The sequence below is a fragment of the Paenibacillus sp. PAMC 26794 genome (genome assembly GCF_000316035.1).
In the GTDB taxonomy this organism is placed as follows: domain Bacteria; phylum Bacillota; class Bacilli; order Paenibacillales; family Paenibacillaceae; genus Paenibacillus.
On record NZ_ANHX01000025.1, the window covers coordinates 115343 to 173013 of the forward strand.

Annotated in this window: 53 protein-coding genes, 1 tRNA gene and 1 riboswitch (2 of these 55 running past the window's edge); of the genes, 13 read left to right on the forward strand and 41 right to left on the reverse strand. The window is 46.0% G+C overall.

Annotated elements, in window-relative coordinates; genetic code table 11:
- Positions 1 to 297, reverse strand: the 5' portion of a protein-coding gene (locus tag D829_RS0112945; protein WP_017689324.1) for a flavin reductase family protein. 264 nt of this gene lie to the left of the window's left edge; 297 of the gene's 561 nt are visible here — the first part of the coding sequence; the start codon lies at positions 295 to 297; the stop codon falls past the left edge of the window.
- A gap of 232 nt (positions 298 to 529) precedes the next feature.
- Between D829_RS0112945 and catA the strand changes: the two genes are divergently transcribed.
- A complete protein-coding gene (catA, locus tag D829_RS0112955; protein WP_017689326.1) occupies positions 530 to 1177 on the forward strand; it encodes a type A chloramphenicol O-acetyltransferase in 648 nt (215 codons plus the stop codon).
- Positions 1178 to 1262: 85 nt separating this feature from the next.
- Here the strand turns inward: catA and D829_RS0112960 are convergent, their stop codons facing one another.
- The gene (locus D829_RS0112960; RefSeq protein ID WP_017689327.1) at positions 1263 to 3812 is read right to left on the reverse strand and encodes an adenosylcobalamin-dependent ribonucleoside-diphosphate reductase; all 2550 of its coding nucleotides are present in this window, start codon (positions 3810 to 3812) and stop codon (positions 1263 to 1265) included.
- Positions 3813 to 4275: 463 nt separating this feature from the next.
- Between D829_RS0112960 and D829_RS30975 the strand changes: the two genes are divergently transcribed.
- From D829_RS30975 to D829_RS0112975, 3 genes are all read left to right on the forward strand, one after another.
- A complete protein-coding gene (locus D829_RS30975; protein WP_017689328.1) occupies positions 4276 to 6039 on the forward strand; it encodes an SNF2-related protein in 1764 nt (587 codons plus the stop codon).
- 3 nt (positions 6040 to 6042) lie between these two features.
- Positions 6043 to 7242 (forward strand): YqhG family protein, encoded by a 1200-nt coding sequence (locus D829_RS30980; protein WP_017689329.1) that lies wholly within the window; start codon positions 6043 to 6045, stop codon positions 7240 to 7242.
- Positions 7243 to 7446: 204 nt separating this feature from the next.
- Positions 7447 to 8403: a hypothetical protein gene (locus D829_RS0112975; RefSeq protein WP_017689330.1), complete on the forward strand. Its 957-nt coding sequence runs from the start codon at positions 7447 to 7449 to the stop codon at positions 8401 to 8403.
- Positions 8404 to 8540: 137 nt separating this feature from the next.
- Here D829_RS0112975 and D829_RS0112980 read toward each other — a convergent pair whose 3' ends face one another.
- Positions 8541 to 8759 (reverse strand): YqzE family protein, encoded by a 219-nt coding sequence (locus D829_RS0112980; RefSeq protein ID WP_017689331.1) that lies wholly within the window; start codon positions 8757 to 8759, stop codon positions 8541 to 8543.
- Between the two features lie 194 nt (positions 8760 to 8953).
- Here D829_RS0112980 and D829_RS0112985 point away from each other — a divergent pair, with 194 nt between their 5' ends.
- On the forward strand, positions 8954 to 9697 hold the full coding sequence (locus D829_RS0112985; protein WP_017689332.1) for an N-acetylmuramoyl-L-alanine amidase: 744 nt from the start codon (positions 8954 to 8956) through the stop codon (positions 9695 to 9697).
- Here the strand turns inward: D829_RS0112985 and D829_RS0112990 are convergent.
- From D829_RS0112990 to D829_RS0113065, 16 genes are all read right to left on the reverse strand, one after another.
- On the reverse strand, positions 9672 to 10535 hold the full coding sequence (locus D829_RS0112990; protein ID WP_017689333.1) for a divergent polysaccharide deacetylase family protein: 864 nt from the start codon (positions 10533 to 10535) through the stop codon (positions 9672 to 9674). The genes D829_RS0112985 and D829_RS0112990 overlap by 26 nt on opposite strands.
- Positions 10536 to 10692: 157 nt before the next feature.
- The gene (locus D829_RS0112995; RefSeq protein WP_017689334.1) at positions 10693 to 11499 is read right to left on the reverse strand and encodes a Nif3-like dinuclear metal center hexameric protein; all 807 of its coding nucleotides are present in this window, start codon (positions 11497 to 11499) and stop codon (positions 10693 to 10695) included.
- 38 nt (positions 11500 to 11537) lie between these two features.
- Positions 11538 to 12431 carry a carbohydrate ABC transporter permease gene (locus tag D829_RS0113000; protein WP_017689335.1) on the reverse strand — a complete coding sequence of 298 codons (894 nt, stop codon included), beginning with the start codon at positions 12429 to 12431 and terminating at the stop codon, positions 11538 to 11540.
- Positions 12432 to 12442: 11 nt separating this feature from the next.
- The gene (locus D829_RS0113005) at positions 12443 to 13366 is read right to left on the reverse strand and encodes an ABC transporter permease subunit (protein ID WP_017689336.1); all 924 of its coding nucleotides are present in this window, start codon (positions 13364 to 13366) and stop codon (positions 12443 to 12445) included.
- An 80-nt stretch (positions 13367 to 13446) separates the two neighbouring features.
- Positions 13447 to 14982 carry an ABC transporter substrate-binding protein gene (locus tag D829_RS0113010; RefSeq protein WP_017689337.1) on the reverse strand — a complete coding sequence of 512 codons (1536 nt, stop codon included), beginning with the start codon at positions 14980 to 14982 and terminating at the stop codon, positions 13447 to 13449.
- 191 nt (positions 14983 to 15173) lie between these two features.
- The gene (locus tag D829_RS0113015) at positions 15174 to 16781 is read right to left on the reverse strand and encodes a helix-turn-helix domain-containing protein (protein ID WP_017689338.1); all 1608 of its coding nucleotides are present in this window, start codon (positions 16779 to 16781) and stop codon (positions 15174 to 15176) included.
- Positions 16781 to 18538 carry a histidine kinase gene (locus D829_RS0113020; protein ID WP_036660897.1) on the reverse strand — a complete coding sequence of 586 codons (1758 nt, stop codon included), beginning with the start codon at positions 18536 to 18538 and terminating at the stop codon, positions 16781 to 16783. Before D829_RS0113020 ends, D829_RS0113015 begins: the two co-directional genes overlap by 1 nt.
- Before the next feature lie 116 nt (positions 18539 to 18654).
- Positions 18655 to 19461, reverse strand: a complete 807-nt coding sequence (locus D829_RS0113025) for an alpha/beta hydrolase-fold protein (protein WP_017689340.1) — start codon at positions 19459 to 19461, stop codon at positions 18655 to 18657.
- A gap of 22 nt (positions 19462 to 19483) precedes the next feature.
- Positions 19484 to 20950, reverse strand: coding sequence for a sucrose phosphorylase (gene gtfA / locus D829_RS0113030; RefSeq protein WP_017689341.1), 1467 nt, complete (start codon positions 20948 to 20950; stop codon positions 19484 to 19486).
- Positions 20943 to 21920, reverse strand: a complete 978-nt coding sequence (locus tag D829_RS0113035) for a carbohydrate kinase (protein ID WP_017689342.1) — start codon at positions 21918 to 21920, stop codon at positions 20943 to 20945. Before D829_RS0113035 ends, gtfA begins: the two co-directional genes overlap by 8 nt.
- Before the next feature lie 114 nt (positions 21921 to 22034).
- Complete coding sequence (locus tag D829_RS0113040; protein WP_017689343.1) at positions 22035 to 22976, reverse strand: alpha/beta hydrolase; 942 nt, start codon at positions 22974 to 22976, stop codon at positions 22035 to 22037.
- Positions 22977 to 23054: 78 nt separating this feature from the next.
- On the reverse strand, positions 23055 to 24527 hold the full coding sequence (locus tag D829_RS0113045) for a serine hydrolase (protein ID WP_017689344.1): 1473 nt from the start codon (positions 24525 to 24527) through the stop codon (positions 23055 to 23057).
- 93 nt (positions 24528 to 24620) lie between these two features.
- Positions 24621 to 25610, reverse strand: coding sequence for a LacI family DNA-binding transcriptional regulator (locus tag D829_RS0113050; protein WP_017689345.1), 990 nt, complete (start codon positions 25608 to 25610; stop codon positions 24621 to 24623).
- A gap of 75 nt (positions 25611 to 25685) precedes the next feature.
- Positions 25686 to 26510 carry a carbohydrate ABC transporter permease gene (locus tag D829_RS0113055; RefSeq protein ID WP_017689346.1) on the reverse strand — a complete coding sequence of 275 codons (825 nt, stop codon included), beginning with the start codon at positions 26508 to 26510 and terminating at the stop codon, positions 25686 to 25688.
- Positions 26510 to 27391 carry a sugar ABC transporter permease gene (locus D829_RS0113060; RefSeq protein WP_017689347.1) on the reverse strand — a complete coding sequence of 294 codons (882 nt, stop codon included), beginning with the start codon at positions 27389 to 27391 and terminating at the stop codon, positions 26510 to 26512. Before D829_RS0113060 ends, D829_RS0113055 begins: the two co-directional genes overlap by 1 nt.
- 95 nt (positions 27392 to 27486) lie before the next feature.
- On the reverse strand, positions 27487 to 28833 hold the full coding sequence (locus tag D829_RS0113065; protein WP_017689348.1) for an ABC transporter substrate-binding protein: 1347 nt from the start codon (positions 28831 to 28833) through the stop codon (positions 27487 to 27489).
- 417 nt (positions 28834 to 29250) lie between these two features.
- Here D829_RS0113065 and D829_RS0113070 point away from each other — a divergent pair, with 417 nt between their 5' ends.
- Positions 29251 to 30936: a carbohydrate-binding protein gene (locus D829_RS0113070; protein ID WP_036660960.1), complete on the forward strand. Its 1686-nt coding sequence runs from the start codon at positions 29251 to 29253 to the stop codon at positions 30934 to 30936.
- A 148-nt stretch (positions 30937 to 31084) separates the two neighbouring features.
- On the opposite strand, the gene D829_RS0113075 is transcribed toward D829_RS0113070, so the two are convergent.
- Both D829_RS0113075 and pelA read right to left on the reverse strand, forming a co-directional pair.
- Positions 31085 to 31168, reverse strand: a tRNA-Leu gene (locus D829_RS0113075).
- 174 nt (positions 31169 to 31342) lie between these two features.
- Positions 31343 to 32305, reverse strand: coding sequence for a pectate lyase (gene pelA, locus D829_RS0113080; protein WP_026081157.1), 963 nt, complete (start codon positions 32303 to 32305; stop codon positions 31343 to 31345).
- Positions 32306 to 32724: 419 nt separating this feature from the next.
- Positions 32725 to 32856: riboswitch (cyclic di-AMP (ydaO/yuaA leader) on the forward strand.
- 5 nt (positions 32857 to 32861) lie between these two features.
- On the opposite strand from pelA, the gene D829_RS0113085 reads away from it, so the two are divergent.
- On the forward strand, positions 32862 to 33326 hold the full coding sequence (locus D829_RS0113085) for a C40 family peptidase (RefSeq protein WP_017689351.1): 465 nt from the start codon (positions 32862 to 32864) through the stop codon (positions 33324 to 33326).
- Positions 33327 to 33399: 73 nt separating this feature from the next.
- On the opposite strand, the gene D829_RS0113090 is transcribed toward D829_RS0113085, so the two are convergent.
- The 4 genes from D829_RS0113090 to D829_RS0113105 all read right to left on the reverse strand — a co-directional run bounded on the left by D829_RS0113090 (position 33400) and on the right by D829_RS0113105 (position 35217).
- Positions 33400 to 33729, reverse strand: coding sequence for a carboxymuconolactone decarboxylase family protein (locus D829_RS0113090; RefSeq protein WP_017689352.1), 330 nt, complete (start codon positions 33727 to 33729; stop codon positions 33400 to 33402).
- A gap of 141 nt (positions 33730 to 33870) precedes the next feature.
- The gene (locus tag D829_RS0113095) at positions 33871 to 34089 is read right to left on the reverse strand and encodes a hypothetical protein (protein ID WP_017689353.1); all 219 of its coding nucleotides are present in this window, start codon (positions 34087 to 34089) and stop codon (positions 33871 to 33873) included.
- Between the two features lie 119 nt (positions 34090 to 34208).
- The gene (locus D829_RS0113100) at positions 34209 to 34538 is read right to left on the reverse strand and encodes a hypothetical protein (protein ID WP_017689354.1); all 330 of its coding nucleotides are present in this window, start codon (positions 34536 to 34538) and stop codon (positions 34209 to 34211) included.
- Positions 34539 to 34635: 97 nt separating this feature from the next.
- Positions 34636 to 35217 (reverse strand): xanthine phosphoribosyltransferase, encoded by a 582-nt coding sequence (locus tag D829_RS0113105; RefSeq protein WP_017689355.1) that lies wholly within the window; start codon positions 35215 to 35217, stop codon positions 34636 to 34638.
- A gap of 204 nt (positions 35218 to 35421) precedes the next feature.
- On the opposite strand from D829_RS0113105, the gene D829_RS0113110 reads away from it, so the two are divergent.
- Positions 35422 to 36477, forward strand: a complete 1056-nt coding sequence (locus D829_RS0113110; protein ID WP_017689356.1) for a hypothetical protein — start codon at positions 35422 to 35424, stop codon at positions 36475 to 36477.
- Positions 36478 to 36611: 134 nt separating this feature from the next.
- On the opposite strand, the gene D829_RS0113115 is transcribed toward D829_RS0113110, so the two are convergent.
- The 6 genes from D829_RS0113115 to D829_RS0113140 all read right to left on the reverse strand — a co-directional run bounded on the left by D829_RS0113115 (position 36612) and on the right by D829_RS0113140 (position 43021).
- Positions 36612 to 37742 carry a glycosyltransferase family 4 protein gene (locus D829_RS0113115; protein WP_017689357.1) on the reverse strand — a complete coding sequence of 377 codons (1131 nt, stop codon included), beginning with the start codon at positions 37740 to 37742 and terminating at the stop codon, positions 36612 to 36614.
- 193 nt (positions 37743 to 37935) lie between these two features.
- Positions 37936 to 38484 (reverse strand): GNAT family N-acetyltransferase, encoded by a 549-nt coding sequence (locus D829_RS0113120; RefSeq protein ID WP_017689358.1) that lies wholly within the window; start codon positions 38482 to 38484, stop codon positions 37936 to 37938.
- A 107-nt stretch (positions 38485 to 38591) separates the two neighbouring features.
- On the reverse strand, positions 38592 to 39632 hold the full coding sequence (locus D829_RS0113125) for a hypothetical protein (protein WP_017689359.1): 1041 nt from the start codon (positions 39630 to 39632) through the stop codon (positions 38592 to 38594).
- A 98-nt stretch (positions 39633 to 39730) separates the two neighbouring features.
- On the reverse strand, positions 39731 to 40534 hold the full coding sequence (locus tag D829_RS0113130) for a Cof-type HAD-IIB family hydrolase (RefSeq protein ID WP_017689360.1): 804 nt from the start codon (positions 40532 to 40534) through the stop codon (positions 39731 to 39733).
- A 46-nt stretch (positions 40535 to 40580) separates the two neighbouring features.
- Complete coding sequence (locus D829_RS0113135) at positions 40581 to 41327, reverse strand: pseudouridine synthase (protein WP_017689361.1); 747 nt, start codon at positions 41325 to 41327, stop codon at positions 40581 to 40583.
- Entirely contained in the window at positions 41324 to 43021 is a 1698-nt protein-coding gene (locus tag D829_RS0113140) for an RsmB/NOP family class I SAM-dependent RNA methyltransferase (protein ID WP_017689362.1), read from the reverse strand. Before D829_RS0113140 ends, D829_RS0113135 begins: the two co-directional genes overlap by 4 nt.
- A 220-nt stretch (positions 43022 to 43241) precedes the next feature.
- Between D829_RS0113140 and D829_RS0113145 the strand changes: the two genes are divergently transcribed.
- Positions 43242 to 43790: a thioredoxin family protein gene (locus tag D829_RS0113145; RefSeq protein ID WP_017689363.1), complete on the forward strand. Its 549-nt coding sequence runs from the start codon at positions 43242 to 43244 to the stop codon at positions 43788 to 43790.
- Between the two features lie 130 nt (positions 43791 to 43920).
- Here the strand turns inward: D829_RS0113145 and D829_RS0113150 are convergent, their stop codons facing one another.
- The 3 genes from D829_RS0113150 to D829_RS0113160 form a co-directional block, all read right to left on the reverse strand.
- Positions 43921 to 44403, reverse strand: a complete 483-nt coding sequence (locus D829_RS0113150) for a DUF309 domain-containing protein (RefSeq protein ID WP_017689364.1) — start codon at positions 44401 to 44403, stop codon at positions 43921 to 43923.
- Positions 44390 to 45205 carry a GTP pyrophosphokinase family protein gene (locus D829_RS0113155; protein ID WP_017689365.1) on the reverse strand — a complete coding sequence of 272 codons (816 nt, stop codon included), beginning with the start codon at positions 45203 to 45205 and terminating at the stop codon, positions 44390 to 44392. The genes D829_RS0113150 and D829_RS0113155 overlap by 14 nt, the downstream gene beginning before the upstream one ends.
- A 134-nt stretch (positions 45206 to 45339) precedes the next feature.
- Positions 45340 to 46437 carry a quinone-dependent dihydroorotate dehydrogenase gene (locus tag D829_RS0113160; RefSeq protein WP_017689366.1) on the reverse strand — a complete coding sequence of 366 codons (1098 nt, stop codon included), beginning with the start codon at positions 46435 to 46437 and terminating at the stop codon, positions 45340 to 45342.
- Between the two features lie 255 nt (positions 46438 to 46692).
- Here D829_RS0113160 and D829_RS33705 point away from each other — a divergent pair, with 255 nt between their 5' ends.
- The gene (locus D829_RS33705; RefSeq protein WP_017689367.1) at positions 46693 to 46830 is read left to right on the forward strand and encodes a hypothetical protein; all 138 of its coding nucleotides are present in this window, start codon (positions 46693 to 46695) and stop codon (positions 46828 to 46830) included.
- Positions 46831 to 46872: 42 nt separating this feature from the next.
- Here D829_RS33705 and D829_RS0113170 read toward each other — a convergent pair whose 3' ends face one another.
- The 3 genes from D829_RS0113170 to D829_RS0113180 form a co-directional block, all read right to left on the reverse strand.
- Entirely contained in the window at positions 46873 to 48315 is a 1443-nt protein-coding gene (locus D829_RS0113170; RefSeq protein WP_017689368.1) for a L,D-transpeptidase, read from the reverse strand.
- Positions 48316 to 48533: 218 nt separating this feature from the next.
- Positions 48534 to 48776 carry a ferredoxin gene (locus D829_RS0113175; protein ID WP_017689369.1) on the reverse strand — a complete coding sequence of 81 codons (243 nt, stop codon included), beginning with the start codon at positions 48774 to 48776 and terminating at the stop codon, positions 48534 to 48536.
- Positions 48777 to 48893: 117 nt separating this feature from the next.
- Positions 48894 to 50198 (reverse strand): DNA polymerase IV, encoded by a 1305-nt coding sequence (locus D829_RS0113180; RefSeq protein ID WP_241230773.1) that lies wholly within the window; start codon positions 50196 to 50198, stop codon positions 48894 to 48896.
- A gap of 529 nt (positions 50199 to 50727) precedes the next feature.
- On the opposite strand from D829_RS0113180, the gene cimA reads away from it, so the two are divergent.
- Positions 50728 to 52347, forward strand: a complete 1620-nt coding sequence (gene cimA, locus D829_RS0113185; protein WP_017689371.1) for a citramalate synthase — start codon at positions 50728 to 50730, stop codon at positions 52345 to 52347.
- 82 nt (positions 52348 to 52429) lie between these two features.
- On the opposite strand, the gene D829_RS0113190 is transcribed toward cimA, so the two are convergent.
- Complete coding sequence (locus D829_RS0113190; protein ID WP_017689372.1) at positions 52430 to 52981, reverse strand: TlpA disulfide reductase family protein; 552 nt, start codon at positions 52979 to 52981, stop codon at positions 52430 to 52432.
- 226 nt (positions 52982 to 53207) lie between these two features.
- Here D829_RS0113190 and D829_RS32430 point away from each other — a divergent pair, with 226 nt between their 5' ends.
- A complete protein-coding gene (locus tag D829_RS32430; RefSeq protein ID WP_017689373.1) occupies positions 53208 to 53699 on the forward strand; it encodes a Mov34/MPN/PAD-1 family protein in 492 nt (163 codons plus the stop codon).
- Here D829_RS32430 and D829_RS0113200 read toward each other — a convergent pair.
- Genes D829_RS0113200 through D829_RS0113210 form a run of 3 tightly spaced genes read right to left on the reverse strand, consistent with a single transcriptional unit; the run spans position 53685 to position 56946 of the window.
- Complete coding sequence (locus tag D829_RS0113200) at positions 53685 to 54422, reverse strand: exonuclease domain-containing protein (protein WP_017689374.1); 738 nt, start codon at positions 54420 to 54422, stop codon at positions 53685 to 53687. The genes D829_RS32430 and D829_RS0113200 overlap by 15 nt on opposite strands.
- Positions 54419 to 55504 carry a DUF294 nucleotidyltransferase-like domain-containing protein gene (locus tag D829_RS0113205; RefSeq protein ID WP_026081158.1) on the reverse strand — a complete coding sequence of 362 codons (1086 nt, stop codon included), beginning with the start codon at positions 55502 to 55504 and terminating at the stop codon, positions 54419 to 54421. The genes D829_RS0113200 and D829_RS0113205 overlap by 4 nt, the downstream gene beginning before the upstream one ends.
- Before the next feature lie 41 nt (positions 55505 to 55545).
- Complete coding sequence (locus D829_RS0113210; protein ID WP_017689376.1) at positions 55546 to 56946, reverse strand: ammonium transporter; 1401 nt, start codon at positions 56944 to 56946, stop codon at positions 55546 to 55548.
- A gap of 351 nt (positions 56947 to 57297) precedes the next feature.
- Here D829_RS0113210 and D829_RS0113215 point away from each other — a divergent pair, with 351 nt between their 5' ends.
- Positions 57298 to 57671, forward strand: the 5' portion of a protein-coding gene (locus D829_RS0113215) for a MerR family transcriptional regulator (protein ID WP_017689377.1). 55 nt of this gene lie beyond the right edge of the window; the window shows 374 of its 429 coding nt (coding positions 1-374); the start codon lies at positions 57298 to 57300; its stop codon lies beyond the right edge, outside the window.

Here is a 57671-nt window from a genome sequence, read left to right on the forward strand (position 1 = left end):
TGGAATGCCGAATCTTGTGAATTTATCCGTATTTCTTCCACTGAACGTTCCTGCAGCTTGAATCCACTCCGATCGATGACCTGGCAGGAAATGAACACCGAATACGCCACTCTTCTCAATGAGTTCATAGGAGTATGTTTCCTTACGAAGGGAGATGCCATATACGCCTGGTGATGATCCGATGTATGTATGCCATCCGGACGCCATCACATTCTGAACTCCCTCATGACGTGAAGTCACCACCGCTACCATTCCAGGATAAGAATAAAATATGGGTTCTTCTATCGGCTGACGCATCTAATCCCCTCTCTTCTTCGTTATAAAGACAACTTTAATTATAAAGGAAAGAAACAGGTTGAAAAAGCATTTTGCAGAGGATTTCGCTATAAGCGACACATTCAGTATCATGTTATAATGAGATGGATCAATTTCTAAAAATACGATACTGGGAATGTGATAGGATATGGTCAAATCAGTCAAATATACCTCCTAAGTGAAGGCATTATTCAAATTTAGGAGGTTATAACTTATGTTTAATCCAATCGTGTTAGATCAGTGGGATCGAAAGCCATACTTTGACCACTACTTGAATCAGGTCAGATGTACCTACAGCATAACTGCTAATCTGGATATCACTCTATTGATCAACGAACTGAAGCTTAAAGGATTGAAGTTCTATCCGGCTCTTATTCATATGATCTCTACGGTCGTCAATGCACACAGGGAATTTCGAACTTGTTTTGACGCCGAGGGGAGATTGGGCTACTGGCACGAAATGTCTCCGAGTTATACGATTTTTCATGAGGACAACAAAAGTTTCTCAACCATCTGGACAGCATTCCATGAAGATTTCGTGACGTTCCACAATCGTTATCTGAAAGATATGAAGAATTACAAGGATCTCAAACAATTTGTTGTCAAACCCAATGAACCACCAAATACATTTCCCGTTTCCAGTATTCCCTGGGTGAACTTTACGGGATTTAATCTGAATATCTACAATGAGGGAACCTACTTGTTGCCTATTTTCACGATGGGAAAATATCTTCAACAAAACGATAAAGTATATCTTCCCTTATCCGTTCAGTTACACCACGCCGTGTGCGACGGCTACCATGCTGGCGTTTTATTTAATGAATTGCAATCACTTGCAGATCGATGCCATGATTGGTGTTAATCAGCTAAATGACGAAAAAGGCATTTCCTGACTTCATGATGGAGTCAGGAGTGCCTTTTCTTTTTCTCTTTTTTTCAAATGCTTTTTAATTGCACTTACTGTACCCACAGTTGCTGCATGTTTTGCATCCTTCCACATTCATCAGGGATGCCGAGCCGCATGAAGGACATAAATCTCTCGATTCGATAAAGGTTTTCTGTTCCTCCACTTTTGGATATGGGCTCTGTACATGACTTTCCAATGCTTTGGCGACTGCATCAGCAATCGATTCCACCCTGTTAGCTCCGAAACCAATCGCTCCTGAACCGCCGATTCCCTTGAGATGTTTGATCAACAATTCAACCTTGTGCCCGTGATCTCCGTATCGAAGAAACAGAGAACATACTCGACCGAGTGCCTCAGCCATCGCGAACACGTCCGATCCCGCTTTGCCCACGTTCAGGAAGATTTCTCCCGGCGTTCCCTCCAGATCATTGATCGTAATGTAAGCCATCCCGAATGGCGTATTGATTTTGTATGTTGCACCACGCAGTACCTGAGGGCGGCTTCTATATTGTTTATCCAGCACTGTAGTAGAGGAAGAGACTTCAAAAGAAGTATGGGTTTCAACATCAACCTCGCTACTTAAAGCTTCAACACCTGCCTGCCCTTGCTTCTCTTCAGCTTCCGCCGTGTTCTCATTTTCGGCCTTGTTCTCTTCCTTCTTCGACGTGGACAACACCTGCACATCCCTGCTGCCATCGCGGTATATCGTCACTCCCTTGCAGCCAAGGTCGAAGGCCAGTTCGTACAGCTCAGCCGTATCCTCCACTGTAAAATCAGCCGGACAGTTGGCCGTCTTCGAGATTGAGCTATCCACCCATTGCTGAATCGCAGCCTGCACCCGGATGTGATTCTCAGCCGACAGATCCATCGCTGTCACATAATAGTCTGGTAAAGCTTCACCCGGATGTTCATCCAGCCAATCTTGTGCAATCGGTACGAACTGTTCATCATAACCCAGACGGCTTTGACGGAAATACTTGAAGGCGAAATACGGCTCAATACCTGTTGATGTGCCCACCATCGTACCTGTACTTCCCGTTGGCGCTTGTGTGATCAGTGTGACATTTCGAATGCCCTGTTTACGAATGGCCTCTCCCACTTCAGGGTACGTCGCAACCATGTTTTTCATGAATCCACTCTGTAAATACGGTTCAGCTTCAAAAGCTGGGAAAGCTCCCTTCTCTGCTGCAATCTCTGCCGATGCCAGATAGGCCTCCTTCGCCATGAATCCATACAGTTTATCCAGAAAAACAAGAGATTCAGGACTGCCGTATCGAATACGCAGCTTAATCATCAGCTCTGCCAGTCCCATCGTGCCAAGCCCAACCCGGCGTTCACGCTGCTGATTCAGTCTATTTTCCTCAAAATGATATGGTGTTGCATCGATGACATTGTCCAAAAATCTAGCCGAGATGCGGGTGGTTTCCGCCAACTCATCCCATGCCACATCATGATTTGTTTCATCATAGAATTTGGACAGATTGATCGCTGACAGATTACATACACCCCAGCCAGGTAGGCCTTGTTCCCCGCACGGATTAGTACAGATGATCGGATTAAAGTACCAGCTGTTGGACATCTGGTTATAATACTCCATGAATACCACACCAGGCTCTGCCGATTTCCAGGCTGATTCAATAATGGTATGCCAGATTTCGCGAGCCTTCAGCGTACGATAGTGCACCACCGAATGACCTGCGGCTTTCCATTGCTGCATATCCCCGTTCCACTCGGTATCATAGTCTGGATCGTTCGTATCGGGGAAAACCAAATCCCAATCTCCGTCCTGCTTGACAGCCTCCATAAATGCGTTGCTCACACATACAGACAGATTGGCATTGGTCACCTGCCCCATCGTTTGTTTCACGGTAATAAAATCAAGCACATCCGGATGCCAGTCATTCATCATGAGCATGAGCGCACCCCGGCGGCTTCCGCCCTGTTCAATCAGTCCAGTCGTATAACTGAACAATCCGCCCCACGATACGGAACCGCTGGATGATCCGTTGACACCTTTCACCACCGCTCGGCGAGGACGCAAAGAGGACAAATTAATGCCAACGCCTCCCCCACGTGCCATAATCTCCGTCATCTCGGTCAAGGTTCTCATGATGCCACCCCGACTGTCTTGCGGAGACGGAATGACATAACAATTGAAGAGTGTCAACTCATCGCTTGCCCCCGCACCCGCAGCAATGCGGCCTCCGGGTACTAACTTCCAATCTTCCAACACGGAGCGGAACTTGGACTCCCACGTTGCCCGCTGATCGGCTGTGGATTCGACAGAAGCCATCGCTTTGGCAAGACGGTCCCACATCTCTTCCGGTGTTTTTTCTATGTTGAGTGTCAGTTTCTCCACATTTGTCTCAATCATCTCTCCGCTTCGAGTCCTTACCTGTACAAGCTGCCCCTGACGTTCTATGATTTCGCCCACTTCCTTAGTTGGGAACTTGGGATCATCCTTCGTTAATATCAATACAACATCTCCGACCTTGGCATGATTCGAATCAGCGTCCTTCCAGGCGTATCGGTCCAGAAATATTTTTTCGCTGAGTCCTTCTAATTGGTACGATCGTTGGTTTGATTTCATCGCTACGTTCAACCTCCCCGGAATAAAGGTACATTTTCACTATACGAATAAAATATGATGAAACACCACATATAGTGATATGAATTCAGTATAATACACCATATATTGATTATCCATATGACTTTTATCACAGACCTTATTTTTATAGACTCCCCTGCTCGAACAAACTTCTTGCAAATAAACTGTAGTTCACATTGGTTCAACTAAACTTTTTACACAAGAACGGAGAGGACAGAAATAACCTGAAGAAGCGAAGCGTTCGCCTTTATCCCCGGATTTCCCCCTCCAGAAAAGGGAATCAAAGAAATCTGGGGATAACAGCGATCGGAAGGTTATTCTGTCATCGGAGTGACAAGTGTAAATATTCCTTATTTGAACCCACATAGTTATGAACTGACTCTCATTCGTCCATACTATTACCTACGAATAAAACGTCATCACGTATGGCAGGGGAGGAAGCACCATGAACCGGAAAAACCCGCACCACACGAATCAACCTGTAGCCGAACTGCCCGTTCCGTTGGAATTTGATCGGGACTGGATCAATCAGTTGGAATCACGACTGGATAAAGGAGGCCCTTGGGGGGATTACCGACTCTTTCAACTCGGCATTCAAGCGGAAGAAACAAATCTGATTCCCAATTTTGACGAAATCCAGTGTTTGAAGCATCTACAGGGCCTTACTCCGCTCCCTCACCAGATGGACACTGCACGCAGAGTATTATTTGAAATGTCAGGCCGGGCCATTCTCGCCGATGAGGTGGGTCTTGGCAAAACCATTGAAGCCGGTCTCATTCTGAAAGAATATATGGTTCGGGGTCTCGTATCCAAAGTACTCATCCTCGTGCCGGCCTCTCTTGTACTGCAATGGGTACGGGAGTTGAATTCGAAATTCGGCATCCCTGCCATTGCCCAGAAAAAGGCCTATTCCTGGCAGAATGAAGTGGTTGTTGCTTCCATGGATACAGCCAAACGTGACCCGCATAAAGATATGCTGCTGAATACTGATTACGACATGATCATTATTGACGAGGCCCATAAGCTGAAAAACAAGAAAACAACCAACTATCAATTCATGCTGAAATTGCGCAAAAAATACTGCCTGCTGCTTACAGCTACACCTGTGCAGAACGATATGAGCGAGTTGTTCAATCTGATCAACCTGCTGAAGCCGGGTCAGTTGGGTCGTCAGGGTGACTTTGCGGCCAACTTTGTCGTAGACAAGCGGGTTCCGAAAAATCAGGAGCAGCTCAAGAACGAGTTGTCCAAAGTCATGATTCGTAACCGCCGCGGCGAAGGCCCCGTTCAATTTACCAAACGGAACGTATCCAATGTGAATCTGCAACTGTCGCCCGAAGAACAGGCGCTATACGATGGCGTGACTTCCTTTGTTAAAGACCAGTACCAGGAAGCTGGCGGCAACCTCAGTAGTATGCTCTCCCTTGTCACATTGCAACGGGAAGTGTGCAGCAGTCGGGATGCTGTATTCGTGACACTGGTTAATCTGTCGAAAAAACTTCCGCTGGACTCTCCTCTTCGGGACAAGATTTGGGAACTCGTTGCTCATATCAAAGCGATCAAGGAGAATACCAAAGCAGAGAAAACGATGGAACTGGTTAAGAACATGAATGAAAAAGTGATCATCTTCACTGAATACCGGGCCACGCAGGAGTATCTGCTGAACTATTTCCGCAACAACGGACTTACGGCGGTACCCTATCGGGGTGGTATGAATCGAGGCAAAAAAGACTGGATGATGGATCTCTTCCGCGGGCGTGTACAGGCCATGATTGCAACCGAAGCGGGTGGTGAGGGCATTAATCTGCAATTTTGTCACCATATGATCAACTTTGATCTGCCTTGGAACCCTATGCGGGTAGAGCAGCGGATCGGTCGGGTACACCGGCTGGGACAGCAAAATGACGTGAACATCTTCAATTTATCTACGACGGGAACCATTGAGGAACATATTCTGAGTCTGCTGCATGAGAAGATCAATATGTTCGAGATGGTGATCGGCGGGCTGGATGTCATTCTGGAACGGCTGGAGAAAAAGGAGTCTATTGAGAAAAGTTTGTACAAAATCATATTGGAATCACAAACTGATGAAGATATTCGCCGCAAAATGGATTCACTTGGACAATCGCTGAACTCTATTCAACGTGAGGTTTCAGATGAAGGGCCTGCCGTATCCGGGTTGTTAGATCTTCGCAAAGGAGGTAGCTAACTCATGACCATGTCTCCCCATGAAGTGCAGGCTTATGTTCTCACCTATCTGGAAACACTTGATTGTCAGATTATGGAGCGTTCCCCTGCCCATGTTACAGTCAAACTCTCGCCTGAGGCGGACAAAGCGTTGACCAATCGCCCCTATTATTGGGGGTTCGTGGAACGAACCGGAGCACCCGCTGAGACGATGTCCTTTACATTTATATTTGATCCTGACAGTTATCAGCAGGCCATTGAAGCAGCAGAAGCCAAAGCTGCGCAAGCATCACCTCCTGTTGTACCTAACCCTGATGGAACGAATGGCGTAACCAACGGCAGTCCTCAAGGCGATCCACCAAAAGAAACTATTCTAGGCCGTTACTTCGGAATTACGCCATCGTTGCCACAGCTGGGGCCAGGACGAATATTGCGTGAAGAAGTGGTGTACGGCAGTCGCAGACTCCAGCAGATTTTCGGCGCTGCCTGTGAAGGCGGTGCCTTCGTGAACCTGTTCGAACAGGCTGCCAAACGGCAATTGCGGGCTACAGCGCCAGCCGTATATGAGCCTTGGCTTGGTGTCTGTTTCAAGGTGGAATTCGCCTGTGATTTGAAACGGGAGGAATTGCATTTTCTCGGCATCTCCCTTCGCTCGGGTGAAATTATAGAAAAATTCGGCACTAAGCTGAACCGACGTGATCTTAGTCCGAGACTTGCGGAGAACATGCATGTACAGACAGCTAAAGTTTCGTTATTTGATGCCGGAGCTGCTTTGGAATCTCATTTGACGAACCGCTTGCTGGAACTCGATTATAGCTGGGCAGAGAAAGCCCAAGAGCGGCTTGATCTGGAGCTGGATGTGTTGGATACCTACTATGAAGCGGTACTCCGAGAAGATACGCCTGAGGTAGAATCAACCGGCAACTTAGCTGCAGACACAGAGATGGTTCATTCTAATCGCACGTCATCGCCATCGGCACCACTGAAACCCGTTCTGGATATAACTAACGCTAAACCCATTGGCGCAGATGTAGAACTGGCGGCAGAGGCCGCAGTACCGATCGACTCCGAGACAGATGCCGAAGAAGAGAAAGCAAAACAGGCGGTAATCGATCGTGAAGCTATGAAACTGCAGTATGAGACACGCCGGACCGAGATGATCTGGCAATATGAACCCAAAGTGAAAGTGACTGCCATTAGCAGCGGCATGTTTCACTTAAGATAGACGAAGACACTACTTTTCCTGCAAATGCTGGCAAAAGTAGTGTTTATTCATGATTAGCCGCCCGACAGGTTGCAGCAACCTTCGCATAGCCTGTCCCCTAGAATGAAATTAGGACGCTCTCAGGTAACGGATAAATGAAAAGTAGGTGTAAATTTGAAACGATTCTTTCATATGTGTTGGAACAACGCTCGGAAAACAACCTGTATGACCTTGGGCTTGCTCAGTTGTCTTGCCCTGTTCTCTTTTTGGTCAATAGCCAATGCTGAAGAACAAACAAAATCTTCACTATCTCTCGCATCTTCCACAGAATATAGTCCCGAACATCGTACATTTCAGAATGACAAGTTAGCTCCCGCTGCTGTGCAACGGTTTGCAGAACTACAAGCTGTTGCACTTGGCACGGCTAACACCGAAGCACATTGGAACAATGCCGACCTGAACTTCTACCCTCTGGGGCCGGGTACACATAGCTGGCTGGTGCAAGCTGCATTTGATGGTAAACCAATTGGATATATGATTATTACGGCCACAGAGCAGGGTCAGCTGCTACTTAGTGAATATGGTCAAGGAGAACAGTCACCATACAACAATGAACTTCTTGGACAAGCGCTGGATCGACAACATGTGAACCTTGAGGCGTTACTTGCTGGCGGAGGAGAGCTGCATCTTGGTTATGCTCTTCCCCTGCTGGCTTATTGGAAAGTGGAACAACCTAACCATCCTGCACTTTATATGGATGCTACGAACGGAGATGTACTACCGTCAGAGTTCCTGAACCTGCTGGAGGCTGATTCCAAACAGTTCTCTGCCATCATAACTGATTTATCCACAACGCCATCTTTATCAGTCGATCCACTTCATCTGCGACCCGTCTTCAATCCGGCTGACAATCTGTTGTGGATTACCTCCAAGCCTGTTGCTGCCGACCAGGCACAAGATGTGATACAACACGGGGAAAATCAAGAGATTGTTTTCTCAGCGGATGATCGTAACGTCGTATACGGTGGACCTCTACCCGTTAGCGGTTATCAGCTATGGCATGCAGATCAGGAAGCAGAGTCCATTCTATATGTAGCGCTAGGTGGAAAATCATCCATTCAACGCTTTGTTCCTTTGAGCACATTACAACAAGACGGTCAGTTTTACATCTTGAAGCCTTGACCATCAGCTAACTCTACAGATCATTCAGATTCAGATAACGTTAAAACAATAAACATCCACAACAAATAAGACGCCTTCCCATGTATTAAAGGGATTGCGTCTTTTGGTTTTACATTAGTGAAATAGGTAAGCGATCGTTACCCTTTGCCCGATGAACTTCGTTTATGAGACTGTGTATCGAATTCTTTTTCCTTTTTCCCCACCCACAGGGATACAGCGAAAGGGATCATACCAAACCACTTCATCGCCCACGGCTCTTTCCTTTTGGTGCGATCTTTCCGCTCATCCTTCGGCGTATCGATATAATGAACAACACGCTGCGTAATGTATTTTACCAATTCATCACTTTTGGCCATAACAACTGCCTCCTTCGCTCCTGCACATTCGCGGAGCTTACGATAGTACTATTGTGTGCAAGATGTGTAATGGTTAAACATTTTTTTATTGAAAGGGGTATGAAAAAACTCAGAATGCACAGTCTAATGCCAAAGGTATCCAAACAGTCATTAATCTGCATTCGATACCTATTTCATGAAGGAGTGTGTATCCCATGTATAAGCTGCTGACCGCTTCGGTAGCCTTGCTAATCAGCTTCAATTGCCTTCCCATGCTGCCCCATGTCCCTTATGGAAAAGCAGCCCCGTCCCAGAACAGTCCATCCATGCTGCCGGTGACCGATGGAGATGCTTATCGCTCAAGTCATCATGCATTTGCAGCACCGGTTATCCTGCTCGATGTAGGTCATGGCGGTATTGACGGTGGTACGTCAGCCCAAGGTGTTCTGGAAAAAGATATCAACCTCGCCATTAGCCAAAAGGTTTATCTCCTGCTTCGCAGCAAAGGTTATGCCGTTATCATCAATCGACTTGGCGATTATGCACTTAGTGATGATAACCGCTGGCTGAACAGCCGCTCCCGACATACGAGGGATCTTGCCCAACGTAAGAGCCTTAGCGAAGAAGTAAGTACAGATATCGTGGTCAGCATCCATGCGAACTGGAGTCCCCGATCAGGTGCACATGGCCCGGTGGTACTACACCAGAAGGAAGGCAGGAGTTATTTGCTGGCCCAATCCATTCAAGACGCCATGAACAAGTTGTTCGGAACGGAGCACGGCGTCGTATGGGGCAAGCCCTTTTATTTATTAAATTACGTGAAGCAACCTGCCGTCATCGTCGAAACCGGATTTTTGAGCAATGCCGAAGATCGAGCCAGAATGAGTGATCCCTCTGAGCAAAAACGAATCGCCCAATCTATTGCCAACGGCATTATTTATTATCTGTCGGTAGTGTAGGCGCAGCACGCCAGTTCCACACATCTCGAACCAGATCACCAATTCCTACAAATTGAACCTGATTTTGCAAACGGGAGACGGATTCACGAATCACTGCGGATGTGTTCATCCCCGAATGACCGACATGACCAATGACAACACAGATATCCTTGTCGATCGCACGCTGAGCTGCCAGATCCAATTGCTTGCGAATGTGTTGCTTGGAGTTTTGATCATCCAGGAAAATGTCATTACCTACAGGTGGCATATTTTTGGATATGGCCAGTTCCCCCACTACGGTGCGAAAGTTCGTACGGCTGTCTACAAAGAAAAGGCCTCTCTCCTTGCATACATCGAGCACAATTGACATGATGCGTTTGTCCGAAGTAATTTTGGAACCCATATGATTGTTCATGCCAATCGCGTGGGGCACATCATCAATCGCTTTCTCCACGCGTGAGCGGACTTCTTCATCGGTTAGATTGGATGTGATTGCACCCGGGCCCAGCCATTCAGGTCGTCCTTTCTTGGGTTCCATGGGCATGTGCACAATCACATCCATCCCTTTTTCATGCGCAGCTATCGCATCTTTCTTCGTTGTTGGCAAAAAAGGCATGACCGCTACCGTCAGTTTGACTGGCATCGCCAGGATCTCTGCCGTACCCTTCATGTCATTACCAACATCATCGATGATAATCGCTAAGCGTTTGTGATTCGCTGATGTGGACTCTGAAGCTGCCGGCTCAGCAAAAGCTGTTGCTGCTGTTCCTACAGAAAACATGTTTACAACACAAAAGATTATAAGCCATCGACATCCTGAACCTAATACATAGCTGCGGCCCATTTTTTTTCGAATCATAGATACTGCCCCCTTATTAACTTGGTGTTCTCATTGTTTGATTCAGACGGAACTTATATGTAAACAAGCGCTTTCCCAATTCATTCTAAAACAGCTGCAATACAAAAAAAGCCTGCAACCATGCAGACTTTACACGTACAGACTTTATGATTTTAGTTCACAGATACAGGAAGGGTTCTTTGGCATCAATAAAATGTACCGGGATATTACCCACCAGCGGCTGCAGCCATTCTGTCATATGTTTCATACCCCACTCTTCGCTTCGTTCATGACCAATCACCAGCATTGCCTTGTTCATTCCGAGCATTGTTGCATCGTTCACATATGCACAGAGCGTCCATTCTGTGATTTCACCACAGATCATAACATCAAGCTGTTGTTCCCTCATCAATTCCATCGGCATGGATTCTTTGCCTAATCCCAGACTCCCCCCTCCAACCAGAATGCCAATCCGAGAACAGGTCATGTCAGGTCGTCCCACAACTTGCAGGACATCCATCTTTAGCTTTTGCTTCAACATTTTAGCCAGATCACTCAGTTGCTTCGGTTCAATCTCATATATCCATGGATGAGGGTAGTCCACCTGTTTTGACTCCCAGCCAAGCTCCCGAAGCAGTCCTGTATAGATTCGATCCGGCTGAGCCATATGCATATAGTCATGATATCTCCAGATGGATATGCCGTAATCCTCAATACGTTTGCGCTTGGCTTTATACACAGGATCTTGCTCTATCCAATCCAACTGATCCGCCCCGGTATAAAAGGTAGGCTCATGTGTAATAATCAGATTGGCTCCTGCTTTATGGGCTTGACGAATGACATCAACGGTTGCCATATATGTCGTGACAATGCCTGTGACGACACTATCCTCTTTTCCAGTGACCAGTACATCCCCGGTTGTTACCAACCTTTGATCCCCGCAGGAATCTTGCATGACGATCTCTATCACTTGCTGAACATTCATGATTGTTCCTCCTTTTTTTAACTTTTATGATCCAGCAATTAACCTTTCACTGCGCCAACAATGATCCCTTTTGTCAGGTATTTCTGCAGGAAAGGGAAAACGACCAGAATGGGCAGGATACCGATGATTGCCATGGCCATACGAACCGCTGTACTTGGCAGCTCGACTGCATTCGCTCCCAGCATGGTGCTTGCCTGACTCGATTTCAGAAATTGGATGTTATTCATTAAACGAATCAGCATGTTCTGTATCCCGTAATATTGTGGCTTTGTAATAAAATAAAGCGCATTGATCCAGTCATTCCAATAGGCCAGACCCATAAATAGTCCGACGGTTGCCAGTACGGGCACGGACAAAGGCAGCATCATCCGATAGAAAATGCGGATTTCGGAGGCGCCATCGATCTGTGCAGATTCTATCAACTCAACAGGCACATTGTTTTTATAGAAATTTCGGATCAGCAGCACATAGAATCCGTTGGTGAGCAGATTGGGCACAATGAGTGCTGCCAGCGTATCTTTGATCTGAAAGTATTTGGTCCACAGAATGTAGGACGGTACAATTCCTCCGCTGAATAACATGGTGAAGAATACGATAAATGCCAGCAGATTGCGATATTTGAAATCTTGGCGAGACATCGGATAAGCCAGCATACTCGTAATTAACAGTCCCAAGGCTGTTCCAAGTGTCGTGACGAGAAAGGATATACCGTATGCCCGGACAAAGGTTGAAGCGGAAAACCACATATATGCATACGCATCCAGACTCAGTTTCTCTGGAAAGAAGCTGTATCCGTTTCGAATTAACGAAGTTTCATCGGTAAATGACGCCATGAGGATCAGAATAAACGGCAGAAATGCAAGCAACGTAAATATTCCCATGGCGATAATGGAAAACACATGAAATGTGCGTTCACCTTTGGTTTGTATCACAGTGCTTCCCCCTAAAATAGTGCGTTCTCAGGATTAACTTTTTTGACAATCGTATTCGCAACCATGACCAGAATGAATCCAACGATGGATTGGTACAACCCAGCAGCGGCTGACATGCCGATATCATTCACTTGCATCAGTGCCCGGTACACGTACGTATCAATCGTCTGCGTAGTGCTGTATAAAGCCCCTGCATTCATCGGCACCTGATAGAACAAGCCAAAATCGGAGTTAAAGATTCGTCCAATGGACATTAGTCCAAGAATGATAATGGTTGGTTTCAGCAAAGGTAGCGTAATCATGCGAATCTGCTTGAGCTTGCCTGCACCATCGATTTTCGCAGCTTCGTATATGCTCTTGTCAATACCGGATATAAAGGCAATATACACAATGGAGCCGTACCCTGCCGTTTTCCACAATTGAATGAACACCAGCAAATAGGGCCAATACTTGGCTTCCGAATACCAGTTGATCTCGGGAATGCCGAGTGGTTTCAAGATGGAATTATTGATGAACCCGCTGTCAGCATTCAGGAACGCATATACGATGTAAGACAGGACAACCATCGAGATGAGATTGGGCAAGACAAGTCCCGACTGGAACAGCTTGGACCAACCATTCTTCAACAAGTCCGACATCAGAATGGCGATAACAATGGACAACAGGGTGCCGAGTACGATAAAAGCGATATTGTATAACAATGTGTTACGTGTCATGATCCAGGCATCGCTGGTCTGAAACAGGAACTTGAAATTGTCGAGCCCTACCCAGTCACTCCCGAATAGGCCTTTGGCATAATTCACATCCTTGAAAGCAATAAAGATGCCCGCCATCGGCAGATAGTTGTTAATCAGGAAATATAACAGACCAGGGGCAGCCAGCAGCAGTAACGGGAGCGTTTTTCTAAGCCCTCCGGATTTGGTTTTCACAGTCATTGCTCCATTCTCCTCCTTAATGATGAGCGGGTACACTTTACACCCTGCACACCGCTCATCATTGAACGTTAGTGCACATTTTATTTTTGCTCGGCAATCCACTGATCCAGCTGTTTTTGTTTACTTGCGATAATATCGTCAGCACCCGCATCATTCAATGCTTTCACGAATTGGGGAATCGTCGTATCCGGATCAAGCACACCCGTTACCAATGCAGGCAGATATTGATTGACCACGTTGGTGACCGCACTCATCTGCGTCTTCACTTCACTCGGGTCAAAGATAAAACCGAAATAAGGGGATCTCTCCGTCTCCTTGTTCTCCTGGAGCTTCAGCTCAACATCAGACCAATTCACACCTTCAAGCTGATATTGCAGCGATTCCGAACCTACGATGCCTGTACTCAGCATGGCTGTATAAGGCACACTGGAGGCATCCATGCCATCAGGGAATTTCACGTGATGCTCATCCACCTTGACATAGTCCTCCCCTTCAATGCCGTACAATATGGTATTGATCAGTTGCTGATCTGTATAGAGCAGATTCAAAAATTTGACCGAACCCTCAGGAACTTTAGTTGTACTGGATACCATCCAGCTCACAAGGTTAACTGCACTCGTATCGAAATAGTAAGGTACCAAACGTTTCATTTCCAGGTTTTTTCCCGTCTGTGCGCTTAGCGCCTTGGCTGCCTCCATCCCACTGTATCCGCCGAGGAAGGAAAATCCGCGTCCGGAGGCAATCGTATCCGAGAAGCCAATTGAAGTCGTCGCAGCATCCTTTTCAAGGAAGCCCTGATCAAACCAATTACGCATCATTTTTGCACCATTCTTGAACTCATCCGTATCATAGAAATTCCGTACCTTGCCATCATCACCTACAACCACGCCAATGCCGGTCGTATCTGACAAAAAGTCAATCTTGTGCAGCCCTTTCAGTGCATGAACCAAATTGGTGTCACTTGGATTTACATTAACTGGTCCAAAGGGAATGACATCCTGATTCTTTTGTTTAACCGCTTCAAAGATATCCGGCAGACCATCCAAAGAGGTGAGATCATCCGCTGTATAACCTGCATCCTTCAGCATGTCGGCATTGTAGACGATATTGGTTGGCAGCGACATGCCTTTATTTACCGGAATGCCGTAGACATGTCCATTCATCGTTGTAGCATCGAGCAGATTCGGACCAAAATCCTGCTCCAAAATCTGAGTCAATTCCTTACCATACTCCGGCAGCAATTCATCGAGCGGATATAGCTGGTTTTTTGACACGTAATTCGTGAATTGCCCCAACGTCGTGAAGACATCCATTTGCTCACCACTTTGCAAGGCAAGATTGACTTTCTGAGCATAATCAGCCGGACCGTATAGTCTGAAATCGACCTCCACCCCAATTTTTGGAACGGTAATTGCATTGATGGCATCTGTAACCTTGCTGATATCATCCGGAATGCGATTGAAGGAAGGCATCGCGAACACCACCTTGTCCACCTTTTTCGAATCCGCACCTTCTCCAGCAGTTGAAGACGATGTATCTTCACCGCAACCTGCCAGCAGTGAACCGCACAACACCAGTGACAGCAGGGAACCCCATATTCTCTTTGTTTTTGTCATCTTGCTTCAGACCTCCTCATGTCGAACTTGTATTCGTTTTCATTTTATAAAATGTAAGAGGATACGGCTTTAACAAAAACGGACTGTTTTTTCATTAATACGGTTTCATGCACCTGACAGCAGGTACAACAAAAACCCTGCTCCTGATGAAGCAGAGTCTCCGGAGATCATCGCCATGCAACGGCTTGTACTCAACCTTTCTTCTGCACATGACGATGCCTGGACCTGAACGCATTTGGAGTTTCGCCTGCAAGCTTTTTGAATACGGTGGAAAAGTAGGAGATGTTCTCATACCCGGTCTCCATGGCAATCTGTCCGATACTTAAACGGCTGTCTATTAACATATGCTTGGCGGCTTCAATCCGGTAATCATTGAGGTATTCCTTCATGGTCCGTCCTGTCTCCTGTTTAAATACTTTGGCTAGGTAATCCGGCGTCAGAAATACGCTGGCAGCGACATCTTCGCGGTTCAGGTCCTTGCTGTAATTCTCGTGAATGTAACGCCTTGCCTTGTCTGCAATTCCTTCGGAACGCTGGGTTTCCTTAATGGTCTCAATCGTGCGCTCTGTGATCAGATATGCCCACTTCATAAAGTCAAAAATGCTGTGCTCCGACTTAAGATACAGTTGCTGTGCAAGCGAGTCAATGAAAAGCTGATGGGCCTGCACATTATGCTTGGCCAATATGGCATACACGACCTGAAGAAAATCTTCACGGATGACATGCAGCATTTCAGCATCCAGTTGATTTTTGGCAACGAGCTGCTCCAGATCCTTTTTCAGCCTATTCACGATCTGAGCCTTCTCCCGCTCAACAAACAGGCTTGTATAACGCTGGGTATCCAGATCAAATCTTTCCCTGCGCTCATGCGGAAACACAGCATTCTGCCAATGCACCTTGCCTCTGAACATGACGTTTGAGCTGTCCATACGCTCAAGCTCGGCCTTCACTTGAGCAAGTCCCTCAATGTGCTCAGGCTCGCTGATATAACAGGTACCCACACATTTTAAATACTCATTCATCAGTTGAATCAGACGTTTCCCCCGCTCTTCAAGCAGTGCCTGATCTCCATTACGCTCATCCAGCACCACAGCAACATAGAGCATATTGTTTTTCTGATAGGATACTACTCTGTCATAATGGAGACGTAATAAGATGATTTCCGAACTGAGATTGGCAAATGCATAACGAAACGTACTTTCATTCCATCGCTGATCGATCTCTGACAAAAATACACTGACTAGCAGCAATACATAGGACTGTTCCGTCTCAATCGTCAATGCCCGTTTGTGAATCTCCCCCTGAATCAGATCCAGTCGCGGTGAGATGGTGGCCATCAAGATGTCGGTCCAGAAACTGGTCTCAACGAGTCCCTTATTCTTCAACCAGGCCATGCCGAATTTCTGATATTCTCCCAGTTGCCTTCTCCACTTCAATCCACCCACCGCCTTCGACACAGCCGCTTCAAGCTTCGCCTGATTCAAAGGCTTCAGCAGATAGGAGTCAGCGTTATAAGATATCGCTGTTGAGGCAAAGTCAAAACTTTCGTGACACGTAAAAAAAATAAACGCACAGTCATATCCCTGCTCTCTGACCCACTGGATCATCTCGATTCCCGAACCGCGCGGCATCTCAATATCACATAGGACCAGATCAGGAATGCCTGCTGCAAACAGCATTTGGGCATCTTGAACACAGTGGGCCCGGGACACTTCCGAGAAACCATATTCTCCCCAAGGGATAATGTCTGTTAATACTTGAACTGTAGGAACATCATCATCAATAAGCATACATTTCATTATGCTCCCCCTCTTTCGGATCTGCTGACAGGAATCAATTCGGAGAAGACGGGTATCCGGATGTCAATCTTGGCACCGGAGGATTCCGCGTTAGAGAGCAACATCAAATCATCCTGTTTGTACAGCAAGTGTAATGTTTTCCGAATGGTTGCGATACCCACATGTTCGCCTTCCCGCCCCTCAAGTGTACCCTCTTGAAATCCCTGAAGCCATGCGGTCGGGAACCCGTCTCCATTGTCTTCAATCACGATATGAACGTAAGTTTCGCCTTCAATCATCTCCATATTCACTCGAATAAAAATGGATAACAGCTCCCCATATGTCAGCGCATGCTTGAAACAGTTCTCTACAAACGTCTGAATTAATAGCTGCGGGATACGAACAAGACCAGCTCTTGGTTCCAGATCCGTCATATAAAAAATTTGATCAGGATATCGAATTTCCTGCATTCGAATATAGTTTTCAACATGTCTCATCTCTTCATCGATACTAACAAGCATCAGCTCTGCCTTGAACATATACCGAAGATGCCTGGATAACATCTGGATCATCTGCCTGATCTCTTCATTCCTGTTCTGATACGTAAGGCTGGATATGGTCGATATGGCATTCAGATAGAAGTGTGGTCTGATCTGCATCTGTAACACTTTCAGCTCCGCCCGGCTTTTTTCAATGCGTTCTTCATAGGATTGAATCTTCAGACGAGTAATCTCATGTACCATCGACTGAAAAGCGTGGAACAGCTTCATAAATTCAAGTGAGTATTCTCTGGAAGGTGGCGGGAAGGACGGCTTTCCTTTCTCCACCTCTTTTGCAGACCGGACAAGCTCGAGAATAGGACGCAACATCTCTTTGGCGATAAATCTCATGACGAGTGGCACCACAATAATGGAGGTTGCTCCAAGAACAATGATTAGCCATTGAATAAGCTTTAAGCCGGAGAATATGCTTTGTTTTGCAACCATATGGGTTATTTCACCAAACTCGGCAATCGGCTTGCTTACAAAAAGATATCGTTTGCCCAGTTGCTGTTCTGCGGTTTGCAAACGATCCTTCGTTGTGATTACCTCGGTGTTGGTCGTTGTCAGAATGCTTCCGTCCTGACCAGTCAGCACAAATGAACTGGCAGGTTCTCCTTCGCTGCTGGTCAGGGAAAACAAACTACTCGCTTGAACATAGGTCCCAAAGCTAACATCCTCGTACGTAATAAACTTGAACAAATAGAACGTTCCATGCACACTTATAATGCTCCACTGTACTTCCTGATCCCCGGACAGTTTCAGCGCTTGCCAGTTCTGTTGCTTCAAAAAATCGAATAAAGCCACCTTATCCGAAGAATGAATTCGGTTGCCAAACAGTGTCAAGAGCCTTTCGTCACGTGCAATCTGAATAAACATGCCATCACTGGCGTAGTTGTTGGACATTTTGGACTTGAGCGCGTTCATTAAACGCATCTCCTTGAAGTAATCTCCTTCTCCAGAGTGTATGTATTGAGTCGAATAATCACGGGCAAAATCGGCTTGATTCTCAAAGACTTCCATCAGATCCTTGGCATAAATATCCAGATTATTGTGAATGGATTCGGTATAAATGGCCAGTGTGTGCTCCGAGTTGCTGACAATTTGTTTCTGTACAATCTGAAGCGAATAGATGTTACTCAAGAGAAGTGCCGCAAAGAGAATGACCAGAATAACAGTGATCTGGGTGTACAATCGAACTACGATGCTCCTGCTCCTCGATAAACGTCTTCCCTTCATGGCTTTCCCTCTTCTCTTGTTTTATCGCATAATTCACACAGCCCCTGAACCATCGCTGCATTACTCGCGACCTTCAGAGGCTTGGCTTGGTACAACTGTTATATTAACTTACGCTTTCAATTGACCGTCTCTCCCGCCCATTCCAGCGCACGGGCAATATAATCATTCCAGAAATCCCAGTTATGCAGCCCTGGGCCCTCCGTGTAGATCACGGGAACATTCTCAGTCCGCAGGAAATCCCGGAAGCGTTGATTAACATCCAGCAAGAAGTCCCCTGTACCACAGGCCATATAGATTTGCGGGATGGGCATCCTTTTTTCCTTCAACTGCAAGACCAAAGCTTCCGGATCTTTATCACTGCCCTCAAGCTGATTCAGATCACCAAATACTCGCCGGAAATAGCTGTAATCGGCTATCCCATCACTATATCCAGGCTGTGCACTTGCTATTTTGTAGGAAATAAGGGCTGAAGATAACGCGATAATACCGCCGAAATGTTCGGCATATTTCAAGCCGTTTCGGATCGCCCCATACCCGCCCATGGATAAACCACCAATATAAGTGTCTTCCCGGCGTCCGGAGAGCGGAAACAGTCCACGCGTGAATTCTACCAGTTCCTTGCCTACATATTGTCCATGCAGATCCCCCTTATCCTCATCATCCAGATAAAAATGATTTTCACCTGCCGGCATAAATATAGCCATCCGGTATCGGTCAGCAAGCTCACGTATACGCGAGAAAGTAATCCAGTCCCATTGACTTCCCGAGTATCCGTTCAGCAGATATAGGGATTTAAGGGGCTTCTGTCCGTTCATCGACTCAGACTGTCCCGGAATCATGGGTGAGTCCACTGGCAGAAGGGCGTTAAACGACACTTCTCTGCGCATGCTTTTTGAAAAGAAGTTTACCTGTACTGTGGCCATATATGCAACCTCCTGATTTGGGTCAAATCCGATATTCCACGAACTCACCAGAATCTTCGGTATACCTCACGATGGATTGATACGTTTTGAGGTCAACTGTCAGTCGGCATTGCTGTTCACCCAGAATCCACGCCAGACATATGATATCATCCGTTGATTCCAGCACACTAAACTGCCCTTGAAACGCCTGATGTGTATTCCGAAACCGGATTAACTCCGTAAGGCGAAGCACGACCTTTTTCTCCAGCTGCCGCTTAATTTCCTCCATCGTATAGTTCTGGCGATTAATCTCTCTTCCCTCACCGGTCAGTGCAACGCGCTCCAGATCATTTACTCCAGCGAAGAGTCCCACATAATAGACCTGGGGAATACCCGGAACAAAAAACTGAATGGCTCGCGCCGCGAGGTAAGCATCATCATCTTCATTCAAGGCACTGTAATACGTGCACCGGATCTGATGTACATCAAAGCCATCCTCCGATTTATGTTTATCGGACAATATAAGACTGAGGTTGGCTCCACGCTCCAGACATGTATCCACTATCCGCTGTGCAACCTGCGTTTCGATTAATCCATCCAGATCCGGTTTGACCGGAATGCCGTCATGACAATCCAGCATCGTAAACTGTTTGGCAGGTCTAGTCTCCAGATAACGGCACAATTCACCGCCAGAACGGTTAATCAATGCCTCCAGGACCCGGTATGGCAGTATAAAATCGTATATCCAGCAGCCGTATTCCGCCAGCTTGTACTGTATGCTGTAATGAGCATGTACCTCGGGCAGCAATTCCATCTCCAGCTCATCGGCTAACGCCTTCACCCAGTCCAGGAAAACGTAAATATCCGGTTCAACAAAGAAACAACTGGTTCCCAACTTTTTAATTACGTAGCCAACCGCATCCAGCCGCACCATTTTGACATTGTTCTGTTTGAAGTTCACAAAGAAGGAGCGAAGCAATTGCTGAGTGACAGCAGCGCGAATATCAAGGTCAATCTGTTCCGACGGATCGGTCTTGCCAAAGGTGGTCCATACCTTCTCCTCCTGGCCATTCTCCTGAATGACAAAACTGGAATATGGGACTTCACGCCGTAAAAACATGTTGTCGATATGTTCTTGAACGGGATTACCATCTTCCCACACCTTATCCAGCGTCAAGAACAGATCCGCATATTCAGATGCACGTCCTTTAATCAGAAAATCCTGAAAATAGGGGGACTGCTGTGAAATATGATTGACCATCAGATCCACCAGTACATCTGTATGCTCGCCAATGGAGCGAATGTCATCCCAGGAACCAAACGCAGGATCAATTTCCAAATAGGTCAGTGGAGCAAATCCGCGGTCTCCCGAGGAAGGAAAGGGTGGCAATATATGGACCCCTCCCGGGAAAAGATCGGCAAAATCCGTTCGCAGCAATTGGTCCAGCGTGCTCAAACTGCCTCCAAGTGAATCTGGATACGTTATTAATTGAACCTGATTTTTAAGCATAGGATGCACCCTCTTCTATTCCAAACTCTTGTCTGATCGTCTTGAGTGGTGGCAGATCCACGATGGCACCACTGTATCGTAATTTATAGGCACTGACAGCAAACCCCGACTTCAGTGCTTCGTGGAGTGTGTAACCCTCCACAAGTCCGGTATAAAAGCCTGACCAGAAGGCATCTCCAGCCCCCGTTGTATCCACGACCTCTGTTGCACAGGAAGCAAACGTCACGATCTCTTTGCCATTCGAGACCATCGCTCCGTCTTCCCCCAACGTCAGAATCACCAACCGGGCCCCCAATGCCAAAAATCGTTGCATATGCTGCTCTGCCGTTGCTTCTCCAAACAGACGGTCCGCATCATCCTTGGATGGTTTGATGAAATCCACCTGCGGGATCATCGCTTTGACATAAGCCACACCATCTTCTCCTGGCTGCCAAATCATTGAATGAAAGTTCGGATCAAATCCGATATATATCCCTTTCCTTCTCGCTTCAATCATAACTTTTTCCACCGTATCCCTGGCTGGCTGTCGCGATAAAGGCCAACAGGAAAAATGAATGATCTTGGAATTACCCAGCAACGACTCAAGTGATGCATCGTAATTCAGTTGATAATCAGCCGCCCGATAAAAAATCGGGATGGGCGTTCCCTTGCTTTTACTAACCACAACCATGCTAGTAGCTTCATTCACACGTTTAATGCTTGCTATATCCATACCCGCCTGCTGAAGATGTTGCAGTAAAAATGTCCCAAATCCATCCTCTCCAACGGCTGAAACAATACGTGACCGTATCCCGAGCCGATTGACATTGATCGCGATGTTGGAAGGTGCACCTCCAACATAACGTGTATACCCGTCAGATTCTGCATGATCTCCGTATTCATTGGATATCAGATCCACCAGCAACTCACCGATAGCTAACAGATCATTGGAACGATTCTCAAAAGTAATCCTTTCATCCAGCTCAAACATAGTCTTCCCTCCTCTAAGCATTGCCAGCATCATCTAAAAAGTAACAGCATGACAGAACAACCTTATTGTAATAACGTTTCCTATCTGATGCTTTAATTAAGACGTGCTCTTTTTTTAAAAATCAGTCTTCCTATACGCTCGGACCAGACTCTGAATGTACTCCGATCGAATACGCTGGCTGATGTCCGCTTCGGGAACGACATGTTCAGAAGCATGGTAACAACCCGGGTACAGATGAAACTCAACCTCCACTCCATCCCTTGCCAGCCGGGTGACATAATCTAACGTCTCGTCACGGAAGAGATCAAGTTCGCCAACACACATATAGGCGGCTGGCAAATCCGACAGATCGGTCGCAAGGCCAGGGCTAGCATAGATTGGAACGCCCTCCGTTAATTCCTGCCCCAAATACATGCGCCATGCTTCTAGGTTGTTTGCACGATTCCATACCGACGGATGCGTAATCTCATAACTGGACGGCGTCACATTGCGATGATCCAGCATCGGATAGAGTGGCATTTGAAACATGATCCCGGGACCATGACGATCTCTCGCCAAAAGTGTAAGAGCCGCTGCCAAACCACCACCCGCACTGGCCCCGCCAACGGCAATACGATGGCAATCCATTCCCCACACCTCAGCTGAAGCGAATATCCATTGCAGCGTGCTATAACAGTCTTCTAACCCTGCAGGATAAGGGAATTCAGGGGCCAAGCGATAATTCGGGGAAACCACAATACAGTCCGCAGCGGACACAAAGTCGATACAAAGCTGATCATCCGCTTCGGGGCTGCCTAAAATCAAACCACCGCCATGAATCCATAATAACGTCGGTCGTTTCATGATATCCGCATGGCGTGGCTTATAGAGTCTGACCTGCAGCTCATTCCCGTGTACCCCGCGGATCTGCAAATCCACAATCTCGACAGCTTTGGATTGCTGTACCGCCTGAGGATGTATAGCACGTATTTGCATTAAATCTTCGGGAAGTCTGAACGGTTCCAGTATGGATAATCCTGCCCGTAATTCCGGAACCACACGCTTCTCAAACTCCATGGGTTATCCTCCATTCTCATAACTACCAAGTACTGGGGCTTCGTACACTTCTTTGCTACAATATCATCACATTTATTCCTACGTTGCATGGCCCTTCAAACGTTCTTCAATGCATTCAAAATTTAAATGAACATAATCCATGTGGATGATCTGATCTTCAAATACGAAACGAATACGGTCGTAATGTGGAGAGTCAGGCATGCATATACATATCTCCAAGGTGGATGAATGAATCCATGACCCTTTGACAGCAACCAGCCTCCCTGAAGGCAATCGTGCCTCTCCCCATTCATATCGACCTGACAATCCTTGTGTGCCCGCATCATCCTTCCATTCAAAATACCAGGATTGGTTCGTCAGACTCAGGGCGATACACTTCAGATTTTGTTTGTTCTGCTCCAGCTTATAACGTCTGGTGCCTGTAACCGGCATAGACTCATGAATACTCGTCTTATGCCCCACTTCCAAGTTCGTGAGTCTCTCCGAAAGCTGCTGTTGTGCAGACAAATTCGGAGGCAGAGCAGCATCCTGCATCGCAGGCAGCAGATGTGTCCATATTGCATCCATTACACGTTGCATGTCGCTCAGTCCGGCCTGGATCGCAATCACTGCATTCCGCTCCGGGAGTACAATGCAGTACTGTCCAAATGCTCCGTCTGCCCTATATGCCTGATGACGACATTGCCAGAATTGATACCCATAACCCTGTTGCCAGTCTATATTCGCATCCTCTTCACCAGATGAACTGACATTGACACTATTTACTTGACAGGAAGTGGCCTGCTGTATCCATGAGGGCGACAACAGCGACGTACCGTTCCACTGTCCTTGATTTAGGAGAAATTGACCAAACTCGGCCACATCTCTCGTTCGAAGTGATAACCCCCAGCCACCGATGTTTCCCCCTTCAGACGTTTGCTCCCAGATGGGCTTGGAAATTCCCAGGGGCTGAAACAATCTGGGATGCAGATAATCGGCGAGGCAAACACCCGCGACTCGCTCCACAATGGCACCGAGCACATAACTGGCTCCTGTGTTGTATAGAAAATGTGTCCCGGGTTCATGAACGAGAGGCTGGTCAAAAAATGCCTGGATTTCATCACCGTCTGTTCGGTCACCAATCCGCAGTTCGGCACGGTAGTCCATAAATCTGCCTGTTGTACCCAATCTTGCGGTATCGGTATCATGACCTGTTGTCATGGTTAACAGATGGCGGATTCTCAGCTTTCCCATGTCTATAGATGATTGCGCTGGCTTAACCTCGGGAAAATAATTCAGGACCGGGTCCTCCACTGACAGCAAGCCTTCCTGCAAGGCGAATCCGGTTGCCATCGAAGTAAAACTCTTTGTGAGAGAATATACAGCATGCGGCATCTCCGGACGATAAGGCTTCCACCATCCTTCGGTAACAAGATGTCCATGTCTTTTCAGCACGAATCCATGCAGCTCAATGCTTTCGGCTTCAACCCATGCCAGAAAATCGTTGATACCTGCTGAAGTTGTCCCCTGTTCTTCAGGTGTACTTGGTGGACAGAATGTATTCCGTTTCATTGTGTTCTCCTTCCTGTTCCTGCAGTATAACTTTTATGTCAACCGGTTGACATATTTAACACACAAAAAGTGTGCCCTTTCTAAAGCACCCTTCTATGTGGTTTCCCGTTCAACCAACTGGACCGGAAATAGGTTCATATTTGGCACATCTTCTCCATTAATTTGCTTCACCACCAAATCGATAATCCGTTCGGACATCTCCTCTATGGGCTGTCTGACACTGCTCAGACGCGGGCTTAACAAAGAAGCAATCTTGACATCATCATAACCAATGATTCGAATATCCTCGGGAATCTGCCTGCCTGCCTGACGAGAAGCCTGCACAACTTCGGCTGCAATCACATCACTGCTTGCAAATATAGCATCCACATGCGGATATTCGTGAAGGAAGCGAATGATCTCTTGTTCAATCTCCTGTTCATCCTTAACAGATGCATCCAGCTGCAAATGAATCGGGTCGTAGCCCGCCTGAGTCACGACTTCATCATAGCCTTGTGCTCTTCCGTTCGCCAGCAACGCCACATGATGCGGCCCGCCGATACCTCGATAGATAAATGCAGGCTGTCTGCATTTCTTATCCAGTAGCAACTGTGTAGCGAGTCTGCCCCCCATCTCATTGTCCGAAGAAACCACCGGAATATTGTCTGCCACTTCACGATCCAAAGAAACAATGGGCAGATTAAGATTCAGATAATGCTCGACATCAAGCACAGAGCTACCTGTAATGATGCCGTCAACTTTGTTTTTTTTCAACATATCAATATACTTACTCTCTTTGACAAGGTCACGATCCGAGTTACAGAGCAGTAACTTATATCCCTGTTTATCCGCATAATACTCGAGATAATACGTCAGCTCACTAAAAAACGGATGGGAAACATCAGGAATAATCAATCCAATCATATTCGATTTTCTCCGAAATAAAGCTCGTGCCATCTCATTGGGCTGATAATCAAGCTCTTTCATAACACGATATACATTCTCACGTGTTTTCTCGCTAATGTAACCTCTATTGTTTAACACACGGGATACGGTTGTGACAGACACTCCCGCCTTTTTGGCTACATCCTCAATCTTGGGCATATCCGTTAACCACCTTGCTTTTTTTACTCATTATAAACTTTTCATTCTCCTATTACATCCATCCCCCTCTACGCACTATTTCAGTGCACCTTCCGTAATGCCCTTGATGATCTGTTTCTGAAGCAGCAAATACATGATTAACACAGGGATAATCGTCATAATCAATCCTGCCATCAGGGGTGCATAGTCAACGGAATAGGAAGAGAAAAAGTTATAGGTGGATAGTGGCAATGTCTTGTGCGCGGGTGATAATAACACCAGACTTGGCAGCAGATAATCATTCCAGATCCACAAGACGTCCAGCACAATCAGCGTTACAAATACCGGCCTTAACAGCGGCAGCACAATCTGGAAAAAGGTTCGAACCCGGGAGCTTCCTTCAATAAACGCAGATTCTTCAAGCTCAAACGGAATGCCCTTGATGAACCCGTGAAACGTAAATACGCCAAACGGTACACCGAACCCAAGATACATGAAGAGCAAAGTTACCTTAGAGTCGAGCAAGTTCAGGTTGCCGTATAACATCACGAGCGGAATCATTAACACCTGAAACGGCAGTGCAAGTGAAGCCAGCATGGCATAGAAGAGAATGCCGTTCACCCGCCACTTGAATCTCACAAACAGATATCCGGTCATGGATGAGAAAAAGAGAATCAGCAAAACCGCACCAACGGTGATGATGAAGGAATTCATGAATCCGTTCAGGAAATCCATATTATCAAACGCGCTCGCATAGTTACCAAATTCAATACCGGTAGGCAACGACAGTGGGTTCTCCACAAATTGCTGGGTTGACTTGAAAGAGTTCATAATGATTAGCAAAAACGGTGTCAAAAACATAAACAATAGCCCATACAGCAGAGCGGTCTTCAGCTGTGGAAGAAATCGACGGACATTCATCAGGATTCGACCTCCAATCTCTTAAGCAGGTAAGATTGAGTTAGCGCAATGATGGCCACTACTGCGAAAAGCACTACGGCCTCTGCCTGCCCCACTCCGTACTGGTTGGATAAGAATGCCTTTTGTACAATATGATACGTCGCCAGCTCTGTCGAGTTAAACGGACCACCTTTGGTCAACGCCAGGTTGATATCATAGGTCAAAAACGACCTGGAAATGGAAATGAATACGCAAATTACGATGGCAGGTATCGTTAACGGAAGCATAATTCTGCGGATGGTCGCCAATCGGTTCGCTCCGTCTATGCTCGCCGCTTCCAGTACATCATTCGGAACACCTGCAAAACCGGCAATATAAATAATCATCAAATAACCGATCAACTGCCAGGATGTTGTGATGACAAGTGCCCAAAATGCCGTATCCGTATTAGTTAACCATGATGTTTCAAACCAGGACCAACCATATTTGTCCCCCAAATACGGAAGGACCTGTGAGAACAACGTTTGCCACAAATACCCGAGAATGATACCGCCGATCAGATTAGGTGTAAAAAATCCGGTTCGAAGCCATTGTTCTCCTCTTCCGCCACCTGTCAAAACCAATGCGATAAAAAAAGCAGCACCATTTGCAATAATGACCGTAAAAAAGACATACTTCAGCGTGAACCATAATTGTGTCCAGAATACAGTATCCTGCATCACTGCGGAATAATTCGCAAGACCGATAAAGGTGTTGTCTCCTGTGCGAACATCCCAATTCGTGAAGGTAAGATATAAACCAACGATAAACGGGACCACAACAACCGCTAGAAACGCAATAACGGAAGGACCTCCAAAAAGCAAAAATGTGCCTGCATTCCTTAACCGTATTTTTCTATCCATGATGACCTCCTGTGTCCCCCTAAGTCGCTTGAGGAATGAAGGATGAGCACACTGAGTTCATGCCCATCCTTCTGGTTACCTTGTCTGTTCATTCGTTATTTCCCTGCCTGAGTCCCCCAGTAGGCTTGAACCTCGTCAATCAGTCCTTTTCGATCAATCACATCCACCAAATATTTCTGCATGGATGCTCCGGTCTTGGCCCAATAGTCTTGCGGCAGATAGTTAATGACACTGATATTCAGCACCTTGCCCTCATCTACGTACTGGTTAACCGCATCGGAGAGAATGTTGGTGCCTTTCACTTTGACATCTTTGTACGGCAACGCCAGACCCATCTGGCCTACAATCGCCTCTTGCCCTTCATCACTCGTTACAACCCATTCAATAAATGCTTTGGCAGCAGCCTGCTGTGCTTCGGTAGAACCTGAATTATCAATAGCAAACAGCTTTGGCTCGCTATAAGCAACCTGTGTATTGCCATAATCATCCGGATTGTTGCTGATCGGTACAGGAACGATGCCGAACTCTTGATCACGACCTTCAAGGGTGCCAATTACAGCCCATGTCCAGTCACCCATGAAATAGAAAGCCGTTTCTCCTTTCGCAAAATCTGCGCTGTCCTTGTTGTAATCCGCTACAAGCGGATCCTTGCTGCGGGCATTATACTTTTTAAGCAGATCAAACGTGTCCATCAATCCGTTAAATGCAGCGTTATCTGCAAGGGAAGCCGTCCCCTTTTCCAGATCCTCAACGAATTCACGGTTGTCATCTACATTGTTTGATTGAAGCGAGTACGTGAGTCCCAGATAATGCGCTCCAAGCGACCAGTCAGCACCATGAATCATAACCGGAGATTTGCCTGCGGCCTCCACTTTTTTGAAGACAGCCTCCAGATCATCCCGGGTCTTAATCGATTTGGGGTCAAATGTTCCGCCTATGGCTTCTTCAACCACACGTTTGTTATACAAGAGTCCGTATCCTTGCGCTGTCCAAGGTACACCCAGAAATTGGCCATCAAGCAAAGCACCTTCTACCGCACCGGGCTTCGTTAATCCCTCATACTTTGACTTTTCGGAATCCAGATTAAGGAATTTATCTTTATATTGCAGAATCGTACCCGCATCCAGATTGGCTATCGTTGCCGGATTACCCGATGCAAGTAATGATTGGAACTTTTCAAGCTGAGCTCCGCCAATTGGTGTAGGAATTAATTCAATTGTAACCTCGGGATGCAGCTCATGGTATTTTTTGAAAAGATCTTCAAAAACGGAATTTACCTCTGCAGATGTGTTGAAAAAGGTAAGCTTCACCTCTTTGGATGAATCACTAGCTCCATTTGACGCCGTCTGATTCGATGAATCTGATTCCTTGCCTGATGAGCAGGCAGTAATCAGCAACATTAACAAAATTACACCAACAAACGAAACCCATTTCTTTTTCATTCTTAACTTCCCCCCTGGTGTGTTATGAATGCGCATACATTTCTGATGCAGCTTTATCATAAGCGCTTGAGAAGTGATATGTCAACCGGTTGACACAAAAATTCTAGTGATAAAATATCCCTCGATTTTTGGAATAACTCATGAATTAGAAGTCTTTCCAATTAACGGTTTATATTTATCTTTTTTTGATAAAATAATGATGAATCTCTCAAAGAAAGATAACAATCTACAAATAATCTGTAATATGTCAGGTATTTTTCTATCATAAAATATAGTAAAATTTACTATTGAAAGCATTATTTTTCATTAAATTTTCTTGAAGAGGATGTGATCACAACACTATCATAATTGCTTGACAAGCTTTATGAACACGCTTTCATAAGCAGAATCATTTAGAGGAGGTTGAATATTTTGAAATTGAAATGGACATGGAAAAAATCAGTCAATGTTTTATTGGCCTGTTTAACAGCCCTGCCTTTGATGTTAACCCCAACAAATGTGTCAGCAGCCAGCGATGCCAACATTAATTTGTCCTCGGAAAAACAACTGATCAAGGGCTTTGGGGGCATTAACCTTCCTGCCTGGATTGGTGATCTGACTCCCGCTCAACGTGAAACTGCTTTTGGTAATGATCAGAATCAGTTAGGCTTCTCAATTCTCAGGATCTACGTTGATCCAGATTCTAATAACTGGTATCGTGAAGTTGCCACAGCCAAACGGGCTATTGAAAAGGGGGCTATCGTATTCGCATCCCCATGGAATCCTCCGAGCAGCATGGTTGAAACATTCAACCGCAATGGGGACACGAATGCCAAACGTCTGAAATACGACAAATATACCGCATATGCGCAACATCTGAACGACTTTGTAACCTATATGAAAAATAACGGCGTAGATCTGTATTCCATTTCTGTGCAAAATGAACCGGATTATGCTCATGACTGGACCTGGTGGACTCCACAAGAGATCCTTCGATTCATGAAAGAAAATGCCGGGTCCATTCAAGGTACCAAAGTCATGGCGCCTGAATCCTTCCAGTACTTAAAGAACATATCCGATCCAATCCTGAATGATCCGCAGGCACTTGCCAACATGGACATTCTGGGAGCACATACGTATGGAACCCAGATTTCGAATTTTGCCTACCCTCTCTTTAAACAAAAAGGAGCCGGTAAAGAACTGTGGATGACTGAGGTGTATGTTCCGAATAGTGACAACAACTCAGCAGACCGCTGGCCTGAAGCACTAGACGTTTCCTATCACATGCACAATGCCATGGTAGAAGGTGATTTCCAGGCCTATGTGTGGTGGTACATCCGCAGACAGTATGGTCCGATGAAAGAGGACGGTACCATAAGCAAACGCGGGTATAATATGGCTCATTTCTCTAAATTCGTGCGTCCAGGCTACCTGCGAGTCGATGCAACCAAGAACCCGGATACAAACACATTCGTTTCTGCATACAAAGGTGATAACAAAGTAGTCGTCGTGGCGATTAACCGCGGAACTTCAGCCACAAGCCAAAAATTCGTTCTGCAGAATGGTAATGCCTCCACTGTGTCCTCATGGATTACGGACAGCAGTCGAAACCTGGCAAGCGGAACCCCGCTTACCGTATCCAATGGAGCCTTCACGGCACAGCTCCCGCCTCAGAGCGTAACAACGTTTGTTGCCAACATTACTGGCGGAAATAGCGGCGGGAATACAGGCAGTGGCACTACGTATGAAGCCGAGACCGGAACGTCACTTACGGAAGCTGCCATTGAAACGATCAACCCCGGTTACACTGGCTCCGGGTATGTTAACTTCAATGCGATGACTGGTTCAGCCATTCAATGGAACGGCATTAATAACGCTACAACAGGTACCAAAAACGTAAAGTTTCGTTATGCGCTGGAAAGCGGAACACGGAACCTCGACATTTTTGTTAACGGAACCAAAGTCATCAGCAACGAGCCCTTTCCGGCTACGGGAAGCTGGTCCACTTGGGTTGAAAAAACAATACAGGTCCCCATGAACACGGGGACCAATACATTGAAAGTGGTTACCACCGGATCGGAAGGACCGAATATTGACAGCATTAATATTACCGCAGCGCAATAAACGTTCCGTATGGCTGATGGAAGACCATTTGCCGTACGTGCAGCTAAGCACTAACCTCTTGGATACTCAAGTCTAATGTTAGTGTTATATCAAAAAATGCAAAAAAAAAGACTCCTCAAGCGTTAGCTTAAGGAGTCTCTTTATTAGATGCGGTCGAGAGGACTCGAACCTCCACGGGGGTTAGCCCACACGGACCTGAACCGTGCGCGTCTGCCAATTCCGCCACGACCGCATATTGTATCTCCGTAATCAATCTCGGCGACAAGAAATAATATATCATGTGCAATCTATCATGTCAATACTGAAAATAATAACATTAAAGCCCAAACCAGACGTCCATGTCGATTCGGGCTTTTGCCTTTAACTACTCATAGTTTGGTTCAATTCAACGAAAGCATACTACAAATTACAGCTTGGAAGGCCAGTTGCCATACCATGCGTAACCGCCTCTTCTTTCTTTATCAATTTCACTTAAATTGTATTTAACTATCCCGTCACGACCAATTAAGATTGGTTTATCCGTTCCGATCTCATAGAAGCGTGCCCAAATTGGTGCAGCTTTGGAATCAGCGATAATTTTACTATCTCCATTAGCTCTTTCATACTTGTAACCCGTAATTTTCACCTTGTTAAACCAATCCTCCGCTCCTTTAATGGACGCCGTGATTTTAGCGTTAGCAGGTCTGGTTTTCAGAAATTTAACAATCGTTACACTCTCTCCAGCTGTCAGCGATGGCACTTCGTAGATTCTTGCGCTCGCTGGTTTAAGGGAACTGGAATCATGTTGTTGTCCCCATGCTGTCAGCTTACCACCTGAAACGACCTGTGTATTCAAAATCGCCTCCACACCTTTGGCAACTGAATTTTTACTGCGGTTAGCAAGTGTGCTGTCGATAAACGAGAAATCACCTTTGCGTGCCGCTACTTCATCCAGCATGATCATTACATTAATCATGGCATCATCATTGTAAGTGATGTGCTTGTGATATCCGGAGCTTTGGTAAACTTGTGGCCATCCCCCGTTTGAATACTGCATGTTGATCAAAAAATTAATCCCTTTGATTGTAGCTGTAGAGTATCGCGGATCATTCGTCTTTTTAAATTCCTTCGCCAATCTTCTAATTTCTGAGTATGTAGCCTTGTTGTCAATCGTGGACTTCGCCCACTCTCCACTTGTTTGTTTATAATCTTTTCTCCAACCTCCATCCGGCAGCTGGTTCTTCAAAATATCAGAAATACTCGCTGTTGTACCCGATGCATCCGCAGCAGATACCGTCCCCACAGGGAGAACTGCCATTCCAACTGCTGAGAACACCATCGTGCATGCCAAAACAAAAGTAATTATTTTCTTCGCTTTCAAATGTAACACTCTCCTATGTTCGTTTTTATAAATCTTCCACTTCTACTTTACCTATGATACGTGTCCCTAAACCTCCTTTATTTGTATTTATCGCATAATAAAATCAATTTTAATCCAATATGTGGATTGGATAATCAGATAATATGCAAAAAATCGATTTTTGTCAATATATGCAACTTAATGAATATAATATCTCTAATTCTACATAACGGGATAGTCCTTTTAACTCATGACAAACCTATTTATTTATCCAGATTCATCTTAAACGAATCAATAATGACGTTTTTGTCATGAATGGTACCCAAACTTGATCCCTTCTTTCATATAAAAACCTTAATTCCGCTAACATTGAGGTATTACGAAAGGGTTTAAATGGGTTTGACAATTACGCATTTATGCAATATAGTTTCAAATAGTTACAAAAACTTAATTATTCATTGCCGAGTTTCATGTTTGAAAACGGGGGAACCATTTTGGGTGAATTATTCTTATACATAGGAAATATAGGGAACCTTCTACCGAACCCTTAGCTAACTCCGTAGGCATCGAAGGGAGAACATTGATTTTGAAAAAACTGATTATCTCCATTTTTGGAGCAGCTGTATTATTTACATCCGGGGCAACAAGCACAGAGGCAAGCAGTATCAACTCCGTAGTGAACAACATGACAGGTATACCTTACAAATGGGGTGGCACGACTGTAGCCGGCTTCGACTGTTCTGGTTTTATGAGATATATTTTCAACAAATACAGCATTGAATTGCCACGTACTTCGCAACAGCAAGCCAAAGCAGGTACTCCGGTAGCCAAAAGCAATGTTCGGACAGGTGATCTGGTGTTCTTCAATACAATGGGCAAAGGCATTTCACATACAGGTGTATATATCGGCGGCGGACAATTCGCTCATGCCTCCAGCAGTAAAGGTGTAAGCATTACGAAGTTATCGAATCCATACTTCAATGATCGTTACGTAACAGCACGTCGGGTAACTGGACAGTTTATGTATGATAAAATGTTAGGTAAAATGTAATTCACATACAAAAAGGCATCGGTTATTAACCGAATGCCTTTTTTTTACTTAAAAATGTAAGTTGCATTACTTACTAATGAAGCGCCTTCTGCACTCGCATCGCACCCTGAGACAGGGCATGTCCTCCTCCAACAGCTCCGGCCACGGCTACGGTCTCCATAATCTCCTGATCTGTTGCACCCTTGGCACGGGCTTCTTCTACATGGTAGAAGGTACATACCTCATTGTTGGCAAATAATCCAATGCCGAGCGCAATTAGCTGTTTTGTTTTGGCATCAATCACGCCAGGTTGAAAACATTCTCCGGTAAACTCATGATACGATTTCACCACACCTGGCAGTACATCGCTTAATGCTCCAATCTGATCCTTGTAGGCATGAACTTTATCATTCATCAATGTCATGGTTTGTAGCACACCCTCTCGGCTATAGTTACAGATCTTCCTCACTGTACCTATCTTCTCTCCCGAGTGAGCCAATTATGCCAAGAAATCATGGTAATTCCAAACATTTAACGCTCATGGCCCTGCCATAATTATAAGCTGTTACTCACTAAGTGGACTCTGGCGCGGCTCGCTGAACAGCTGATAGCGGTAACCTCGGTCCAGCTTAACGACACGTCGATTCTGACGACGGATAAGTACCTGCTCGCCATCCCAGGCAACAACAATCCCTTTTACATCGTTCGATTCCAGCTCGTCCCGTACTACTCTAACTTTCTCACCTGACAGACGCAGGGCGTCCAATTCTGTATCACTAATCATCTTCATAGCTCCTATATTTCAAATTTATTTACAAAAAGAGACCTAAATGAAATGTCATTTAGGTCTCACGTGACTGTATTGGACTGTCATGTCATTCGAAATTATGTCCCGACTGAAAGTTACCGCTGCGCGTGCTCTTTGCTGTCGTTCTTCTCGAACCAAAAATCAAGCACTTTGGCGGACATCACACGTTCTTCAAGGTACTCCACTTGATGCGGTGTAAATTGTTCTTTCCAAGAGAAGGACAACTCTTCGCACAAGCCTACAATCGTCAGTAATTCTGACCAGGCAACATAGCGTTTGTACCAGAAAAATTGAGGATGTTCAATCATATAGGGATAAAGGTCATCGAATTCCGTATGTTTACAATCCAGGGCACGTTCAAAATGAACTTTCGATTCCGCCAGCTTATCATTAAAAAATTGTTCTGTTGCCGTTTGGTTCCCCATGGTGTTGCCTCCTCTCCCTAACATAACCCCATTATAAATGAAATCCGCGGCCATGCAAAGGCATAGTTCAAAAAATAGGCCCTATTCCTTTAAAATGTCACATTTCGTTATCGTCAAATTGTACCGTACCATCGTTCAGAGAACGAATGCGTACCAAGGCTTCCACCGGAATACCCTGTTCACGAATCGTGCGTGCCCCTGCCTGAAAACATTTCTCGACCACAACGCCGAATCCGACGAGTTCCGCACCGGAACGCTCGATAATTTTGATGACGCCACGAGCGGCATCTCCATTGGCAATGATATCATCAATGAACAAAATACGGTCATGCTCATGAATAAACTCGCGGGATACCATAATGTCAGTTACAATTCCTTTGGTAAAGGACGGTACGCGTTCACAGTAAGCATCAGGATCAGCCAGAAGTGTTTTTTTGCGACGGGCGAATACAAGGGGCACCCCAAGTTCATAGGCAGCAGCAAACGCAACCGGAATCCCTGAGGATTCTACCGTGATTACCCGAGTCACTCCACTTTCACGAAAACGGGCAGCGAACTCACGTCCCATCTCCATCGTTAATGCAGGATCAATCTGGTGGTTCAACAGACCATCCAGCTTCAATACTTGATCCGAGATAACCACACCTTCTTGTAAAATTCGTTGTTTCAATAATTCCATGATTTGACCTCCCAAGCCTATCCTATGAGGTAAAAGTATCATATATCTATCTATAAGTTCAAGCGAAATTGCCTGGGCGCTGTCCTTGAGACGCAATTCAAGCCAAAGCTCATTATCGATTGTCATGACTTTCGTAGGTCAAGCATACCTTGTACCATGGTACCCGCATGTCCAAACTAAACAGGGGCCTGAGAGGGGAAACACATGAAACAGGCATTTCGGGCGCTGCAGATCGCATTTACATACATCGGAACGGTTGTTGGAGCCGGCTTCGCTACAGGGCAGGAAATTTTGCAGTTTTTTACCCAGTATGGCAAATGGGCCACCGTCACCATAGGCTTATCCACCATGCTCTTTGTCTGGTTAGGTACCAAAATGATGCTGATCGCTCACGATACCGGGTCCCGCTCTTATGAGGATCTGAACAAACATTTATTCGGCCACAAGGCGGGCAAATGGATCACCTGGGTGACCCTTCTCATTCTCATTGGCGTGAACAGTGTCATGCTTGCCGGAGCAGGTTCCGTTTTTGTCGAACATCTTGGTTTGCATTATCAGACCGGTCTGATCGTCACACTTGTAGGGACATATCTTCTTCTCGGTCGGGGCATTCAAGCCATCCTACAAATGAATAGCATAGTCGTACCCATGATGCTCCTGTTATCTCTGCTCATGATCACCAGCACCATCCATCATCCAGGTGCTTCCCGATTCATCACACTGACGACAGACTCAAACCCTATTCAAGTGTGGCTGTCTCCACTGTTATATACCTCGTTCAATCTGGTGTTGGCTCAAGCTGTTCTTGTGCCCGTAGGTAACCAGATTCGTAGTCGGAAGGTGCTGAAGTGGGGCGGAGTATTGGGTGGAATTGGCGTAGGTTTCATGCTGATGGCAGCTCATTTTGCCATGTCAGCACAGATGCCCGGCATCATCCAATTCGAAATCCCGATGGGCAGCATTGCCTTTCAACTAGGATGGGCAGTGCAATCTGTATATGTATCCCTTATTTTCATGGAAATATTCAGTACCTTTGTAGCCGATATCTATGGAATGACCCTGCAACTCAGACAACACATACGTGTCCATCCCCGTTTCATTACATTAACCATTATGCTGTTGTGTTACTCACTCAGTCAGTTTGGATTCAGTTCTCTGCTATCCATCCTTTACCCTATCTTCGGAAGTATGGCAGTGATCTGGGCTGCCAAGTTGGTACTAAACCGCTGGGGCGCCTTTCGTGGACGCAACAATATATAAACCTCACGGTTATGTACTTCATAAATATGAGCATCCGTTTGCTTCATAACCACAAGTCATCGCGCGTACGCTTTCCTTAAACATGACAAAAAGCCGCTGTTTAGCACAGCGGCTCGCACTTTTTGCTCTACATTTTAGGCTTGGCTAGGAAACTGTAGATACATCTTTTTCAACTCATTGACCGATCTGCCGAGCGAGTAATGTGTCTTGGCTTTTTCACACGCTGAACGGGCAAGTTCATAACGATAAGCCGGGTCCAGCATCACCTTTTCAAGCGCTTCAGCCAATGCAGAAGGATCTTCTGCCGGTACAAGCAACCCATTGCTACCGTTCTCGATCTGTTCCGGTATACCACCTACATCCGTACCCACAAGGGCAAGACAACTCAGCGCCGCTTCAGCGAAGACGGAACCAAATGCTTCTGCCCGTGAAGGAAGTACAAAAATATCAAAGAATGGCATGAATTCCTCAGGGTGCAGTGTGTAACCATAGAAAATGGTCTCATTATAGATCCCCAATCGTTGCGCCAATTCTTCCAGGTCAGGACGAATCGGTCCATCTCCAATAATATGTAACACATAATCATGACCTCGGCCCTTCAGTTCCGCACAAGCTTTGAAAAGAATATCCAACCCTTTCGCCGGAACAAGCCGACATACCGTGACTAGTTGTGGTATCGCATTATCATGAGGGATCGGCTTAAACCGCTTCTCATCAAATCCATTGGGAATCACACCGATGACATCAGGTTCCTTCACGTAGGGAGCCAGATAACGACGGAACGAATCCGACACAGTCAAAAGACGCTCTGCCTGGTGTTCCAGCTCACCATATATCGCAAGCAGGAATCGATGCTCCGGTCCATCCGTTTCAATGCGTCCATTAAGGATTAATTCTCGTTCATAACTGGAGTGAATCGTCTGAATGAGGGGTGTATCCGGGAAAACCGTTTTCATCGCAAGTCCTGCAATTGGGTGGTGGGCATGGATCAGATCATAGGGCTTCTGAATACGCAGTTTGGTCCACCAAAGATAATCACGATAAGTTTGAATATATTTTTGGACAACAGGACTATCCTGATATTCAGTCCAGTCAAACGTTTCGAACTGAACTTCCTCTCTGCCCTTGTTGCGAATTCGCTTTGGCAACGAGAACAGATCCATTTCCCACCTCGGGGTTGTAAATCTATCTTGCATATACGGAATCATAGAGGATACACCTCCGGGCTGCTCCGGAGGAAAGAAAAGCGCCTGCAGCAATTTCACCGTTAGTTTCCCCCTTTCTAACTTACGTACTGCTCTACTATCCATTATGACATAGGGAAGCCGGAACATCTATATTACGATAACTCGTATATACAACATATTCATGAAACGTTCCCCTCAGAAGCAAAAGCTTTAATTCAGCAGTCCATCGCTTGCGGTTGTCGTCAACATATTCATTGGATAGTCAGAATTCTCAGCTCAGTAGCTCCACTGGCTTCTCATATGTACTGTATCCATCGGTCTCTCCCAAAAAAGTATACCCGTTCCGCGCGTAAAAGGCGTTCAACGTAGCATTGCTCGCTCCGCAATCTAACCGAACAGTATGTTTGCCTTCAAAATGTATGCCGCTGCTGGACCATTGTAAAATGGACCGTCCCAGACCGCTCTGAGCATATTTTCTTCGAATCGCTAGCCGATGCAGATAAATTGCGCCATCCTCGGCATGAGCTTTTGAACCCCAAAGATGAATATCCCACGGGCTTGGCTGAACCAAAAGGATGACCATCCCCGCTACGTCCGCCCCTTTTTTAAATACAAACACATCCCCACGGCGAATCGCCCCTGCCGTATCATGTGAATCTTCACCTTTAAGCAAAGCGTTCCATTGGGAAGAACCTTGGCTCTGTAACCATTCGGCTGTCTCCACCAGCAGTGACATCACATCCTCCGCATCTTCCGGCTTCGCCTGAACCGCTTGAAAACCATCGTTAATATATTGGCTACTGATCCTGAATGAGTGCATCATTGTTCTCCTCCGCTTCCTGATCTCTGTTAAACTAATGGTACTATACCGGGAAATGGATTTTTCGTCAAAATGAGAACAAAAAAAAGGTAAAAGGCGGTTGCCCTTTACCCATCTATTCTGGCTTCATCGATAATCTGATTTCGATACAACATCGTCAGGTGCAAGGTGTCAAACTCCATTTCCTTGTCCAACTCCTGCATCAACACTTCGACCAGGCTCTTTCGCTGAATGCTGGTACCAGGAACCTCGTAATCAATGTATCCCGTCAGATCGGAATGAGAAGTGTCTATTGTTGCTGTTCCCACAGGCAATCCACCTCGTTCCTGAAGAAACAGCTCATATACCCGGAACTCCCGATCCTTACGCTTCAGCATGACATAACATGTTTCTTCAGCAGCTTCCAGCTCTTCCAGATCCGATTCATCGGTATCCTCAAAATCCTCGGAGAAATCGCGATGTACCCACTCTAGCGTCTCAAGTTCGTTGCCCTGATGCCACATGCGGATTGTAATCGTATCGATGATATCTTCATCCAGCTCTCTGACCAGCAACTCTGCCGCAGCTTCCAATTGATTCTCTTCCGGCTCGTCATACCAGTGTATTTCACCTTGTACATCAGCGCCATATTGTTTTAAGGAAGCTTCTGCAAGTTCCTGCCCTTCGACATCATTGAATATATACGTCGATATGCTGCGTCCTGCGCTTACCATTTCCATCTCCAGAACCTGATCCCGATCTTCATATGTAAACGATTCGGCTTGTGAAACAGGGATTACCTTACTTACACTGCTATCTATATCGTCATAGCTACCTTTGTCATGATTCATATCTTCAGACGGCCACACTGTCTCTGACTCAGGCTTATGTAGAACCGAATGTAATGAGCCACAACTGACCAGCACTTCATAATATGCAGCTTCCAACGCATCTGCAAGAGAACGGACATAGGCATGCACTTTCTCTACAATAAGTTGTTCTGTATCATCTGGCAGAGACTCCTGCTCGATCTGAAGACTGCCAGATAAGCGATCTCCTTCTCTGTATACAAGGAAAAGTGAGCCTGTATATTGACCATTGACCATCACGTCCTGTACTTCTCCACCTGATGTCCGCAGGTCTGCAACCAATTCCACCTCATATTTCATCACGTGTCCTCCTCCATTCCTAACGTTATTCTCTTAGGATGCCCCTGAGGACGGTAGATTATGAGGGAAGCGTGCATTTTAAGTATAAGATGTAGGGTTTAGACGGATATCACATATTTTTGGATTGCGTGTGCCACACCCTGCTCGTTATTGGAGAGTGTAACCTCGTCCGCAGCAGCTTTCACCTCGTCCGGTGAGTTATCCATGGCAATGCCTTTGCCCGCAAAGGTCAGCATCGTAATATCATTGAAGTAGTTACCAATCGCCATAATCTCCGAAGGCATGATTCCTTTCGATTCGGCAAGCCTTTTAAGCGCAGCGCCTTTGGACGCTTCGGGATGCATCAGATCAATAAAAAAGTCACCACTCCGTGTCATATAATAAGGCAGATTCCAGGTAGACCATTCCTGAAGTACTGCATCCATCTGTTCAATCGGACCAAATGCAGTGAACTTCGCCAGCGGTTCTGTCATGTCAACCCACTTGGGTAACTTCAGTGGCTCGGCCATAAAGTTGTAATACATCTCACGCACCTGCAAACCCAAACCTTCCGGTTGATCCACATACAGTCCAAATGCCGTATTGATGTCAAAATGTACTCCATTGGCTCGACAGTAGGATATGATCGGCTCCAGTCCTTGTCCATCTAATGCAAAATGATGAACTACCTCACGAGTATCCACTTGCGCGGTAACGGCGCCATTATGTGTAATCACATATCCATCCAGTCCCATCTGCTCCATAAAAGGAATCGTGTTGGCAGGACCTCTACCTGAACACAGAACGATCTCTGCTCCCTGACGGGAAGCCTGAATCAAGGTCTCCTGAGTCCATTCAGTAAGTTCATGATGATCATTCAGCAGTGTTCCATCTACATCAAGCGCAATTAATTTATAGGTCATTTCAGCTTCATCCTCATTTCTATAGTAATCGCACCCAGCCAAACCCTTACTTCCGCAGAAGGCTCAACTCATCTGCGGTTAGCTCACGATAGCTTCCGATAGCAAGATCGGAAGCTAGTTCCAGCTCACCCATGGCAACGCGTTTCAGATAGATCACACGCTTGCCTACCGCCTGAAACATACGTTTCACCTGGTGAAACTTCCCTTCGTGAATAATAAGCGAGATCGACGAGATCGTGCCTTCTTCCGTTTCTTCCTGATCAAGTATAGTCAGTTCGGCCGGCAGTGTCTCGTACCCGTCATCCAATTGAATGCCCGCCTTGAAACGTTGCACATCCGCTTCATCCACGTTACCCAGTACACGGGCTTCATAGGTTTTGGGTACATGCTTGCGTGGAGATAACAGATCATGGGCAAGTGGACCGTCATTCGTAAGAATGAGCAGTCCCTCCGTATCCTTATCCAGTCGTCCCACAGGAAACGGATTGAAGACCCGATCCTCTTTCCGCAGCAGATCCAGTACCGTCTTATCTCTGTTGTCCTCCGTAGCAGACACAACACCCGGAGGTTTATGCAGCATCAGATAGATCATCTCCCGATACACAATCCGCTGTCCATCGGCTTCAATAACGTTGACCTCGGGATTCACCTGTACACCACTGTCTTTTACCGCTTTGCCGTCCACATGGATTCTGCCTTGTTTAACCAACTTTTTGAGTTCACTTCGCGTTCCCACACCCATATGGCTTAATATTTTGTCCAGACGCAACGTTTGTTTGCCTTTTCCACTCATACCGATGTCCACCTCCACCCTGCCGGATATTCATTCTTCAGTACACCATCCAGCCATTTTCCCCAACCAGCGGCATAACCATCTACACATACAAGAACGTACCCTTTGGCAACCGTATCCGCCTTGAGCACCACTCGTTCTTCTTCAATATTTAACGTTTCACCCTTGAGGTATCTCACGGCTTCTCCATCAGCGGATGACAGATTTACGCTTCGCCGTGCCTCAGATGCATTCAGAGCACATGCAAGCGGGTGTGACGGAACAAATCGTCCATTCTTGATCGTGCCCATAAACCAGCCTGGACGGATGACTTTCAGTCCCTCCAACCGTGCTGCACCAACCGATGATTGATACACCCGATCTCCATAACATACCGTTTCTCCAGTTAAATCAATCTCCAATTGTTCTTTCACAAACTGAGTGTAGATCGCAACCGAATCCATACTTGCCGGATCAGCTCCGCGTCCCTGACCCCGTTCCGATTTACGTCCACCGTGATCTTTACCTTTTTTGCTCTGTCTACCCGGATTCTTGCCGCCACCAGCCTGTCTGTCATGGGACTCTCTGGATTCGATTCGCAATAAACGTTCCTTTTTACGATCAGCCTTGGTCATAGCAATTGAAGAAGCAGCAATAGAGTGATCCTTGTTCCCCTCTACTTCAATCCTGGACACATCCACGACCTGTCCATACTCCATTGCTCCTTCTTTAACTACTCCAGGTTGATCTGTTTCTAATCCTTGCCCTGCGCGATGCCGTAACACAGCGACATAATGTCCTTCCCCTTCCAAAAGGTGAGGCCACAATCTTGCGGTACCACGCGTTTGATCCAGCACAGCTTCCGTCTCTTCTGCCTTCTCCGGCATCATCTGACGTACCCATTCCGGACGTCCTGGAGCGAACCCTGTCTCTTCAGGAATGTCCATTACTACGAAATCACGGTTTACATTCAGGAACTCCGCAATCATCGCTTCATTTTCCTCCGGCGCAAAGGTACATGTCGAATATACGATGGTTCCTCCCGGGGCCAGCAACCGTGCCGCAGTCTCCAAGATATCCCGCTGCATGAGCACACATTTTTCCACCGAATGATCTTCCCACGATTTCACCATGTCCTCATCTTTGCGGAACATGCCTTCACCTGAGCAAGGCGCATCGATTAATACTTTGTCAAAATAATGAGGGAATGCATTTGCGATCCGCTCTGGGGACTCATTCAAAACAACGGCGTTACGCACCCCATACAATTCCACGTTCTTGGCCAGCGCTTTGGTGCGTTCAGCATGGATATCGTTCGTGACAAGTACACCCTTGCCTTGCAGCTTTGCAGCAATCTGTGTTGTTTTCCCTCCCGGAGCAGCACACAGATCAAGCACGCGATCTCCAGGCTCCACCTGCAATAATTCAACGGGAGCCATTGCACTTGGTTCCTGTATATAATACAGGCCTGCATGATAATAAGGGTGCAGCCCCGGTTTAACACCATGAGGTACATAGAATCCTGTCTCACACCACGGAATAGGTCTTAGGTCAAACGGAGCAATCTCATCGAATTGTTCCATCGATATTTTCAGCGTATTCACTCTCAGTCCCGCATGGGGGGACTGTTCATACGATTTCATAAATTGTTCAAACTCATCGCCCAGCAAACTTTTCATTCGCTCAGCAAATATCAAAGGTAACTTTACACCCATATTCCCACTCATCCTGTCTTGGTAAGATTGCAATATCGTTTTATTTTATCATATCCAAGCTTTGCTTTCCTATCATATCGTATCTATTCCACTACAGCGTGTAATGTAGTATAATGGCAAGTAGATTGATTCCTGAGCAAAAATCCGGGTGTTTATGCATATTATCCCAACCTTTATTTTTGCCCAAACTATATTCGATATGATCGATGGGGGATGTCCAATGAAATCCAAGAAGAAAAAGAAAAGTGCTGCGATCCTTATATTCCTGGGTATTTTAATCATTATGATTGCAGCACTGGTTGTCGTAGACCAGCAATCCAAGAAACAGATGGATTCAGTGGAAAATGCTTATGGCATCGCTGCTTCCAAGCTTAATCCAGCTACACGTGAGCTACTTAGTGATCCCAACTATCAACAAATTATTGTACCCACTGATCTCAAAGCCAAAATCGATAACAAAGACAGCTTTTTTGTTTATTTCTTTGCTTCCGATTGCTCGCACTGCCGTGCCACAACACCTCAGTTGATGCCACTGGTTGACAGTGAAGGTATTGAGCTTCCGCAGTTCAATCTGCGTGAATTCGAAGCAGGATGGACCGATTACAATATCGAGTTCACGCCTACACTCGTCTATTATGAGGCTGGTGTCGAGAAAGACCGTATGGTTGGCGGACTGCAAGAGAATGGCAGTGACCAAGGCTACACGCCGGATGATTACAAACAATTTTTCCAAAAATATAAAGGCAGTGCCACTCCTTCGGCAAGCTAACTGATAGAAATATGACGCAACATTCAAAAACACCCCGATCTTTCCCTTTACAGGAATCGTCGGGGTGTTTCATAACCATGGAACTTCATATCCATGGGATGCTCATTTGAATGTTAACGCTGATTACGGCTTAACTTTTACCCTGATCCATCGCCTTCATCTTCTCTTCGTATATTCGCCCTCTGGTAGGACTCCGGCGTTGCGGAATATTAGGTTTTAGCTCAAGCGATCTTCTAGATATCTCCTGTTCTAAGACCTCATCAACAATTCGTATGGACAAATCCCTGTAAGTCACAGACTGAGCATCTGATTGGGACAGTTGCTTCACGATCCCCTGTACATTCCGTACCAACGCCCCAAGGTCAATGCCCAGAATCGTAGCAGGATAAGGTTCCAGAAGGTCAAGTGAGCTCTGTAACATCATCGTTCCTCCGCGGAGATTGCCATTCCTGAAGTGGTATAAACCAACCGCAATTTGCAACAATCCTTTATAGAGAGAATCCCGGTTACGTTCAAGCCACAATTCTTCCAGCACCTCATGACACTCGAAATAATCCTGATCCCGATTGAAGTAGATTAAGTAGTCAATGTACAGTGGCTCATAGATGCTCATCCGGGTTTTCGCCCTTTCTGGCGTTGTTCAGAAGTTCTTTCACATCATCAAGCAAGTCTTTGAGCCCTTCCATATCATGTCGTTCCCAGTAATCGTTAAATCGCTTCTGTGCTTCAATCGCTTCACTGACAAGGTGGTAGAAGTATAATTGATGAATGATATTCAATGTTCTAGACACGATATTGGAATCATCCTCAAATGCCTTCTGCGCCTCCAAAATCTGTAGACGAATTGCAGACATCTCGTTGTCCAGTATAAACGCGGCCTCAGCCGTTTTTTTCAGCCTGGTTCTCATCTCATCAGGTAACCCTTCCCGAAACTTGTAACTCAGCGAATGTTCAATGGTAGCCCAGAAGTTCATGGCAAGCGTCCGGATCTGTATCTCGGCCAAAACTTTCTTTTGTCCCAGAGCCGTCTGAACGGGATACTCTATAATCATATGGAAGCTGCGATAGCCGCTCTCTTTGAAATTCGTAATGTAATCTTTCTCAATTAATACCGTGAGATCTTTACGGCCCCGAATGTACTCGGCAACCCGACGGATATCATCTACGAACTGGCACATAATGCGGATACCTGCAATATCCTCAATGCCTGTCTCCACGTCATCAAGCGACACATTCAGTCGTCTGGATTTCTCCAGAATACTGGATATTTTTTTGACACGACCGGTAACGAATTCAATAGGGGCATACTCTTCCCTTTTTTTCAGTTCCGCCCGCATTGTCTTAAACTTGACTTTTAATTCCTCTACCGCTTGTTCATAAGGAAGTAAAAATGTACCCCAGTCTCTACCGTCCATGCTTATGCCTCCTGTCTCTATAGCTTCCCCTGTTCTATTCCATTATACATGATGTTTGGTGGGGGGAAGAGTCCCGAACCATTTTACGCTCTTCCATGCTTCTATATTTTCATTCCGGGGATTCACAATCCTTCTTAACGATGTTCCGCACCAACCGCTTCAGAGATATGACGATAACCGTCCTTGCGCAGTAACTCACGCAGTCCGGCGTGAATACGCCGATTCACCTCAGGTCCTTCGTAGATCAATGCTGTATATATTTCGACCAGGCTTGCTCCGGCTTTAATTTTCTCGTATGCATCCTCACTTGTGAAAATGCCACCTGAACCGATGATCGGAAGTTTGCCTTCGGTCTGGCGATAGATCTGGCGAATAATCTCCGTTGAACGGTCACGCAGAGGTTTGCCGCTCAAGCCACCAGTCTCCTTTGCATGTTGGTGGGAAAGTCCTGTACGACTGATGGTTGTGTTCGTTGCAATAATGCCAGCAACACCGCTGTCTGCAATTGTGCGAACCATATATTCAAGTTCCTGATCATTCACATCCGGTGCAATCTTCACCAGAACGGATTTGGTCGCTCCGCCCGCTCGTGCATGCTGCACGTTCATCTCGTTCATAACCGCAGCGAGCAGTTCCTTCAATTCATTCCCATGTTGCAGATTACGCAAATCCGGTGTATTTGGTGAACTGATATTAACCACGAACAGATCAGCATAATCGTATAGCGCCTGAATGCACTTCGAATAGTCCAGGTGAGCTTCCTCATTAGAAGTTGCCTTATTCTTGCCGATGTTAACAGCCACTGGAATACGCCGATCCTGTAGACGTGCCAATTCACCTGCCATGGCTTCCGCACCCAGATTGTTGAAGCCCATTCGGTTCACCAACGCCTCATCTGGAGGCAAACGGAACAGCCGTGGTTGATCGTTACCTGGTTGTGCAAGTGGTGTCACGGTTCCCACTTCCATGAATCCAAATCCGATGGAAGAAAAGCCCGTTACGGCCTGCCCGTTTTTGTCCAGACCCGCAGCCAGACCAACAGGTGTAGGGAAATGACACCCAAACATGTCAACAGCCAGATCAGACGTTTCACGAACGCCGTACATCACACGCAGTCCGGAAGGAACCGGGCGGATGCTACCCACGCCACTAAGGCCGCCAATAATCAGATGATGGGCCTGTTCAGGGTCCATTTTGAACAACAAAGGTTTAGCAAGACTTCTGTATAACAAATCACTCACTCCGTTCTGGTCCGGTACGCCAAAAAGCCGTTTTCCGTCTTTTCATATGTAAAAAAACACTCTACTCACAAGTTTATCTGTTTCTTATTAAAAAGGAAAGTAGTTTGCGCATAGACAGCACAAATCGAATAATACAAAATGCTCACAAGAAATCCACCCGCCCACTGGAAATGACGAGTTGAATTCTTTACAATGAGAGCATGGTTACTCTACACCAGTTCTATTCCAAATAAGGAGGAATAACTCATGGCTCCCAAACGTAAACCACCTGCATTACAGCAAAAGAAAGAAGAAGTGAATCGCAAAGCCATTGCATGGACTGCAGCCAGTGTAGGCGGCTTGATCATCATCATTGGTGCTCTTATCATTATTGCCAACATGTAGATGATTCAGGCTGAATCCTTCTGATTCTACATATCAAACAGATCAATTCAGCCAGTGATACGTTTTGTTCGGATTATTTTGCTTTGGAACAAGCGTATGCTGATAACGCTGCTTTGCTTCTGGAACAAGCGTCAGATCTGGCAGTACATCTTCTCCAATGCGTACCGGAGTGCCTTGCGGAGCAAGAGCGAATAACTCTTCTACATCTTCTGTACGCATTCTCACACATCCAAGGGACTCATCCAGTCCGATACTGTCTGGCTCGTTGGTCCCGTGGATGGCATAATTCGTATTCGAGAGCTGCATACCTCTGCTTCCAAACTCACCGTTCGAGCGTCCATTCGGATTGACCACTTTATCTGTGATGATAAATGAACCTTCCGGTGTTTGATCACCGCCAAGTCCCACATCATATATACGAACAATGGTATCCCCACTGATTAATGCAAGTTTATGTTTATCCTTATCAATGACCATCTCCAGCGGTTCCTGCAAAAAAGGCTGACCTCCCAGCGTATCTGCAAAAGCAGCATTTTTGCCTTGAGACGAATCCAAAGATGTTGAACCGTTCTCTTTACCCCTTGAATCGCTCTTTCCTTTCTGTGCCTTTCCCTGATGCAAAGCTAACAGCTTCGGAAACATCTCGGTCATACCTGGCGCAGTCTCTCCCAGAATATTATTCGGAAATGGCTGGGCCATTTGCGTTACACTCTTGGGCCAAGCGTCATTTTTTTTACGATAGGCAACGATTGCACTTGATAATGATGCAGCAGCTTCCTGCTTGGCGGTCCACGCCAAGGCCATCTTTTTGATTTTCGGCGTAACTTCAGGAGGTTCACAGTTACATTGCTTGGCATCATAACTCTGTGCAGTTAATTTCCCGCTTGTATTGGTTTGTACTATGTATTTCACAGGCATATTTCGCTTCCATAAAGACCAGTTATCCGAGGTTTGCATACCCAGTACAGCAGAGGTCTCTACTTTCGGGCCAGACCCGGACCAGGCAGCTGCGAGCGCAGCCTCGCCATGGTTGCCTCCACCAAATGCCGCAGCGGTGAACACATTACTTGGTGGAATGAATGCAGTCACAGCCTGCTTATCCGCTCCTACAGGCTCTATAATGTCATCCGTGGATTCCAATGCTGCTGACAGTGCGTTGGCCGCTTCACGACTGAAACCCGGAGCGTCCGCAGGTGGCAGACCTGCCAGCACAAGCAGCATGAACAACGTAAGCCACATTTTGCGTCTACGTTGTTTTTTCTCCTTTTGCTCAGACATCTCCACCAGTTTGTCCTGATAGTCTACCCAGATGTCAGCAGGAGCTTTACTGCGTTCAAATGCCTCATAAACCTCGCCCGCTTGCTGAAAACAATAGTTGGCTTTGGCCTCCTGTCCTTCGCCCAAGTACTCCTTTCCGAGCAAGTACCAAGCCATTTTATTGTCTGGATGTTTCTTGACATATGTTCTTAGATGAGTATTTTGCATCCGATCCTCCACTATTTCGCCTTTTTCCGCATATCATTATATATCGGCATAACCAGGCGTTGAATCCATAGGACTTGAGTACCCGGTGGAAAAAAGGGGGTTCGACAATGTTCGTCCTTGATCCATAGTCAGATAATCACAGTTGAATGAATGCAAAAAAAGCACCTTCCCTTGTCGTTAAGACAAAAGAAAGTGCTCTGTGTTCATGTGAGAAATACTTAGCCCTCTTTATTGAAAGGCTCGTCCGCTACTTTGATTGAATCTGTAGGGCAGCCATCGCATGCATCCTGCATATCGTCAAACAAGTCGTCTGGAATAGCTTTGACACCATGGTTAGCATCGCCGTCAAAGATAACTTCTGCCAAACCTTCATCATCATAATCGTAGATGTCTGGAGCCGTTGCTCCACAAGCGCCACATGCGATGCATGTGTCTTTTTCAACCCAAGTATATTTACTCATTTACATTCTCTCCTCCTAAAATTCGAAACGTACAGTGTTTTTATCTAGAAACATATTAAACCAAAGTAAGGATAATTACAAATCAATTTGCAACCACAAGCCTTTATTATCCCTTATTTAATCAAGACTTTGCAAGTTATCTTTTTGCAGGGAAGTACCGCGCAGTTTATGATTACGAAGCAGCACGGAAGGATCGTCTCCAAGCATGCCTGCGGTCACAACAGCATTCTCACCAAATTTATCACGTAACTGATCCATAATCCGAATCAGATTGTCCTTCTTGGGCTTCTGCTCATATTCGAACAAGTCCATCTGCACAGCGGATTCCTCTCTTGGAATCAGGTTCTGAAGTGTCACACCCAGCATGCGTACAGGCTTTCCACTACCCCAATGCTTCTCAAATAGTTTACAGGCCTCACGGTATATGACCGTTGCATCCTCAGTAGGAACTTCCATTAAACGTGATCGGGTGATTGTCTTCATATCCGGTGTGCGGATCGTAATCTGAATACCCTGGCTGAACATTTCGTGCTTGCGCAATCTTCTGGCTACCTGGTCACTTATATTGAGGAATACCCGATGAATCTCATTCATATCCGATACATCCGCTGGTAGAGTGGTCGTATGTCCAATGGATTTATTGGCCTCACGTTCCACGTGAACTGCGGAATGGTTAATGCCATTCGCAGAATTTTTGAGCCACGATCCATTAACTCCGAATAGTTCGGTCAACATGTTCTCATCCGACTTGGCCAATTGACCTATCGTTTCAATGCCCAGTTTTTTCAACTTTTCAGCCGTTTTTTTGCCAATGCCAAACATCTCGTTACATGGCCTGTGCCAAAGAATCCGGGGTACGTCCCTCATGCGTAAAATGGAGATACCGTTCGGTTTTTTCAGATCTGAAGCCATTTTAGCCAATAATTTGTTGGGTGCAATGCCAATGGAACATGGCAGCCCCAATTCATCCTTGATTCTCCGCTGAATGCTCTCCGCAATCTCCATTGGATTCCCGAATTGCCTTGAACCTGTAATATCAAGATAACATTCATCAATGGATGTCGCCTCAAGTTGAGGGGTATAATTATACGCAATCTGCATGAACGCTCTTGAATATTGACGATATAAATGAAAATCAGGACGAATCACAATGAGATCAGGGCACTTTTTCATGGCTTGGTGCACAACCATACCTGTTGAGATCCCTCGATTACGAGCGACATATGAGCAGGTTACGATTACACCCTTTCGCAGTTCACTGCTGCCCGCAACGGCCGTTGCTTTTCCTCTATATAAATCTGGTTCCTCGGCTTCATGTACAGAGCAGTAGAAAGCATTCATATCGACATGCAGAATCACCCGTCCGGCTGCAGGGTAATATTGATCCACATTTGCTGGAGGATTGCCGTCTGAAGACATCATGACCCCCGCCCTTTCATGCACACTAATTAATGAAACGTAATTTGCTTTCTTCTATAGTATATCAAACCCGTTATGTTAATTCAGTCACGAGCATTTATTTTCTGCGAGATCTGATCAAAGACCGAATAATTAACCAGCCTACACTCACAAAAAATATCAAAGTGATCAGGGCAATAACCGTATTTTCCCATACAAAACTCAAAATTAACCCTCCTTTTCTTCCATATATTCCAATTAAAACTCAATAATAGATTATAACATACATCCGGATTATGATTAACATCCTTCTTTTTTCTCTAAAATCCGTTAATTGTTACATGAAACTGCGATTTCTATGTAGCATTTGGCTATAATGGTGCTATAATAATTAATTATACAAATTGACGACTTTAGGACAAATCAGCGCATGGAGTTTAACACAGTGTAGCGTTGCCGAATCGAAGGATTCGTCCACTAACGTACTTAACAGCTTTTCCCAACTTACAATCCAAACTTTTAAACGAGCGCTTTATCTCAAAGGAGGATCTTCATGTCAAAGGCCATTTCCATCTTCGATACGACTTTACGTGACGGCACACAAGGGGAGGGTGTCAGCTTATCGGCAGACGACAAACTCAAAATTGCCAAGAAGCTTGATGACCTGGGTGTCCATTATATTGAAGGCGGAATTCCCGGCAGCAATACCAAGGACATTGAATTTTTCAAAAGAGTCAAGGAATTAAACCTGAACGCAAAGGTTGTTGCTTTTGGTAGCACACGCCGTAAAGGCAGCATCGCTAGTGAAGACGCCAACCTGAAGCGCATGATTGAATCGGGAGCACAGGCTGCCACCCTGGTAGGTAAATCATGGGACTTCCATGTGCATACCGCTTTGCAGACTACATTGGAAGAAAACTTGTCCATGATCTATGATTCCATCGCCTATCTGAAACAGAATGGTATGGAAGTGATCTTTGATGCAGAACACTTCTTTGACGGATTCAAACATAACCCGGAGTATGCTCAAGCGGTCTTGACCAAAGCTCACGAAGCTGGAGCGGACTGGCTCGTCATGTGTGATACCAACGGCGGGACGATGCCAAACGAGGTGCACGAGATCGTATCCACACTGCATAGAAGCCTGCCTCATGCACATCTCGGCATCCATACACATAATGATTGTGAACTGGCTGTCGCTAACACACTCAGTGCTGTACAAGCCGGAGCTCGTCAAGTTCAAGGAACGATGAACGGTTATGGAGAGCGTTGCGGTAATGCTAATCTGGCGTCCATCATTCCAAACTTGCAACTGAAACTTGGCTATGAATGTGTCACTGAGGATTCAATGAGACAACTTACGAACGTGGCACGTTATGTCAGCGAAATTGCTAATGTGAATATGCCGATTAATCAACCTTATGTCGGCAATGCTGCTTTTGCTCACAAAGGTGGAATTCACGTCTCTGCCATCCTGCGGGATTCACGTACCTATGAACACATCGTTCCTGAACTGGTTGGTAACAAACAGCGTGTGCTGGTCTCGGAACTTGCCGGACAAAGTAACATTGTATCCAAAGCACAGGAACTGGGTCTTGAGTTTGATCCAAGCAGCGCCAATTCACGTCAGATTATTGAGAAGATCAAAGACCTGGAGCATCAGGGTTACCAGTTCGAAGGCGCAGATGCTTCGCTTGAATTGTTAATTCGTGAAGCGAACGGTGACATGAAAGAATTGTTCACGTTCGAATCATTCAAAATGCTTGTGGAGAAAACGGCGGGCAAATCTGTTGTTTCCGAAGCTTTTGTCAAAGTGAATATCGCTGGAACAAGCGCTTATACCGCTGCTGAGGGCAATGGTCCGGTTAACGCACTCGATAACGCCCTTCGGAAAGCGCTGGTGCAATACTTCCCTTCACTTGCCAACATGCATCTGTCGGACTACAAAGTACGTGTTCTGGATGAGAAGGATGCCACAGCTGCCAAAGTTCGTGTATTGATCGAATCCAAAAATACGGAAAACACATGGAACACTGTCGGTGTATCCGAGAACGTAATTGAAGCAAGTTGGGAAGCGCTCGTACACAGTTTCCGCTATGCTTTGCTTCAAGAAAAATTGCAGGATGAGCCGGGCACACTCCCTATTCCTGCTCATGGGATAAGCAACCACTAATAACGCTTATTTCCCGGAAAATATAAAGAAGCCTCTGCATCTATGAATCATGGATGCAGAGGCTTCTTTGTTTACATGAAAATTAATTCGCAATTAACTTTTTAATCTTACGTTCTAACTCTTTCTCGGGCAATATGCCCAGAACAATCTCCTGTATAACTCCTCTGGAGTCAATCAGAACATTCGTTGGAAAAGCCACCCCATTGTATTGAGCATACACAGTTCCCTTCTCATCCAAGGGAATAGGGAATGTCAGTTGGTACTCATCCACAAAAGCTTTGGCATCCTTGAGTTTATCGTATGACGTTACATTAACCCCATACATGTCAAGCTTATCCTTGTATTTCGCAGCCATTCTGTTCAGCTCCGGAGCTTCCTGTTTACACGGATCACACCAGGATGCCCAGAAACTGACGAACGTGGCCTTATCTTTGGCACCGCCCACACTGTACGTCTTTCCATCCATTGCTGTCAGAGAAAAAGCAGGTGCCAGAAGACCTGCACGTGGTCCCGTCTCTGTAGGCATCGGTTCTTCCTGCTTAAAGACGGCTGCAATGCCGTCACCCGCATTCTGGGCCAGTGCAATACCAACCAGCAAGACAACACCAAGCAGTATGTATATGTTTCGTTTCATAACCCGCCACCCTTTTATATAATTAGCATATTGAAACTGAAACCGTAATTTCTGCACATGCTAAGTGTTTATCACGCTCTATGACAGTTCACCAGAACATGATTCCCAAATGTTCTCTTTATTATTGTACCCTTTTCCATTAAAATTTTACAATCCGCATCACAGAAAATAAAATGAAAAAGGACTCCTGCCAAAGCAGGAGCCAAAGAGAGAGGGGTGAATACAAATGGCAGCACTTCACGGGCAGCAAAACGCCTTTTACATCCCTTATTCCGTAGAACAAGAGATGTCAAAGCACATGTTCCTTTCGCTGCCGCAAGAAGCCTGCGGGGTTATGCTGGGTGAAACCGCAGCGGGCGGTATACGAATCAGTCGGTTTCAGCCCATTCGTAACGTAGCACCTGACCAGCTGCACCATTTTACTCTGGACGATGCCGAATGGATTCGGTGCGTATTCTCCGAGCCCAAGCTCATTGGTATCTTCCATTCTCATCCGCAGACCAAGCCTGTTCCTTCCTTAGAGGACTTACAAGCTCTTCCGGCCTTCGCCGGTTTGCTTCAGATGTACCTCATCGGCTCACCCGACCTTACAAGCGGGTTGCGATCTCATATGCATCTGAACGGTTATCTGATTGAATCCTCGAAGGAATCGCAGGATCCGACACACCACGTTGTGCCTTCATACAATCTGATTCCCGTTCCGTTATGCGTGACTTAGCTGGGTATAAAGATCACCCAAAGTCTCCACATTTTTACGAGTCATGTCCTCCAAGTAGCAGGACCATAACTGCGCAGTCATTTTCGAATCTTCCAGTGCATGGTGACGCCCATAGATCGGAATCCCTCTGGATTCCAGCAATTCGTCCAGACCATACCCCGGCCTGCTTGGTTCAAGCCAGCGGGCCAACATCATCGTATCAATTAAACGATGCGTCAGCCTTACCTTTGAAGTCCGCCACAGAGCTGCATTCAGAAAAGCTCGGTCATGCGCACTTGCGTGTGCAATCAGAACATTCCCTCCTACAAAAGACATGAAATCATGCAGCCCTTCCAGCAAAGTTGGTGCGTCCAGCGTCATCTCCTGTGTAATACCTGTAAGTTCAGTAATATGTTCCGGAACCGCAGTCTTGGACTGCACCACCGTATAGAACTGTTCTCCTTCCAATACCACACCACCATGTATACGGACCGCACCAAATGAGATAATCTCATCCCCATGCTGGGGCGAAAAACCCGTCGTTTCCAGATCAAATACAACTGCGTCCAGCTCATTTAGAGGCGTATGCAGAACCTCAGGTCTGCGCTGTTCTCTCATCATCGAACGGATAAACGCCATGTGTTGCGCCGTAGGGGCTCCCATAATGGAAGCGATGGCGGAAGGAACCCCTCCCTGACGCAGCGAATTCCAGAATCCTGTATTGCCCCTTGCCGGCTCTCTCATGGACGTCTCCTTTCTGCAAAACGCAACTGTCTTTGCAAAGCACGATGCACTCGTCGTACCAACCCGAGCGTATCCCTGAGCTCATAATGAATGTGTTTTTGTTTCATCTGTTTCTCATCCAGGAACCCACTGCTATGTTGCAAATCCCCTTGGATGACAACCGGTGTACTTCTGCGAAAGTTCAAAGCGGCAAAGAAGGCCCGCTGGCATGCATCCAGTAATGTAAATGGAACAGCTTCAAGTGAAGTCAGTCTCTCCATTCTTTTTAACGTAGATGACTCCTTGATCCCATGTTGCAAAGCCAAATAACGGGCACTGTTCACCAGCGGAATGTACAAACCATACTTAACATCAAATCCGCCTGCATGTTCACCAAATCGTTCTGTGACCACACGTCCAAGTACATTTAATGTAGCTTTATGTTTAACCGTATTGCGAAGAACTGCATCCGAAAGTTCAGGAACAAGTCTGAACTGTTCATAAAAACTCGTGATCCATTCCTCCGCCAGACTTTGCTCACCTGCAACAAAACGCATGTCTGAAGCAATAATCAGATTACGAACGGGCTCCCAATTCAGATCCGAACTCCAATCTGCTAATTGTTGCTTCCATGACGCCAGCGTTTTTCTCCAAAGTGGCTCAGAGCACATGACTTTGCCTTCGCACTTGGCGTAACCAAGCTCTTCTAACATATCCGTCATTCGCTGTCCGAGGTCGGCAAAATAGTCCTCTTTACCTTCATGCGGAGTATCGCTAATGATCATGCCATTATCCTGATCACTCCATAACGTTGCTTCTTCCCTGCCCGAACTGCCAAATACGATAAAGGCATAGGGGACGGGAGGTTGGCCGAAGCCTTCCTCAACCATCCCCTGAATGCATAACTCTACTGCTTTCCGTGCAATCCGGTCATGCAGTTCATTTACCGTTTGGTACCACTCGATCGGCGACAAGGAAGCGGACAACAATTCCTGGAGCTCGTTCTGTAATATTACACGTGCCTGACGCAGTTCTTGAGAAGACACCGCACCATCGATTCCCTGATAAGACCAGGAATAGTTTGTATACGAGATGGGTTCCATCATGTCCAGCCTCCTTGAAGCATGATTCAGCATCATTCACCTCAGGAGCTGAACGTACCGCCACCCGATTTAGAATCTACATTTTTCATTTGTTCAGGGTATCCGTAAGTACCGTGCTCACTGATATCCAGACCCACTGTTTCTTCTTCTTCAGTAACACGGATGCCCATGATCGCTTTCATTCCGCCCAGAATAATGAAGGACATCACCAGTACGAAGGCAAAAGCACCTGCCAGACCTAGAAGTTGTACCCCCAATTGGTGGAATCCACCACCATAGAACAGACCCGCTTGACCTACACCCGCATTCTCGGCAAGTTCAGGAGTAGCGAACAAGCCCGTGGAGATCGCACCCCACATACCAGCAATACCATGTACGGAGAAAGCGTAGATTGGATCGTCAATTCCTTTACGATCGAAGTACTGTGCTGTGAAGAATGTGATGATACCCGCCAAAGCACCGATAACCAGCGCTGCCCAAGGTTCAACGAATGCACATGCTCCTGTAATCGCAACGAGTGCCGCAAGCACACCGTTTAACATGCTAGGAATATCAGACTTACCCAGTACTGCCCATGAGATCAACAGCGCAGCAACACCACCGGCTGCTGCAGCTACGTTTGTAGTCAATGCAACATAACCGAAGAATCCATCTCCCATGGCAGATAATGTACTACCTGGGTTGAATCCGAACCAACCGATCCAGAGGATAATAACCCCGAGTACGGAATACACTTGGTTGTGACCTGGAATGATGTTAGGTTTGCCGTCTTTGTTATATTTACCAATACGTGGTTTCAACAAGATGGTCGCTACCAATGCTGCAGTCGCACCAGTCAAGTGAACAACCGTCGATCCTGCAAAGTCTTGCATACCCAACTCAGCCAACCAGCCACCGCCCCATACCCAGTGAGCAACAACCGGATACATGATAATGGTATACAGTGTACCGAAAACAATATATACGCTCATCTTTGCACGTTCAGCCATACCACCGCAGGCAATGGCCAGAGATACCGCCGCAAAGGCGAGGTGGAATACGAATTTAATAGTCAGTGGAACATCGGAGAAAGCCAGTGATTCGAAGGAAGCAGCCATCTTGTCACCACTCAGGAAGAATCCTGTTGTTCCAAAGAAGCTGTTACCATTACCGAAACCAAGACCGAAACCCAAAGCCCAGAAGGCAATAACTGAAATTCCCAAAGTCAGGATGGTCTTACCCGCAATGTGTCCTGCATTCTTCATTCGTGTTGAACCCGCTTCGAGTAAAGCAAATCCCCCTTGCATCAAGAACACGAGTACAACAGCCAAAAACGTAAAGGCTGAGTTCAAACCACTTTGAAGTTCAATGTTAGTCGGACCCTCCGCAGCCGCAAATGCGCTAACCGGAAAAGCGAACAAAGTAAGCATTACTAACATGGAAACCAACCATTTCTTTCTCATATACCCCACTCCCTCTTGTGTTAAGTTTCTTCACATAACGTGAAACTCTTAATGTCATTATAAGCAGAAGAGAGGAAAGTTGACAAGAGTATTTTCATCAAAATTGAAAATTATTTCTGGGAATAAAGTCATACGTCTTTTTCTTGCACTTAAGTACATAATCACATTCTATGAGTACATAGATATAGAAATGCAGTATGCTGATTGCTAAAGCATAACGTTTGACTGTACGGTTAAAGATCATGTATCATACTTATTAGTAAGAAAATTGGGCGTAGTCTAGAAATTCACAAGTGGAAACTACAATTCCCTACATTTGAACTTGCAAGCGAGGTGAATATCATTGGGGATATGAAACTTTTTCGGATTGGCGAACTTGCCAAGACCGCTGGTGTTAGTGAACGGACGATTGATTATTACACAAAGCTTGGACTAATCGCTCCCGAAGAACGTACACAAAAAAATTATCGTCTCTATAGTAATGAAACTTTAACGAGGCTTGAACGTATTGTACAGATGAAACAAGAGAAGTATAGTCTCGACGAGATTAAGCAATCTCTTGAGAAGTGGCGTCTGGTTAGTACAGAAGAACAAGTTGCCAGCAAATTAACAACATTGGAACTTCATGTACAACAACTTGAGCGAGAGGTTAATGAACTCAAACCGCTACTTGGAGAGATGAAACCTGTACAAGCACGTAAAATGATGGCAGGACTCCTCACCAA

Coding starts and splice junctions, on each gene's coding strand:
- D829_RS0113095 (WP_017689353.1), bottom strand. CDS start 34,089: ATGATTAGTGATACAGAATTGGACGCCCTGCGTCTGTCAGGTGAGAAA.
- D829_RS0113045 (WP_017689344.1), bottom strand. CDS start 24,527: ATGAAACGGAATACATTCTGTCCACCAAGTACACCTGAAGAACAGGGG.
- D829_RS0112960 (WP_017689327.1), bottom strand. CDS start 3,812: ATGAAATCAAACCAACGATCGTACCAATTAGAAGGACTCAGCGAAAAA.
- D829_RS0113005 (WP_017689336.1), bottom strand. CDS start 13,366: ATGACTGTGAAAACCAAATCCGGAGGGCTTAGAAAAACGCTCCCGTTA.
- D829_RS0113145 (WP_017689363.1), top strand. CDS start 43,242: ATGAAATCCAAGAAGAAAAAGAAAAGTGCTGCGATCCTTATATTCCTG.
- gtfA (WP_017689341.1), bottom strand. CDS start 20,950: ATGCTTAAAAATCAGGTTCAATTAATAACGTATCCAGATTCACTTGGA.
- D829_RS0113110 (WP_017689356.1), top strand. CDS start 35,422: ATGAAACAGGCATTTCGGGCGCTGCAGATCGCATTTACATACATCGGA.
- D829_RS0113015 (WP_017689338.1), bottom strand. CDS start 16,781: ATGAAATGTATGCTTATTGATGATGATGTTCCTACAGTTCAAGTATTA.
- D829_RS0113065 (WP_017689348.1), bottom strand. CDS start 28,833: ATGAAAAAGAAATGGGTTTCGTTTGTTGGTGTAATTTTGTTAATGTTG.
- D829_RS0113200 (WP_017689374.1), bottom strand. CDS start 54,422: ATGAGAGAGCCGGCAAGGGGCAATACAGGATTCTGGAATTCGCTGCGT.
- D829_RS0112990 (WP_017689333.1), bottom strand. CDS start 10,535: ATGATTCGAAAAAAAATGGGCCGCAGCTATGTATTAGGTTCAGGATGT.
- D829_RS0113170 (WP_017689368.1), bottom strand. CDS start 48,315: ATGCAAAATACTCATCTAAGAACATATGTCAAGAAACATCCAGACAAT.
- D829_RS0113040 (WP_017689343.1), bottom strand. CDS start 22,976: ATGGAGTTTGAGAAGCGTGTGGTTCCGGAATTACGGGCAGGATTATCC.
- D829_RS32430 (WP_017689373.1), top strand. CDS start 53,208: ATGGCAGCACTTCACGGGCAGCAAAACGCCTTTTACATCCCTTATTCC.
- D829_RS30980 (WP_017689329.1), top strand. CDS start 6,043: ATGACCATGTCTCCCCATGAAGTGCAGGCTTATGTTCTCACCTATCTG.
- D829_RS0112995 (WP_017689334.1), bottom strand. CDS start 11,499: ATGAATGTTCAGCAAGTGATAGAGATCGTCATGCAAGATTCCTGCGGG.
- D829_RS0113150 (WP_017689364.1), bottom strand. CDS start 44,403: ATGAGCATCTATGAGCCACTGTACATTGACTACTTAATCTACTTCAAT.
- D829_RS0112980 (WP_017689331.1), bottom strand. CDS start 8,759: ATGGCCAAAAGTGATGAATTGGTAAAATACATTACGCAGCGTGTTGTT.
- D829_RS0112975 (WP_017689330.1), top strand. CDS start 7,447: ATGACCTTGGGCTTGCTCAGTTGTCTTGCCCTGTTCTCTTTTTGGTCA.
- D829_RS0113035 (WP_017689342.1), bottom strand. CDS start 21,920: ATGTTTGAGCTGGATGAAAGGATTACTTTTGAGAATCGTTCCAATGAT.
- D829_RS0113020 (WP_036660897.1), bottom strand. CDS start 18,538: ATGAAGGGAAGACGTTTATCGAGGAGCAGGAGCATCGTAGTTCGATTG.
- D829_RS30975 (WP_017689328.1), top strand. CDS start 4,276: ATGAACCGGAAAAACCCGCACCACACGAATCAACCTGTAGCCGAACTG.
- catA (WP_017689326.1), top strand. CDS start 530: ATGTTTAATCCAATCGTGTTAGATCAGTGGGATCGAAAGCCATACTTT.
- D829_RS0113025 (WP_017689340.1), bottom strand. CDS start 19,461: ATGGCCACAGTACAGGTAAACTTCTTTTCAAAAAGCATGCGCAGAGAA.
- D829_RS0113050 (WP_017689345.1), bottom strand. CDS start 25,610: ATGCCCAAGATTGAGGATGTAGCCAAAAAGGCGGGAGTGTCTGTCACA.
- D829_RS0113210 (WP_017689376.1), bottom strand. CDS start 56,946: ATGAGAAAGAAATGGTTGGTTTCCATGTTAGTAATGCTTACTTTGTTC.
- D829_RS0113190 (WP_017689372.1), bottom strand. CDS start 52,981: ATGAAACGAAACATATACATACTGCTTGGTGTTGTCTTGCTGGTTGGT.
- cimA (WP_017689371.1), top strand. CDS start 50,728: ATGTCAAAGGCCATTTCCATCTTCGATACGACTTTACGTGACGGCACA.
- D829_RS0113175 (WP_017689369.1), bottom strand. CDS start 48,776: ATGAGTAAATATACTTGGGTTGAAAAAGACACATGCATCGCATGTGGC.
- D829_RS0113010 (WP_017689337.1), bottom strand. CDS start 14,982: ATGACAAAAACAAAGAGAATATGGGGTTCCCTGCTGTCACTGGTGTTG.
- D829_RS0113120 (WP_017689358.1), bottom strand. CDS start 38,484: ATGCACTCATTCAGGATCAGTAGCCAATATATTAACGATGGTTTTCAA.
- D829_RS0113090 (WP_017689352.1), bottom strand. CDS start 33,729: ATGACATTGATGAATGATAAAGTTCATGCCTACAAGGATCAGATTGGA.
- D829_RS0113130 (WP_017689360.1), bottom strand. CDS start 40,534: ATGACCTATAAATTAATTGCGCTTGATGTAGATGGAACACTGCTGAAT.
- D829_RS0113135 (WP_017689361.1), bottom strand. CDS start 41,327: ATGAGTGGAAAAGGCAAACAAACGTTGCGTCTGGACAAAATATTAAGC.
- D829_RS0113060 (WP_017689347.1), bottom strand. CDS start 27,391: ATGGATAGAAAAATACGGTTAAGGAATGCAGGCACATTTTTGCTTTTT.
- D829_RS0113125 (WP_017689359.1), bottom strand. CDS start 39,632: ATGAAATATGAGGTGGAATTGGTTGCAGACCTGCGGACATCAGGTGGA.
- D829_RS0113055 (WP_017689346.1), bottom strand. CDS start 26,510: ATGAATGTCCGTCGATTTCTTCCACAGCTGAAGACCGCTCTGCTGTAT.
- D829_RS0113100 (WP_017689354.1), bottom strand. CDS start 34,538: ATGGGGAACCAAACGGCAACAGAACAATTTTTTAATGATAAGCTGGCG.
- D829_RS0113205 (WP_026081158.1), bottom strand. CDS start 55,504: ATGGAACCCATCTCGTATACAAACTATTCCTGGTCTTATCAGGGAATC.
- D829_RS0113140 (WP_017689362.1), bottom strand. CDS start 43,021: ATGGGTGTAAAGTTACCTTTGATATTTGCTGAGCGAATGAAAAGTTTG.
- D829_RS0113155 (WP_017689365.1), bottom strand. CDS start 45,205: ATGGACGGTAGAGACTGGGGTACATTTTTACTTCCTTATGAACAAGCG.
- D829_RS33705 (WP_017689367.1), top strand. CDS start 46,693: ATGGCTCCCAAACGTAAACCACCTGCATTACAGCAAAAGAAAGAAGAA.
- D829_RS0112985 (WP_017689332.1), top strand. CDS start 8,954: ATGTATAAGCTGCTGACCGCTTCGGTAGCCTTGCTAATCAGCTTCAAT.
- D829_RS0113180 (WP_241230773.1), bottom strand. CDS start 50,198: ATGATGTCTTCAGACGGCAATCCTCCAGCAAATGTGGATCAATATTAC.
- D829_RS0113105 (WP_017689355.1), bottom strand. CDS start 35,217: ATGGAATTATTGAAACAACGAATTTTACAAGAAGGTGTGGTTATCTCG.